This window comes from Salibacterium lacus, from assembly GCF_042684865.1.
GTDB lineage: Bacteria > Bacillota > Bacilli > Bacillales > Marinococcaceae > Salibacterium > Salibacterium lacus.
On record NZ_JBHUML010000002.1, the window covers coordinates 1218339 to 1276009 of the forward strand.

Here is a 57671-nt window from a genome sequence, read left to right on the forward strand (position 1 = left end):
CGTGCTGTTCTGAGCAGGAGTCAAAGCATGTTGGCTCCGCTGCTATACAGCTTTTGATTAGTGACCCGGAACATTCGTGTTATCTGCCGCATCATGTGCTTTTGTCCCAAACTCGATAACCTCGTATATCAGGCTCTGTCACTTCCAAAGAAGCTCTTGAATGCCTGAAGGGAAGTGTCACGATTCAGAGCAGCAATGGATGTGGTGAGCGGGATGCCTTTCGGGCAGACTTCCACACAGTTCTGGGAGTTGCCGCAGCTTTCAATGCCGCCTTCTCCCATCAGCGCTTCCAGCCGTTCCGATTTGTTCATTTCACCAGTCGGATGTGCATTATAAAGGCGCACCAGAGAAACGGGGGCCGGTCCCATAAAGTCTGAGTTATCATTGACATTCGGGCAGGCTTCCAGGCAGACTCCGCAGGTCATGCACTTCGACAGCTCGTACGCCCACTGCCGTTTGTTCTCTGCCATGCGGGGTCCCGGTCCGAGGTCATACGTGCCGTCAATTGGAATCCAGGCTTTCACCTTTTTCAGCGAATCGAACATTTGGCTGCGGTCGACGATAAGGTCACGAACGACCGGGAAGGTCCGCATCGGCTCCAGCTTGATCGGCTGTTCAAAATGATCAACAAGGGCCGTACAGGACTGCTGAGGTTTACCGTTAATAATCATGGAACAGGCACCACAGACTTCTTCAAGGCAGTTCATATCCCATACTACCGGAGATGTTTCCTGACCTTCGGCATTTACAGGGTTACGGCGGATTTCCATTAAGGCAGAGATGACATTCATGTTCGGACGGTAGCTGAGGTTGAATTCTTCTGTATAAGGTTCATTGTCCGGGCTGTCCTGACGGGTGATGATAAAACGAACCTGTTTATCTTCGCTCATTGTTTACCAGCTCCTTGTTTCTCAGATTCCTTCCCTTTCGAATAATCCCGTTTCCGCGGTTTAATCAGGGATACATCTACATCTTCATATTCAAATGCCGGCTCGCGCTTATCCGGGTTGTACTTCGCTTTTGTTGTTTTCAGATAGTCCTCGTCATTACGTTCCGGAAATTCAGGTTTGTAATGCGCACCGCGGCTTTCATTGCGGTGGTAAGCACCAAGTGTCATAACACGCGCAAGATTCAGCATGCCTTTCAATTGGCGGGTGAACGACGCTGCCTGGTTACTCCAGCGTGCTGTATCCGGCATATTGATGTTTTTATAACGCTCCATCAGTTCCTGGATTTTTTCATCTGTCTCAAGCAGTCTGTCATTTTCGCGGACCACTGTCATATAATTTGTCATCCATTCACCGAGTTCTCTGTGCAGGGCATACGCATTTTCTTCGCCGCGCATGTTCATGATGTTTTCAAATTCTTCTTCATTCTCCTTCTTATAATGGTCATAGATGGAAGAAGGAAGATCTTCAGCCAATTTATCAAGGCCGTTGATGTATTCTACCGCACTCGGTCCGGCAACCATGCCGCCATAAATGGCGGAAAGAAGACCATTTGCGCCCAAACGGTTGGCGCCGTGCTGGGTGTAGTCACATTCTCCAGCTGCAAAAAGTCCTGGAATATTTGTCATTTGATCGTAATTCACCCACATGCCGCCCATGGAATAGTGGACAGCCGGAAAGATTTTCATCGGTACTTTGCGTGGGTCATCTCCCATGAATTTCTCGTAAATTTCCATAATACCGCCGAGCTTAACATCGAGTTCTTTTGGATCTTTATGGGATAGATCAAGGTACACCATATTCTCTCCGTTAACCCCGAGCTTCTGGTTCACACAGACATCGAATATCTCACGGGTTGCAATGTCCCGCGGAACAAGGTTTCCATAGGCCGGATATTTTTCCTCAAGGAAATACCAAGGCTTACCGTCTTTGTATGTCCAGACACGGCCGCCTTCCCCGCGCGCTGATTCACTCATCAGGCGGAGCTTGTCATCTCCTGGAATAGCCGTCGGGTGAATCTGGATAAATTCTCCGTTTGCATAGTAAACACCCTGTTCATACAGTCTGGCAGCTGCAAACCCTGTATTAATCATGGAATTGGTCGTTTTTCCGAAAATAATTCCCGGACCACCGGTTGCCATAACGACAGCGTCTGAACGAAACGTTTCAATTTCCATAGTAGTCAGATTCTGAGCGGAGATACCGCGGCAGCGCTCTTCTTCATCCAGAACGGCTCCGAGAAATTCCCAGCCCTCGTATTTATTCACAAGTCCTTCGACTTCATACCGCCGTACCTGCTCATCAAGAGCATACAGCAGCTGCTGTCCACTTGTCGCACCGGCAAAAGCGGTACGATGGTGCTGCGTGCCGCCGAAACGACGGAAATCAAGCAGACCTTCCGACGTCCTGTTGAACATAACGCCCATCCGGTCCAGCAGATGAATAATTCCCGGAGCTGCTTCTGCCATAGCTTTTACCGGAGGCTGGTTTGCAAGAAAGTCACCACCGTACACCGTGTCATCAAAATGCTCCCACGGCGAATCCCCTTCACCTTTTGTGTCCACAGCGCCATTAATGCCGCCCTGGGCACAGACAGAATGGGATCTTTTGACGGGTACGACGGAAAAAAGGTCTACCTGCTTGCCGGCTTCTGCTGCTTTAATGGTGGCCATCAGGCCGCCCAGCCCTCCGCCGACTACGATAATATTACCATCACTCATGTATGATACACTCCCTTACATATTCGCTAAATCAGGATTGATAAATGAGAGCAGGGCACTCATTCCAACAACCGACAGGGCGACGAAAATAACCGCTGTCGCATAGGTCGCGATCCGCTGGGAACGAGGGGTGACTGTGATGCCCCAGGAGACAAGAAAGGACCAGAGACCGTTGGAGAAATGAAATGTCGCTGACAGAACACCGATAATGTAGAATACAAGCATAAATGGACTGCTCAGTATATCCGCCATCATATCATAGTTCACGTCTGCGCCAAAAGAAGCCTGCACACGTGTCTGCCAAACGTGCCACGCAATGAAGATAAGAAGATATACCCCGGTAATTCTCTGTATAAGAAACATCCAGTTTCTGAAGAAGCCGAACCGGGTTGTATTGCTTTTACCCTGGAATACAATATACAGACCGTATATTGCATGAAAGAGAATCGGGAGAAAAATGATGAAGATTTCCAGAAAAATCCTGTATGGTAAACTTTCCATAAAATGCGCAGCAGCATTAAACGCTTCAGCGCCGCGTGTAGCAAAAAAGTTCACCGTCAAATGCTGGATCAGAAAAATCCCTATGGGGACGACGCCGAGCAGAGAATGAAGTCTGCGGTTCATAAAATCGCGGTTTTCAGCCATGCCAATGTTCCTCCTAAAAAATTTTTAATCCATGGTTTGTCGTAAACTGCTTCTTTTTCTTCTTCGATCAACAACCTCCTGTTTCTTCTCCAGAAACATCATGCATTCCATGCGCCAAACGCTGCGCTACACTCTGTTATGTACAACCGGAATCATGGATATTCTCTGGTGGTAGTGGGGTTGAGCGGTCCGGACCAATTAGTCTGAATACTCAACAAAAACGTGCTCCACATGCATCTTTCCGACAAATTTATTGTACTCCCCCTATCACAGCTAGTCAAGAAACCGGATACACCTCCATAACGGTTTTGAGCCCTAAAAAAGCCCGGTTCCGCCGGGCTTTTTTAGGGTTTCTTCTCAGCCGATAATCATACGTTCTGTAGGATACCGGAATGATGACTTGGTTTCTTTTCGTTTTACGGAAAAGAGAAGGACCAATATGCCGACTCTTCCAATAAACATGAGAAGCATTAAAAGAAACAGGCTCGGCCTTGATAAGCTGGAAGTCACCCCTGTCGTAAGGCCGGTCGTTCCAAAGGCGGAACTTGTTTCAAAAATAATATCGATGAGTTCCACTCTCGGATTTCCCTGCTCGAAGGCTGTAATCAGCATGACAGCCAGAAACAGACCGAACATGAAAAAAGACAGCACCATAAACGCCTTCTGCTTATCCTCCGGATGAATTTCACGGCCGAATACTTTCACATCACTTTTACCAAGAGCAAAGCTCCGGATAGACAAGAACATGACCGCAAGCGTCGTCGTGCGGATACCGCCTCCCACACTCGAGGGGCTTGCGCCGATAATCATGAGCAGAGAAATGAAAAGCAGCGTCGGAAGGGAAAACGAAGATGTCTCCATTGTGGTCAGACCGGCACTTCTGGCAGTAGCTGAATTGAAAATGGAATAGAAAAACTGCTCATGCCAAGCCATTCCTTCAAAAAACATCCCTCGTTCAAGCACCCATATACCGGCCGCGCCGATGACAAAAATAAGAAAATAAGTGGTTACTGTTACTTTGGTAAACAGACTGAACTTAAAATGGCTGCTTTTGGTCATGAAATATTCACGCACTTCCATCAGCACTGGAAAACCAATGGCCCCGGCAAAGATAAGAAGCAGCACGATGAACTGCACGTAATAGTCATTTGCAAATGGAATCAAAGACTGCCCGGTTACATCAAAACCGGCATTGGTGAAAGCACTGAGTGCAGCAAATGACCCCTGGTAATAGGCTTCAGCTGCCGTATCAAAATGCTGCAGGTAATACGTACCGAGTATTAAAGCGCCGACCAGCTCAATCGCAAGCGCCAGCAGGAGAATGCCGCGCATCAGTTTCACCATTCCGGAAAACTGGTACTGGTTCTGGTCCACCATGATGAGCAGCCGCTGCGACAAGTTGATTTTTCGTCCGAACAGCATCCACACAAATGTCCCGAGCGACATAATGCCGATGCCTCCCACCTGCATGGCAAGCGCGAGAAAAACGACTCCCGTGTAACTCAGGGAGTCTGACACGTCAATGACACTCAGACCCGTTACACTGACAGCTGACACAGATGTGAAGAGAGAGTCCATATAGGACAGTTCCGTTCCACCCTGGTGGGAAAAAGGCAGCCAGAGCAGGAAGCTGAACAAAAACATCGATAATATATATACAGTTATAATAATCCGAAACGGCGTCATAAAACGTTCCAAACCCTTTTTCATTGCACTTACCTCCGACTGGAATTCGGGCTACAGTATATCATGCCTGAAAGGTATTAGCTATAGCGATTTCCAGCTTTTAAAGGTATAATGACAAATGGCGGAAAGGACGGATAACCATGAATGACTTTAACTACACCCTTTTACGGGAGACCCTGCTCCCGGCGCTGCTTGGCACCGAAGAACCAGATATTCTGTACTGGGGAGGCAGACGCATCGCGCGGGAATACAGAAAAGAAACGACAGAAGAAATTCAGACGTTTTTCCAGGAAGCCGGCTGGGGAGAGCTTACGTTGACATCGGAAAAACGAAAAGAAATGGAATTTGAGATGCCCCTGACCCGTGAAGAGAAGCATCTCGACCGTCACCTCGAAGCCGGCTTTCTTGCAGAGCAGATGGAACATCTCAAAAATACCTCCGCAGAAACGGTGATTACCGAAAAGCGGAAGCGTATACTGTTTCACGTTTACTGGGATTAGACCGGGGCGGGCGGTTCCTAAAGAAGGGCAGCTGCCTGCCTGTGTATTTTTATGCCCCTTCATGCTGATAGCAGGTGTCATACTCATCTTTCAGCACCCAGCTCCTACAGGTCCGGCCGGTTTCATCGTACACCTCATCTTCTACATCCAGTTCGGCACTCCGATTGGAATCCGGGTAATCCGGTGCTTCGTTCGTCACCTTCAGCCTTGAGTCATCCTCCCACTCCAGTTGGAACCTGCTTTTTGCATCCGCAAAATAGACCGTTTTTGGATCTTTGTTCGTGCCGTTTTCTCTTACCTGCACACGGAGATTGACCCCTCCTGCCGCTCCACCGTAAGGGAGATCATACTTCACAGCAGTGTATGTGCCGTTTGGCGATTCCACCGGTTCTTGATTTACGTTTCCTTTTGCCTGGTCAAATGTGAAAAAATAAGTCTGGTATCCGCTGATGACAAGAAGAGTAACAATACCAGTCAGGCAAATCACGGCCAGCTTTTTCGGAAAAGGTTTCTTTTTTAGAATAAACATAGCAAAACGAACGATAAAGATGCAGCACAGCACCACTATCAGAATTAAAAGAAATAACACAGCCAATCCCATCAGCATTGGTGATCCGCTCCCTGTTTTGCTTTTATAAATACAATGAAGAGAATCATGCACGGCCGCCTGAAGTTGGCAGAGTACGCCCTTGATCCATCCATTTGTCCACGAGCCGGTTATATCTTTTTTCATTTTCGAATCTGTTCACCAGTCCAACGGTTGTATTCACAACGAGAAAAACAAACAATGCGGGCACATTTGTGACCATTATATAGAGAATTTGAGTCGGCAGAAGCCCCTCCACCATAAAAAAGCCGAGCGATATCGTGACAAACATCAATACAGCCGATCGTATTGTTTCTTTCCATATAATCCATCCGGCCTTTTGCTTTCTTTCTCGTTTCCATCTCTTATAAAACCGTTTTTCCAGCGCTTCCCTCCAGTAAATACCAAGACCAGCAACCCCCATAAGCGGGACAAGCATTGTGTAATAAACTCCGGTGTGAAACACTTCTGCATACCAGGGAATAGCGGCAAGTACCACAGCCCCCAGGGATAATAAAAGAATAGCCCGAAACATGATAAGCCACCTTCCTTTTTTAAGCTGTGTGTTGTATAAATGGAGTCTTCTATTTACTGTGAGTCTTCATTATGACGGCTCGATACTTTTTGATACAGATAGGAAATACCGATTAATACAATGCCGAAACAGAAATACGCGGCAATCTGGCTCGTTTCACCCAGAAAAGCAAGATCGGCGAGAAACAGCTTGCCTGTGGCAAATAACGTCAGCGCGAGACCAATACGGCGGATGTAAACAAAACCTCTCATGAAACCGTACGTGATGTAACCAAGCGCTGTGATGAGATAAATAAGACTGATCACAAAACCGGCCCCGTCAAGCTGCAGTTGTACATGGAGAAAGGCCGCCTGAATAATGAAAAAGTAAATGCCTGTAACAACAGGGTACCATTCCACGTTCATGTGCCGGGCACGCATAAAGGAGAGCAGCAGCTCACGTCCGGTGGTGAAGATCATGGCCTGGCAGACAATCAATACCGCAAGCGCCGTATAATCCACAATCCTGTCCGGGTCTGTGCCGAGTGCCGGAATCGCCGCTGTTACAAATAAAGCGGCCAACCCTCCTGTTCCGTACAGAAAAAGACACAGATATCCAACTATTTTATCGTATAGAAGGGTTGTTTTCTTCAGTCCGTAGCCGATACCGACAGATAGGAATGCCCCGATAAGCCACTGGTAAAACCAATAATGGTCAAAAGATACCGGTATGAACTCCTGGTACCAATACAGACTTTCATATACCGCATACACCCAGAAATGAACAAGGGTGACATACTTCACGACAGCGATGAAACGGTTGAATACCGGAAATAGAATCGTTCGTGCCGTTTTCTTCTGGTCTACTACGTAATAGAACATAATGAACAGCAGTCCGGCTGTCACTACTGTGTATTCCAGGTGAAAGAATGGCGGGTTTTCTCCACTGATATAGCGGGCGGCTTCGAGGACAAACATTCCTGATGAAAGTCCCAACACAACCCATCCAGCCTTTTCAAGCAGGTTCAATCCGTATCGGTTGGCATAAAGCATGATAACAACAGCCTCTACCAACCATCCGAGCGCAGCCCATTCCATTTCGAACTGAAACGGCACTGCCAGCACCACAAACGAGAGAGACATCCCGTAAAACAAGACGATTCCCCGTTTTTCACCGTTCATCCGCCGTGCTGCAAACTGTCCAAGTGCAAAATACAGCCCTGCATAGGCGGCAGCCAGAAGTCCTGCTCCGTCTTCCCACTGCATAGCATGCAAAAGAACATACATGACAGCGCAGCTGATGAACGTATTCATAACAACAAGCGTCATATCCATGTACCGTACTGTCGTTTTATAAGTGAACGGATAGGCAGCCGTGAGCCCGAGGTACAGCAGAAACGTTGCTATGGCAAAAACAAAGCTCACTCCGTGCATCGGTGACGAAATAATAAGAATGAAAAACGAAGGGATATTCAACCAGAAGCTGATTTGGTGAACAATGCTCCACTGTTTCCGAAATGACAGGCCAAGGACCGCTCCATTCAAGATGATAAAGTACACCATCGCCGCATATACAGCTGTTTCATCGAGGCCGTACGCCGAAAGATAGGAATAAAACGGCAGGTAACCGCCGACGAGACCGAATGTACAAACGGTTTTGGATTGGTAATAAAAAGACAAAACAACGGCACCGGCTGTGATGATTACAGATAGAATGAGAGCCGGTGTCATGCCGATAATATGCAGCAAAAAGTAACTGAAAAATACCGACCCGTACAACACAGCAATCCCGCCTCCGGTCAAACCGACTGCAAACGTCTGTTTTTGTTTACGGAAAAAACCATCACCGGCTGTGAGCATTAACAGCCCAAGCACAGCAAATGCAGCGCCTTTGATTTCGTCGCTGAACCATGTTGTATAAGAATAGCGGAAAGCCGCAGCCACTCCTAAAAGAATCAAAAGAATGCCCAGTTTATTTATCCAGCTCAAACCGATTTTCATTTCAATCTGATTCTCTTTTTTCCGTTTTTCGAATGTTTCTTCTCCTATGTCTTCCTCTGTAAAGTCGTCGTACCGCTTGGAAATGGAGTGCAGGAATTTCTGTTCCTGTTCGGCAAGCAGTTCCCGTTCCTTTCGGGCTGCTTCTTCCACTTCTACTGTAAGCTCCTGCAGCCGCTGGTCGACCGCTTCGGTTTCCTGATGAATGGAGTGCGTTCTCTGTTTTTTCAACGTTTCTATATTCTTCTTCGCGTCTTCTTCAAAGCGGCTCAATTGATCACGGGTGCTGTCCACCGCCTTGCCGAAATAGGTCTGCAGTTTTTTTCTGGACACTTTCAGTATGTTCGTCTTTTCATCGAGCATCTGTTCCTGAAGTGCGTGCCGCAGGTTCTCGTTTTCACTTTTCATGTTTTGGTACCGTGTTTTCAGTTCTTCCACTGCTTCACGGTACTCTTCATTCTCCCTGCGGAGCGTTTCATTATCCTGATGAACATCACTGTTTTCATATGTTGAAACAACAGCCTCAAACTCTTCCGCCAGTTTCTGCTGCTCTTCTTTCATTCGATGCAGTCTTTCCTTCATCTCCTCCATCTTATCCCCCACTTTTCCAGTACGGTTTGGTTACAATTTTACTAGAAAAAACAAAAACCGAAAGCCTTTCTTACCATTTCACACCATATTTCACATTTATGAGAATAACAGAAAGCAGATGAATCCCTCTTTACGCCTCGAATAAAGGAAGGCCGAAGTATAGATGAAGTCTATTGCTCCTTCGACTGTGTCCACTATCATTTTGAATCCTGCGGTTAGTGTCCACGATATCCCGTTTCATGGACATTAAGCTGTTGAAACAAAAAAATAGTAGTCACCGTCGGATAACCGTCACCCACTAATGGCGTGCACCAGAATCATAGTATCCATTAACACTACATGCGCTCACGCTAAAGACAGCCTTCGGGCACAAAAAACCCGGACGATGCTCCTGGTCATCGTTCGGGTTTTATATTACCTGTCTTCTTTTATTCTTGGTTGTCATCTCACCAGGCATGGCTGCTTGGCATCGAACGTCCAGCCCGGAATTAAATACTGCATCGCTGCGGCGTCATCTCTGGCGCCCAGGCTCATTTTTTTATACAGCTCGTGGGCTTCTTCCACTTTTTCGATGTCTACCTCAATACCTAGTCCCGGCTTCTCCGGAACATTAATTTTCCCATTTGTGATGGTAAACGGCTCTTTCGTCAGCCGCTGACCGTCCTGCCAGATCCAGTGGGTATCAATGGCTGTAATGTTTCCAGGCGCTGCTGCGGCCACGTGGGTGAACATCGCAAGGGAAATGTCAAAGTGATTGTTGGAATGCGATCCCCATGTCAGTCCCCAGTCGTGACACATCTGTGCGACACGAACCGACCCCTGCATCGTCCAGAAATGAGGATCGGCAAGCGGAATATCGACAGAGTGCAGCTGCACGGCGTGCCCCATCTGGCGCCAGTCTGTTGCTATCATGTTCGTTGCTGTCGGAATGTTGACAGCTTTTCGGAATTCAGCCATCACTTCCCGGGACGAAAAGCCCTGTTCTGCTCCGCATGGGTCTTCCGCGTAAGCTAATACATCATGTTTGCCCTCGCAAAGGCGGATGGCTTCCTCAAGCGACCATGCCCCATTTGGATCCAGAGTGATGCGCGCATCCGGAAAAGCTTGAGAAAGTGCTGTAACAGCTTCCATTTCTTCTTCCCCGCTTAAAACGCCGCCTTTTAACTTGAAATCTTTGAAACCATAGCGCTCGTAAGCCGCTTCTGCCAGCCGGACAATAGCTTCCGGTGTTAATGCTTCTTCATGGCGCAGACGGAACCAGTCCTCTTCGGCGTCTGGATCACTTTCATACGGCAGGTCTGTTTTGTTTCGATCTCCGATATAAAACAGGTAACCCAGTGTCTCCACTTCCGTCCGCTGCTGACCGTCTCCCAGCAAGGCCGCGGCCGGGACATCTAAATGTTTTCCCAGGAGATCAAGAAGAGCCGCCTCCAGTGCTGTCACGGCGTGAATGGTGGTTCTTAAATCAAAAGTCTGTGATCCACGGCCGGAGGCATCCCGGTCTGAAAAGGTTTCGCGCACTTTTTTCAGGATATTTTTAAAGTTGCCTATCGATTGTCCGTTCAACAGTACTTCAGCATCTTCTATCGTCTGCCGGATGTTTTCTCCACCCGGAACCTCCCCGACACCCGTGTTGCCGCTGCTATCGGTAAGGATAACAATATTTCTTGTGAAGTACGGACCGTGGGCGCCGCTTAAATTCAAAAGCATACTGTCTGAACCGGCAACAGTGTATACTTGCAGCCGTGTAACTGTCGGTGTTTCGCTTTGCGTTTTCGTGTTTGCTCCCATATCTAACCTCTCCTATTTACGAAGCTGATTCGGCTTTCTTTGTTCTGCGGTTATCAATGACCGCATAGACAACGGATACGATAATTACGACCCACAATCCCACGGCGAGTGGACCATCAGTGAAAAACACGGTTAAATCGCCGCCGCTTCCTTTCAGACTGTCAATGAAATACTTCTCGCCCTGTGTACCAAGAATGAATCCAATCAAAAACGGCGCAATCTGAATACCGACTTTCGGAAAGATATAACCGACCAGACCAAAGAGCAAGAGTGTCCATACATCGAACATCACGCCATTGTTAATGGCATAGGATCCGACGACACACATGAGCATGATAATCGGAAAAATAATATGCTTTGGAATATAAACAATCTTTGCGAAATACTTGATCGAGAAAAACATCAAGATAAACATGGCAATGTTGGCGATCACAAGCGCAAATACGATACCGCTCCAAAGGTCGGGGTTCGTCGTAATGAATAACGGTCCGACTTCGATTCCCTGCAGCAAAAAGGCACCAATCAATATGGCCGTCGTGCTGTCTCCCGGAATTCCAAGGGAAAGAAGCGGAACCAGAGCACCTCCGATCAACCCGTTGTTCGCGGACTCACTGGCAATCATGCCCTCGGGCTCCCCTTTTCCAAGTTTCTCGGGATTTTTGGAAAAGTTTTTGGCCTGGGAATACGAGGTGATGGAAGCCGCGCTCCCTCCGACACCGGGCAGCATACCAACAAAAGTGCCAATGATAGACGAACGAATCGTGTTAACGAACTGTCCTTTGAAAATACGAAATTTAAATTGCTTCGCTTTGTCTTTTGCCAGATTGATTTTCTGATGCGAAGCTGCAACAAGTCCTTCTTCGGACTCCTGAAGATTTTGTCCAATCGCAAACAGTCCAATAAGCACAGGAAGAAGAGAAAAGCCGTACACCAGCTCCTGCTCAAACCCAGGCGGTACAAGCCGGATTTGGTTGTTGTCCGGGAATCTTCCAATTAAACTTATGAAGATTCCGAGGACTCCGCTGAATACCCCGCCGATAAGACTTCCTTTTGAAATAGAAGCAATAACGGTCATCGCGAACACAACAATCAAAAATTTGTCCACCGCGGAGAAATCAATAGCAAAGGAGGCAAGCACCGGTGCAAAGAAAAAGAGAATCGTTAAACTGACAAATCCACCTATAATGGAAGCAGTAATTCCCACCTTCAGCGCTTTCTCTCCTTCTCCGTTCTGTGTCATGGGATAGCCATCGAATGTGGTGCACAGGGAAGAAGGCGTCCCTGGAATGTTCAGCAGAACCGCTGGTACCATCCCGCCGCTGATTCCACCCACATACAAACCAATTAACAATCCAATGGAGTTAATCATATCCAGCGCGTATGTAGCGGGAAGAAAAATAGCAATAGCCATTGTCGCTGTCATTCCTGGAATAGACCCCATGATAATCCCGATCAATACACCGAAAAGACATAATAAAACGGATAATGGGGTAAGTACTTCAAACATGGGCATCGTTTTCTCCCCCTTACGGCAGTGTGATACTGAATAGATTTCCAAACACGTACCATACGATAAGAACCGTGGCCAGTGAGTTGGATAAAGAGATGAAGATGGATCTGAGTTTGACATTTCCTATATAGAGCAGGGTGATCGCGAACATAAACAAGAGACTCGCTGCCAGAAAGCCGATTCTTGGAAGGACTGCTGCGTACAGAATCAGTAACACCATGGTGCCGTACAGCTTAAGTTTGTCGTAGTTTTCGGTGAAAAATTGGAACGAAACACGTTTTCCTTCTTTCCCGGCGACTTTCTTGATGTTGGCGGCAAGAAGAATGAGTCCAAGAATGATCAGAATCCCCAAAATAATTCTCGGAAAAATAATATGATAGGTATTATAAGACATTTCTATAGTGAAGAAATCCGACATGTCTTTCACCTTCTTCCTTTGAAGAGGCAGCGGAGCCGGCGCCCCATTTCAGCCGGCTCCAGCTTTCCTCCATTATTTTGCGATGTTATTCAAATCCGGTGCTCTTTCAATAATGGAACGCATCGTTTCCCTCTTATCAAGCAGGTACTCCTCTGCTTCATCCGACGGCATATAGTTCGGAGTATAGGCGTTGTTATTGAGGTCACTTTGATATTCTTCATTTTCTGCAACCTGTGATACGGCATTGTCCAGAGCGGTCACAACATTTTCATTCACTTCTTTTGGCAGGAGGAAGAAGAATTCTTTATCAAACACAAACTCCTCGCCATCCACAGTGATTCCCTGCTCTGCCATCGTTGGAATATCATAACCTTCCACTCTTTCTCCGGCTGTGATACCAAGGAATTTCATTTTGACCTGGTCTTCCACCCCGTCTTTCGTGTACTGATTGTTCGCTCCAATCGAGCCGTGAATGATGTCGGCATTGCCGTCCCACAGTGCCTGGTCTTTATCCTGCTGGGAACCTGTCACATAAGCTTTAATCCGGTCCGAAACTTCCTGTCCAAACTCTTCCTGCACCCACAGATAATATCCATTAAATACAATTTCGGAGACACCGCCGGCTTGAATAGCTACCGTGATCTCTTCATTTGGGTTGTTCTCAAGCCATTCCGCCGATTCAGCCATCGAATCATATGGTGCATCCGCACTCGTAAGGAAAGCATTTCCCGGGTTAGTCGCTACCATCGGTCCAATGGTGTAATTCTCTAATTCATGGCTTTGATCAAACGATCCGTATTCCACACCAAGATAAGCCATGTCATGGAAAAACATAACAGTTCTCCCGTCATTCGGTGCACTGGACAAGGCATCAAATGCCTGCACACCGCCAACTGCGTCAACCTGCATGTTCGTGTTCAAAATATCTTCTGTATACCTGCTGACAGCCTCTGCGTTTTGATACGTATCCCCACCGGTTGATGTAGAGCCGATAACCACTCTCATTCTGGAAAGATCAAGACCGGCTTCCTCTGATCCTCCTCCGCTGTCCGCTGTGGTTTCCTCACTTCCTCCTGATTCTCCGTTTCCTCCTGTTTCTTCACTTCCCGATGAATTACCGCAGGCTGTAAGAATAATCCCCAGCAAAGCCGCCATCAAAAGATAGACCATTTTTTTCATTTGTTACACCTCTCCCTTTTAAAATAAATGCCAACCCTGGAATTCCTGTGTCCCTTTACGATCAAAAAAGCGCTTACATTTATGCTTGAAGAATAGTCTCCCCTATTTCTGGGTGGAAAAGAGAATAAGGGGAGACTAACATTACCCACTTACTTGACGAGAACGGTTTTTATATCGGTGAAGAATTCTTTTGCGGCTTCACCTTGTTCGCGGGAATGGGAACTGGACTGCTTCATTCCGCCAAACGGTGCCTGTAATTCTACACCGGCGCTCTCTGCATTAATTCGGACAAGACCTGCTTCCATGTCATCGATGAAGGAAAGCATTTTCTGGACATTGGTTGTGAAAATGGAGGCACTCAATCCATACTCCACGTCGTTGGCTGTTTCGATTGCTTCTTCTATCGTGTCTACCTGCATTAACGCAAGGACCGGGCCGAATATTTCTTCCTGAGCAATTGTCATGTTCGATTCAATGCCGTCAAATACTGTCGGTGCCACGAAATACCCGTTGTCATATTCTCCACCGGACAGTTTTTCCCCTCCGCAGAGAACCTTGCCGCCTTCTTCTTTTCCTGTTTCGATATAGGAGAGGACGGTACTGAGCTGGTTTTCGCTTACGCTCGGGCCCATCCATACACCCTCATTCAAGCCGTTGCCTGTGTTTATTTCTTTTACCTTGGCAACCAATTTATCTTTAAAGGCCTCGTACACATCTTTTTGCACAATTACTCTGCTTGTTGCGGTACATTTCTGTCCGGTGGAACGGAGTCCGCCACTGATTGTCGCATCCACTGCCTGATCGAGATCTGCATCTTCGGTAACAATGACAGGGTTTTTGCCGCCCATTTCAAGTTGATACTTGGCGCCTCTGGCAAGAGCGGACTGGCCGATCTGCTTTCCTACGCTGTTGGATCCGGTAAATGTTATACCGCCTACTTCCGGATGATCGGCAAGACCCTGGCCGATGACCGATCCAGATCCGGTTACCATGTTTACAACACCAGCAGGAAATCCTGCTTCTTCAAAACATTCAAAGATTTTGGCGCATGTTACCGCCGCTTCGGTGGCTGGCTTTAACACTACTGTATTTCCGTAAATCAAGGCCGGAGCCGTCTTCCATACCGGAATAGCTACCGGGAAGTTCCAAGGTGTGATAACACCGACAACGCCGAGTGGAGCCCGATTTGTGAACATCAACGCATCTTTATCCGTTGATGGAATCACATCCCCTGTCTTTCTCATTCCTTCTCCGGCAAAGTACCTCAGGATAGCTGCTCCACGCATGGTTTCTCCCTTTGCTTCAGGAAGTGTTTTCCCCATTTCCCGGGTCATGCACTCAGCTATATCTTCCTTGCGGCTCTCGATAATATCGGCTGCCTTATACAGATAATTTCCTCTTTCCGCACCTGATAGTTTTCTCCAGTTTCTTTTAGCTGAAGATGCAGCTGCGACAGCTTTCTCCAGATCTTCGGCCGATGACTTCTGCACGCTTCCGACAACATCATCCAGATCAGCTGGGTTTCTGTTTGTTACACTCTCCTTTGTGTTCGAAGGAACCCATCCTCCATTTATGTAGTTCGAAAATTCGTTAAACGTTTTGACAGTCATGATACCCCTCCCAATTATATTTAAAGTGCTGCTTCCCGGTTTGGCGGGTATTTTTTCAGTGCATCTTTCAGCACCCCGCGGAGCTCTTCATAGTGTTCTTCTTCTACTGGTGTCACCGGCGGTCTAACCGTGTTGGAAACCGGCAGACCAACTATCTCCATACCGGCTTTGATCAAGGCGACTGCGTATCCTTTCCGTTTCCTTCGAATCCGGTTAATCGGCAGTATTACATCTTCATAGATTTCCTTCACCTGATCTTCATCACCCTCCTTAAGCGCCTCATAAAATTTTCTTGAGATATGAGGTATATAGTTGGAAATCGCTGAAGAATAGCAGTTGAATCCAAGCGGGATATAAGCCGGCATTGTGACTTCGGCCATCGGCATGCCGTTCAGCCATCCCAGCCTGTCTCCAATCTCCTGTGTGAATTCAATATTGGTTTCCATATCCCCGACACCGTCTTTTAGTCCAACGACCTGCGGAAAGTCTGTCAGGCGTTTCAACGTTTCAAGCTGCAGTAACGCATTCCCCCTTTGATAAAGAATAGCGTTCAGATCCGTACTCGTAATGATAGCTTTATAATACTCATACAGTCCTTCCTGCTCTCCCTGAATCAAGTAGGGTGGTAAAATCAAATAGCCGTCGGCCCCCTTCCTTTCGGAAATTTCAGTTTTTTTCAATGATTCTGACATATTACCGCCTATCCCTGTATAAACAGGAGCCCTTCCCCCGGTCACCGAAACAGCCAGTTCTGTCATTTCCTCGAACTCTTCCATACCAATATTTGTACATTCTCCCGCGCCGCAGGCTACAAATATAGATTCCAGTCCTTCATCCAAAAGAAATTCAATATTTTTTGTCAAAGCTTCCTTGTCTATGTTTCCGCTTTCATTAAAGGGCGTAACTGGAAAACCGGAAATCCCTTCCGGTGCTTTTCGCTTCTCCGTCATTTTACTCATCCTCACTCTCTGCATTTTCTTTCTTTTTAATCGGTCGGATCAGCCTGTTTCTCGCGTGATCAAGGTGCCGGTACATGCTTGCGTGTGCTTCAATGGGATCCCGGTTTCTGAGTGCCTGGTAAATATCTTTGTGCTGCTGCAGTGTTTTTGATTTGTTCCGGTCTACAAGCGCGATGTTTTCCAGTGTTTTATCGTACATGTTCAATAGAGGATCAATAATGCCTTCAGTAATGGAATTGCTTGCGCTGTATGCAATAATCCGGTGAAACTCCCGATCTGTTTCGGAGTAATCGCCTTCAGCCGCTTCCATGATTTCAATCGTTTCCTTCAGCCTTCTCAGATCCAGTTCCGATATTTTTTCAGCTGCCAGAGAGACGAGACCAAGTTCTTGGGAAAGGCGGGTTTCGATAATCGTATCAATATCCCCCACAGATAGAGCCAGCATGATGCGGTAAGGTTCGCTTCCCACTTTATTTGAAAAAAACGTTCCTTCTTTTGTTTTCCTGTGGATGACACCCAGTGTTTCAAGCGAACTAAGCGCTTCCCTCAACACGGGTCTGCTTACATACATCATATCCATCAGTTCCATTTCCGGGGGGAGCTTATCACCTGCTTTTAACTGACCGTTCATTAAGAGGCCGATGATCTGTTCAATCACCTGGCTGGCAAGTGTTTTTCGTTTAACGGATTCCATTTTTATCGGGCCGGTATCTTTACTCAATCTGCACCCTCCCCTCTAACCTAAAAGCTTATAAAAGCCTTATTAATTATTTAGTAATTTGAATTGTAAGACAAATAAACAATATAGTCAATGAATTTTATTATATAATTTTTTTGTAAGACAAATAAACAACAAAAAAAACGGAATGAAAATCTTCTCTTCAAACCGTTTACATTTCTTTATTTAAGAAGCATAAATGGTGTCGATCGGTACCTCTCTGCCATTTTCAATAATTTGAATCGTGGAGTAAGAATCATTCGAAGGCAGGCGGTAGATTCTTTGAAACCCGGCTTCTTCATTATCTTCAGCATTTGTAATATTCTCTGTTTCATAATAAATCTTCAGCTTGTTTCCCTTTGTTTCAGACACGACACTGCTGAAGATGGTACTTTTATTATTTTCATCAGGGTGAACACCGTTTAGAAAGAGGTAGTTGTTCTTTTCGCCCGAATACATATATACTCCGTTTTCTTCTCCCATTCGGCTGATGAAATCTTCTGTTACTGTTTGTGCTTGTTTCATCGTTACTTCCGAAAAAGACTGATCCGGATTCTGGCTGCACCCGGCAATAAAAAGAAAAAATAGTACGCATACCGCTTGTCGTTTCAAAGACTTCTGTCATCCTTTCTTTATGATTTCCTACACTGTTTCTTATTTCCAGACTACCACCTTTCATTCTCAAACGATACCTGTGAATCATCGCGTCTGCACCTCTTTTGATATTCCTGCGGAGAGAAACCGCTGTACTGTTTAAAGAGACGGCTGAAATAGTAACTGTCTTCATATCCCACTTCCTGTGCCACCCTGAAAATCGGCATCGACGTACACTGCAGCAGTCGGCCGGCCTCTTTCATTCGTTTATGTATAATATACTGCCTCGGTGTTTTTCCTGTATAGGACTTAAAACCTTTGTAGAACGCGGAACTGCTCAGTGTTGAGCAGGACAGCAGCTTCTGCACCGGAATATCGTTATGAAAATGATGATCAATATAATGCCGGGCTGCTTTTATCCCGCATTCAGCGCTTTTTTCTTCGGATATCTGCGCCTGCTCTATCTCTTCCATCACATGATGAAAATAAGGAACAATCTGTGAATAATCTGATCGGTTTTCCGCCCACATTTGATGCAGCCTGTTTAGATAATACCCGGCCAGTGGATGCAGCATTTTCTCCACCACTTCTGCTTCTTCCGGGATCTTTTTCTGTTCCACACACCACGTCCCGTCTTTTTGGAACACCCGGGCTGCAGTGAAGGTTACAAATAGTATATGGGCATACGGCTGCGGAATGATGTATAATCCACCGGTGTGATGGTTGAGAGCTTGAATGCCATCCCCTTTTTTCATGTCGACGTTGGTTTCCTGCCGGGACACTTCTCCCCTGCCATCGATTATATACATAACAACCGAGTCACCAGGCTTTCCGCTGGTCCCGGCCCACCAGAACGCGTTCGTCATTTTTTCGGCCTGAATGTCTGTTATATCGAAAACATGATGCAGCATCCCCATACTTGAACCCCTTTTTCTAACATTTCTTAATTGATAATGATAATCAATTACAATTATACAATACACAGCTGATATTGACAAAAGACGACCTTTTTGCAAAGGGCCGCCTTCTGCCTCATGTGCCGCTATTTTGTTGTTACAGCGAGAATCGAATCATCCGGATCCAGATACATTGTAACCGAGCCTTCCAGGTCTTCTGCCACATCCGAGTCAAAGGACGTTGTATCTCCATCCGCTTCCACAAATAAACCGGCATACTCATAATTGCTTCCATTCATATCAATGGATTCTTCAAAGATTCTTTCAAGTGGACCTTTTAGTGTCTGATTGTAAACTTCAGCAACACCTTCTTCTTCATTAAACAAGAGCATGTCTCCCTGCTTCAGATCATCCAACGTTATTCTTTCGTTGTTTTTCACAATCAGAAAAGAAGCAAGGTCCAGCTCCTGACTCACTCCCGTCACCGTCGTCCCCTGTTTCTTCTCTACAAGGAGATGATGCGGCATATTGAATTGACCAACAAAGGAATCATCACGGTCCAGCTCTTCTTCGGATACCATTTCGTACGATACCATTTCATTACTGCCGTTCATTTTGACATGCATGTCTTTATTAAAGGCATGGATGAGATCCAGCCCGTCCGGCACCGTTAGTGTTTTTGATTCCTCTCCCGACGTCAGTGTTACCTGCCGTTCTTTTACGTCTTCAGCATCCATGTTCTCAATCTTCATTTCATCCATGAATTGCGTCCGGTGAACGAGATTCGTCAATGTCTCTTTCCCCGTATGTATTTTCATTGTATAATCCTGAAGGTGTTCCAGTTCGGCAGAGCGGTACATATGAAGCACAGCGCCGGTCCCGTCTTCATTCATATCCACTCTTTTCACACCTTTTCTCTCCCGCGAAAGGTCGTGTACAACTTGAACATCAAAGCGGTCGAATGACTCCACTTGACGGGTGAACGTTACCTCAATCACACTCCCTCCGTGATTTAAAGCCTGGACACTGCTGATCGCTGTTTTATTCACTGCTTCTGCTTCATTCCCTTCAGATTCCGAGGCCTGTACCGCCGCGGTAAGCCATCCTGCCAAAATAATACTGATAAGTGCTGATACCATTACTTTTGGATTCCAGATTATTGTTGTATTCATTTCTACTCCCCCTATTTTATCTTATGGAAATTTTCCTCTGCCCTCCCTTAAATGATATTGAAAATCATTATCATCTAATATGATAAAATAAAAAACACCCATGGAGGAATGGATGTTTTTATTTCATTCATGGACTTTTTTTGCGGATGGTCTTTCCTTTTGTTTATTCGTTTTCCTGAAGGCGCTTCATTAATTCATGGGAAACGTTATCCGGTATGGAGATACCGCGGAAATCTTCGATGGTTGCTTCCTTCATCTTTTTCACGGACCCAAAATGGCGGAGAAGCTGGGTCTTTCGTTTCTCGCCGACGCCGGGAACATCATCAAGAATGGACGTGAACATGTTCTTCTTACGCGTCTGTCGGTGAAACGTAATGGCAAACCGGTGCACCTCGTCCTGAATCCGCTGAAGCAGGTGAAATGCGTGACTGTTACGTTTGAGAGGCACCACTTCCACCGGGTCCCCCATGATCAACTCCGATGTTTTGTGCTTTTCATCCTTGGACAATCCAGCTACCGGCACAAGCAGTCCGAGTTCATCTTCGAGTACACTTTTCGCCGCACTCAGCTGTCCTTTCCCGCCGTCAATCAAAATCAAGTCAGGCAGTTCCGCTTTTTCTTTCAGCAGCCGTACGTAACGGCGGCGGATGACTTCCTTCATGGAAGCATAATCATCGGGACCCTCCACCTGTTTCACTTTGTATTTCCGGTAATCCTTTTTGTACGGACGCCCGTTCAGAAATGTCACCATCGCTGATACCGGATCAGCTCCCTGAATATTGGAGTTGTCAAAAGCTTCAATACGGTAGGGTGTATCAATGTTCATTTTCTCTCCGAGGTCCTCCACCGCGCGGACTGTTCTCTCTTCATCACGTTCAATCAGCTGGAATTTCTCCGACAGTGCCTGTTCGGCATTCCGGGCAGCGAGCCGCACCAGTTCACGTTTTTGACCGCGCTGAGGCTGCTGGGTTTTTACGTCGACGAGCTGCGCTGCCATTTCTTTGTCCACTTCCTGCGGAAGCAGAATTTCCCGTGGTTTGATATGATCTTCTTTCAGATAAAACTGCCCGAGAAATGTAAGAAAATCTTCCTCTGGATCCTGATAAAACGGAAACGTTGAAACATCACGTTCGATCAGTTTCCCCTGCCGCACAAAGAAGACCTGCACACACATCCAGCCTTTATCATAGGCATACGCGAAAACGTCCCGGTTCTGCCCATCATTGATTGTCATTTTCTGCTTTTCCATCACGGCGTCAATGTGCTGGATTTGATCACGGAGCTCTTTTGCCCGCTCGAAATTCATTTCCTCCGAGGCTTCGTACATTTTTTCCTGAAGATCTTTTTTTACATCCTGATGCCCGTTATTCAAAAAGCGGACCATATCCTGCACAAGCTCCTTGTTTCTCTCCTGCGGTACATGAAACTCGCACGGAGCAAGGCACTGGCCGATATGATAATACAGGCAGACCCGGTCCGGCATTGTCCGGCATTTTCTCAGTGGATAAAGCCGGTCCAGCAGTTTTTTCGTCTCGTTTGCAGCGATGGCATTCGGATACGGACCGAAATAACGGCCTCCGTCTTTTTTTACTTTTCGCGTCGTAATAAGGCGCGGATGCTCTTCGTTTGTAATTTTCAAATACGGGTAGGATTTATCATCTTTTAAAAGGACATTAAACTTCGGTTCGTGCTTTTTAATGAGGTTCATCTCAAGAATCAACGCCTCTATATTGGACGAGGTGATGATATATTCGAAATCATGGATATTTGCAACCAGCTGCTGGGTTTTGCCGTCATGCGAACCTGTGAAATAGGATTTCACCCGGTTTTTCAGCACTTTCGCTTTGCCGACGTAAATAATGGTGCCATGCTTGTTTTTCATTAAATAACAGCCCGGCTGCGCCGGCAGAACCGCCAGTTTTTCCTTGATGGCGGACAAGGACTTCACCTCTTTTCTTCAATCCACTGCTTTAGAAGCACCGCATGGTTATAGGTCTCATCTTTGGCTGCAAAAAGCAGAGTGACAGTGTTTAAAGCAGCTTTATCTGCAAGTTCATTTATCTTCTGCTGTGCGTTCTCATCGTTTTGCAGTTCTTCGTCATAGTACCCTGCAAACGCCTCAAATTTTTCTTTCTCGTGATTAAACCATTTCCGAAGAGACGCACTCGGGGGCACTTCTTTTGCCCAGTCGTCAAGCTCCGCCTTATCTTTGGAAATTCCTCTCGGCCAGACTTTATCCACGAGTACACGGTACCCGTCCTGTTTGTCTGTTTTCTCGTAAATCCGTTTCAGTTGTACCGGCATCATAACACCCTCCCGTCGAAAAAAACTGCTGACGCGGACATCAGCAGTTTCGTTCGTTTTTAGGATAAATGTTTGTTCAGCACTTCTTCCAGCTGTTCTTTCGGCTGGAATCCGGTAATTTGTTCCACAACTTCGCCGTTCTTGAAAAGAAGCAGCGTTGGGATACTCATAACACCGAATTTTCCTGCTGTTTCCTGGTTTTCATCCACATCGAGTTTCGCGATTTTGATTTGATCTCCCATTTCTGAATCAATCTCTTCCAGAACAGGAGCGATCATTTTACATGGACCGCACCAATCTGCCCAAAAGTCTGCGAGTACAACTCCTTCAGACGTTTGTTCTGTGAAATCCTGGTCGGATACGTTTACTATTGCCATAATAATGGTCCTCCTTTTAGTCTTCATAACTTGATACTGTTGGTATTATAGCACCCGGAATGTGCTGTTGCGAATAAACTGCTCAACTATCATTATAATACCCGGGCGGGATAGTTTAAAAACATATCTAAAGCAACATCTTATGACAGCAGCTGCGCTGATTCAAGAAAAAAACAGCAGATAAACCGCTCCCGACAGCACAAAAAGAACACAGCATGCAATCAAAATTACTGCTAAACGTTCCACGGCAGTTCTCCTCCCCCGCACTTGGCATGTTCCTACAGAATACCGGCACCGATCACAAATGACATTCCGACGGAAATGATAAATGAAATCAAGCCGACAGCACGGTTGTCTGCCTTGATTTCTTCGTCGACTTTAAACATTGGTGTCAAAAATTCAAACATTACATAGCTGAACACGAGAAGAACGAAACCATACGTGCCCCACAGCACCATCGTCAATATGGCATCATTGTGTTCGATTGAAAAGCGGAAAATATTCGCCACGCCGAATATTTTCCCGCCTGTTGCAAGAGCCACCGCCATGTTTCCGCTCTTTATTTCTTCCCAGTTTTTATAAGAAGTGATGGTCTCAAAAACCGTCAAAAAAACGATAAGGGAAAGAACAGCCACGCTGAAGTTGGCCGCTGTCTCTACAAATGGGTTCTGCATCAGATTTTCCATATCGTCCGCCTCTCTTATGAAACCTTCTCCTGTATTATTTCAAACGGGCGACAGTATTGCCGATCCCGCCTTCGTTCATTCCGCCGTCTCTGGTTTCTGCGACGCTGGGATGTTTATTCAGGAGTTCTTTGACGCCTTTACGGAGAGCGCCGGTGCCTTTGCCGTGTATGATATGAACCTGCGGATAGCCGGCGAGTACAGCTTCATCGAGATATTTTTCCACTTTCTGCATGGCATCCTCGTAGCGCACCCCGCGCAGATCAAGTTCGGGCTTCACGGCATTGTCTGCGGAGACGTTGGTTACCGGCCGGGAAGGCTGGCGGACCGGCTCCTGCTTGACTTTTTCCATATCGTCCGCTTTGACGTTCACTTTCATAATTCCAAGCTGTACCTGGTATTCTTTATCCCCTTTTTTCTCAAGGACCTGTCCCTGCTGGTTGAAACTGAGTACTTTCACTTCATCGCCGGGATGAAACGTCCGCTCGCTGTCCGCCTGTTTTTTGATCTGCTGCCGTTTGCTTAAATCCGGAGCTGCCTGTTCCATCCGTTTTCTGGCATCAATCAATTCGTGTTCTTTTACCTGATGTCCCTCTTTTTGAAGCTCCCGAAGGTCCTTAATAATATCATCGGCCTGCTCCCGGGCTTTTTCGAGCTCTTTCTGTGCTTTATTTTCGGCAGAAGAAATGACGTCCTGTTTTTTGCGGTCCATTTCCTGAAGCTTCTGTTCCAGTTCACGATGCAGCTGCTCTGCTTCCTCACGCGTCTTCCGGGCCTCGTCCAGTTCCTCTTCCGCCGCCTGTTTTTTCTCTTCCAGTGACGTAATCATATTTTCCACCTGGCGGGTATCCTCGTGGACTTCCGATTCCGCCGCCTCAATGATGGATTCTCCGAGCCCCAGCCTGCGTGATATCGCAAAGGCATTACTCCGCCCCGGGATACCGATAAGAAGCCGGTACGTTGGACTCAGGGTTTCCACATCAAATTCGACACTCGCGTTCATGACACCTTCCCGGTTGTAGGCATATCCTTTCAGTTCACTGAAGTGGGTCGTCGCCACCAGTCTCGCCCCGCTTGCATACACGTAATCCAGAATCGATACAGCCAGAGCCGCGCCTTCGGTTGGATCGGTGCCGGCGCCGATTTCATCGAACAGTACGAGGCTCTTCTCGTCTACGTGGTCCAGAATTTCAACGATATTAGTCATATGGGAGGAAAATGTACTCAAACTCTGTTCGATCGACTGCTCATCCCCAATATCGGCGTACACATTGGAAAACACGGCTGCTTCTGACTCTTCTTCCACCGGCAGGTACAACCCCGACTGTGCCATAAGCGTAAGCAGACCTACTGTTTTCAGCGTCACCGTTTTCCCGCCGGTGTTCGGTCCGGTGATGACAAGTGAGGAAAATGTTGTTCCGAGCTCTACATCAATCGGTACCACTTCATCTCCGTCCAGAAGAGGGTGCTTTGCTTCTTTGAAACGCAGACGCCGGCTGCCGTTCAAACGTGGACGGGACGCTTTCAGTTGATACGCGTAATACGCTTTTGTAAAAAGAAAGTCAAGTTCAGCAAGGTAATCCAGGTTTTCAAGAAGCTGATCCACAGCTCCCTGCACCCGTTCCGAGAGTTCTTTTAGAATTCTTTCGATTTCCTGTCGTTCCTGCACGCGTGCTTCATTCAGCTGATTGTTCATTGTGACGACAGACTGGGGCTCTATAAAAAGCGTAGCCCCCGAAGACGACTGATCGTGAACAATCCCGCCGAAAGAAGAGCGATATTCCTGTTTGACCGGAACAACGTAGCGGTCATTACGAATGGTGACAATCGCATCCGACAGTTTTTTCTGCTGGGAGGAGCGGGTCATCTGCTCCAGCTTGGAGCGTATATCCGCTTCCAATCCCCGTATTCTCTGGCGGATACTGCGCAGAGCGGGGGTGGCTGCATCCAGCACTTCTCCGTGATCATCAATCGACTGTTTGATCTCACGTTCCAGGTCGGAAAGCGGGGCAATCGGCCCGGCCAGTTCCGAAAGAAGCGGCAGTTCAATCTCTTCTTCCACCATCGTTTCGATAAACTTCTTTATGTGCCGTCCGCCGTAAATCGTATCGGCGGTTTCCAGCAGTTCACCGGCATTCAACGTTCCACCGATCTCGGCTCGTTTCAAATGGGCTCGAATGTCTGTAATTCCCCCAAGCGGAGCCTGTCCTCTCAAGCGCAGCACTTTAGCTCCTTCTTCCGTGCGGTTTAGTTCTTCCTCCGCTTTGTCAAGTTCGGTAAAGGGCTCGAGTGCTTCTACTTTTTTTCGTCCCAGTGTGGACGCCACATGATTTTTCAGCTGTTCTTTCATCTTGTCATATTCCAGTACGCGTCGTACGCGTTCGTTCATGCCCGGTCATCCTTTCCACACAAGCTGTAACAGGGCAGGACTCAACGTTTTGTGCGTTCCTGTTTTCCCTGTAAAAAAGCGCGCAGTTCCTCTATATTTCTTGTATTTACTATTTGTTCTTTCTGAAGAAGTGCTTTCTTTGCGGACGCGGTTCCTATTTCCATATGATCCAGCATGTCCGGTGTGTGCGCATCTGTATTAATGGAAATCATGGTACCTGTATCCGCAGCTTTGCGCAGCCACGCCGCGGATAGATCAAGGCGGTTGGGATTAGCATTCAGTTCCAGTGCCGTCCCTGTCTTTGCCGCCTTTTTCAGCAGTGTCTGCACGTCTGCATCATAACCCTCTCTCCGTCCGATTAAACGGCCGGTCGGGTGAGCGATTATATGGACCGAGGGATGTTCCAGTGCAGCATCGAGACGTTTCATAATGTCGGTGCGGCTTTGGGAAAATGAAGAGTGAATCGAGGCAATCACCACATCAAGCCGGGACAGCACCTCATCTTCAATATCCAGCGTCCCATCAGGACGGATGTCCATTTCAATACCGGCCAGTACAGTGAAGTCTTCATATTGATCATTTACACGCCGGATCTCCTCTATCTGGCGGAGAATACGTTCTTCATCCAGACCATGTGCCACCTGCAGAAACTTGGAATGATCCGTTACCGCCATCCACTCATGTCCCCGGCTTCGTACTTCTTCAGCCATCTCTTCCACCGACAGAGCTCCGTCACTCCACGTGGTGTGCATGTGAAGATCCCCTTTAATGTCGCTTCGTTCCACCGTTTCATACGGTTGCTGGTACATTGTTGTTTCACCTGTCCCCGCTCTTGCCTCCGGAGGAATATAGTAAAGACCCAGATAATGAAAAAAATCTTCCTCAGATGAAAAAGATGTCACCTCTTTGGTTTCCAGGTTTTCAATCCCGTATTCACTCACACGTTCACCCCGGCTCTTTGCAATCTGGCGTATCTGAACATTGTGGTCTTTGGAACCTGTGAAATGATGCAGGGTGGTCGCAAAGGCATCGTCATCCGTTAAACGAAAATCAATTTGAACCGGATAGGACAGGGCCAGTTCCAGCGATACTTTGGACGGACCATCAGCAATCACTTCCGACACATACGGCAGTTCTTTCAACTGCGTGCGGATGGGATCCGTGTTTTCGACCGAGACCGAGAGAATATAATCCAGATCTTTAATGGTTTCCTCCATCCGCCGCAGACTTCCGGCCCGGGCCCAGCGTTTCACATCTGCCAGATTTTTTATTTCTTTTTCCAGCATTTTTGCTGTTTCAAGCATAAAAGCGACCGGAAGCCGATCCGGACGGCTTCCCATGTCCTCGAGCGCTGCCAGTATTTTCTCTTCTGTTTTAGCTCCGAATCCGGAAAGTTCCCGGACCCGGCGGGACTCACAAGCCTGCTTCAGCGAAGCGGCATCGGTGATCTGCAGCTCCTGATATAATTTCGCAACTTTTCTCCCGCCCAGCCCCTGAAGATCAAGAAGTGGAATCAAACCTTCAGGAATTTCTGATTTCAGTGTTTCAAGCACCTGGGCTTGATTGGTATCGCGGAGTTCTTCAATCACCGCAGCGGTACCTTTTCCAATACTGTTCAGGGAAGCGGGTGTCTGTATTTCACTCAGGGAGCGTTCATCCTGCTCAAGCGTCTGTGCCGCTTTCCGGTAGGCCGACGTTTTGAACGTGTTTTCTCCTTTTATCTCCATATATACCGCAATGGTTTCCAGCGCCTGGATAACCTCTTTTTTATTCATCCCGGGTTCCTCCCTTTCCCAACGTACGAAAAAACTTCTCGATGATAGAGAAGTTTTTCCTTAAGCCTCTTCCATCCAAAGGCCTTTCAGCCAGTCAGATAGAAAAGGAGTATGATTTATCATCATGTCAGCCATAGTGGATTGATCAATGGCCTGCTGCACCATCTCTATCGGCATCAGCGCTGCTGTCATTAATAAAACAAATAAAAGCAGATACGTCTCCACAAAGCAGAGAATGCCCCCGAGCCACCGGTTCACCATGCGGAGGACCGGCAGTTTCGTAACAAAATCGAGCATGGACCCAACAATCTGAAGAATTATTTTCACCGCAAAAAAGATCAGGATAAACGCAATGCCGTTATAATAGACGGCCTCCAGATCAAAAGAGGCGACCATCATCTGGACAATACCGTCTCCATCGGTGGAAATCTCAGGATGGGGGAGCCATAATCTCAAATATTCGGACAGCTCATGATAAAACGTAAAAGCAACAAATAGTGCGATAAAGAAACTCACTAAATGTATAGCCTGCAGTATAAAACCTCTCCGAAGCCCAACAAAAAAACTGATAACCAGTATCAGGAGTATCAAAAGACTCAGCATGAATTACCGTTCCTCTTCTCTCTCATTTCGTCCATCGGTCTCTGCCGACTGTTTCAGCTTGATGTAATCATCCGTTATATTGAGCGCTGTCAACACAGCGAGTCTCGTCGTATCCAGATAAGGATTGTGTTCCTTGAATTCACGCATTTTCTGATCCAGGTGTTCTGCCACCTGCATGACATGTTCGGGAGGTTCCTCTCCGACAATCGTGTACGGCTGCCCGAATATGGTGACTGTCGTGCGCTGCTTATCATTCCCGTCATCCACGGGTAAAACCTCCTGTCGTCAGCAAAATACCTACACATAATAATAACAGAATCGCTTCTGAATGGAAATGTTTTTTCCTTGGTATTATACCCGCTCCGGCAGGCGGAAAAACAAACCGGCTGAAACTGGTTTTTACAAAGGTTTACAGAGCTTAAAACAGACCTCCAGATAGAAGAATAAAGAGTCTGGGACAAAAGTAAAATAGGCGGAGGAAAACACGAATGTCCTGCGGCGTTGTTCAGCAGTCGTACAGCAGCGGAGCCAAAATGCTTCGACTCCTGCTCAGAACTATACGAATCACGGGTATCCCGCAGGATGCGGGTCAAGGCGGCGCCCTCACGTGACGTACTTCTACAGGTTAATGATGTTTAGGGGGGCACCAAACCCTCTAAAGTGCCTTCGGAATCATTCATATTGACGTTTATGGACGCGCCGGATACTATAAAGTGCCTCAGGCGTTATGCCGAACGACGTTTCAGGGGGGCCTTCCCCCCCTGAAGTGCCTTCGGGACTCTATTTCTCTCCCTTTTCCTGCAATGACGCGGGCTCTTTGCTGCGTCGACCCGTTCATTTTTCCACTGCAAACAGTCTCGATTCGTTCATAATGACGTTTTCCGGGGTATCAAACCCTCTAAAGTGCCTTCGGAATCATTTATACTGACGTTTATGGACGCGCCGGATACTATAAAGTGCCTCAGGCGTTATGCCGAACGACGTTTTAGGGGGTCCCTTCCTCCCTAAAGTGCCTTAGAACCCATTTGCAACGAATGTCCGTCCCCCCAACCTGAACACAGCTAACAAACGCCCGCATTTTCTGCGTCCGTACGGCCGGATCCGTTCAGGTGCGGTTTCGATGCCGACCAACGGGTCCTGAAACGGCCGGGTGCAAAGAAGACACGATGAGCCCCTGCGAACCGATGCCGCCCTTGTGCTCTGGAGTAAAAGCGGAGCATGTTGGCGCAGCGGTTTGTCTCAGCAATAAAGAATGCCGAACGATTTTTTTAATCGTTCGGCATTCTTTTTTTATCTGATATAGATTTTGTCCCAGACTCTTTTCGCCAAGTCATCACCTTATTCGTTTATTTCCTGAGTTCCGCGCTCACTTCTTCTTCGAGCTGTTTCAGTACATTATCGTGGGTCCTGCTGACTTCTTCATCTGTAAGTGTGCGGTCAGGATCGAGGTAAACAAGGGAGAACGCAAGAGATTTCTTTCCAGCACTCAGGTTTTCTCCCTGATATACGTCAAAGAGGGACGTATCATGCAGAAGATTTCCTCCTGCTTCTTTGATCACACGTTCCACTTTTCCGGCCGGCACCCCGTCATCAACAACCAGAGCAATATCCCTTGTTACCGCAGGATAACGCGGCACCGTTTCATAGAAAACGGGGACGGCTTCATGAGCAAGAATAAGATCCATATCAAGTTGAAAGACATACGTTTCCTTGAGGTCCCACTCTTTTTCCACGGCGGGATGAAGCTGTCCGGCAAACCCGGCATAGGTCCCGTCCAGATAAATACCGGCACTTCTGCCGGGATGAAGTTCTTCGTGTTCCGAGCGCACAAACTCCACGGCGGATGCTACGCCAAGTTCGTTAAATAACCCTTCCAGCACCCCTTTTACGACAAAGAAATCTGCTTTTTTCTTTTCTCCCTGCCAAAGATGAGTATCCCACCATCCCGTGACAGCCGCAGCAAGAACGCTTTTTTCCCGGGGCTGCTTTGTCAATGCATCTCCTGATTCTCCGATAAAAATCGACCCCAGTTCAAATACCGCGGCATCGCTCAGCTGCCGGTTGCGGTTATACTGCACGGTATCCAGCAGCTGAGGAAGAAGACTCGTACGCATCGTGCTTCGTTCTTCACTCATAGGCAGCGATACGTCCACTTTTCCCGGCAGCGTATGGAGCTGCAGCCTGCTGCTGTGTTCTCTGGACGTAAGGGTATACGTCAAAGCTTCGTTCAGTCCTGCGCTTTCCAGAAAGCGGCGCAGACGACGTTCACGACGCTGGCGGTCTGTTAAAAAGCCGGGGGTCGTAACGCCCGACGGAAGAGTCGTCGGGATATAATCATAGCCGTACAGCCGCGCTGTCTCCTCTGCCAGATCCACTTCCCGTTCCAGATCCGGCCGGCGTGTCGGAACTTCCACCATAATTCTGTCGTTCTCGACAGAAGCCGGAAGACGAAGACGCCAAAATATCGACGAAATGTCCTCTTGTGAAAGATTCATGCCAAGAAGACCGTTCAACTGATCTGTGCTCGTTTCAATCTTTTTGTTTTCTGCAGGACGGTGATCCACTTCCACTGTCCCTTCAAGCACTTCTCCTCCGGCGTAGGCCTCCAGCAGTGAAGCAGCCCGCTCTGCAGCTTCCTCCACCCGTCCGGAATCAATTCCTTTTTCAAACCGTATGCTTGATTCACTGCGTATGCCGGTCTCCCGTGAGGCTTTGCGGACTCTTGCCGGCTGAAAATAAGCTGCTTCAAGCAGAACCGTTGTCGTGTCATCCTGAACCTCCGAGGAGGCACCTCCCATGACTCCGGCAAGGGCGACCGGTTCCTTTCCGTTTGTAATGACCATATGCTCTGGTGAAAGGGTTCGTGTCTCGCCGTCAAGCGTCGTCATCTGTTCTCCTTCTGCTGAGCGGCGCACGAGGATTTCCGACGAACCGAGTTTGTCCAGATCAAAGGCGTGGAGCGGCTGTCCATATTCAAGCAGCACATAGTTCGTAATATCCACTACGTTGCTGATCGGCCGGATTCCCGCTGCTGTCAGCCGGTTCTGCATCCACTGCGGCGATGGACCGACTACAATGTTTTTCACGACTTTCACGCCGTAGAAAGGATTGTCTTTTGGCACATCCACCTGAACCGAGACATGGCCTGAAGCATGTTCTGCGCTTTCTTTATGTGCGGTGTCCGGATGAACAATGTCTCTGTCGAGCAGTGCTGCTATTTCATAGGCAACACCGAGCATGCTCAGACAGTCGGGACGGTTTGGGGTCAGATCCAGTTCCAGCACGGTGTCGCGTAGACCGATTTCCGCCACGGCGTCCGCCCCGATCTCTGCGTCGTCCGATAAAACATAGATGCCATCCTGATATTCTTTTGCGACAAGTTTCTGCTCCACACCCAGTTCCTGGAGGGAACAGATCATCCCTTGAGACTCCTGACCGCGCAGGGTGGTGGTGGTAATTTCTACACCTCCAGGCAGAACAGCGCCGGGCTCAGCTGTGACTACTTTCTGTCCGGCCTGAATGTTGGAAGCGCCGCAGACGATGGTACGTTTCGCGCTGCCTGTATCGACAACGCAGACACTCAGCTTGTCTGCTTCCGGATGCCGGCTGCATTCTTCCACATAACCGACAACGACGTGTTCCACTCCTTCGGTCCGGACGTGAAGCATATCAACTTCCACACCGCCGCGCGTAAGACGTTCTGCAGCATCTTCTGCGCTTAAGTCTTCTATGTCTACATAATCTTTCAACCATTGATACGAAACTAACATGTTACGTTCCTCCTTATGCCCGTTTGAACTGGTTTAAAAACCGAATATCATTTGTATAGAAATGACGGATATCATCGATTCCGTATTTCAGCATCGCAAAACGTTCCACTCCCATACCAAAGGCAAAGCCGGTATAGACTTCCGGATCAAATCCGCTCATTTCAAGAACGTTAGGATGTATCATGCCGGCTCCCAGAACTTCAATCCAGCCGGAATGCTTACAGATCCGGCAGCCTGTTCCACCGCAGATGCCGCAGGAAACATCCACTTCCACCGACGGCTCCGTGAACGGGAAGAAACTCGGGCGCAGTCGGATACTACGGTCCGCTCCGAAGTATTTCTGGACAAATGCCTCGAGCACTCCTTTCAGATCACTCATCTGTACGTTTTTATCCACATAAAGGCCTTCAATCTGCATGAATTGATGGGAATGGGTCGCGTCGTCATCATCACGCCGGTATACCTTTCCCGGACAAACAATTTTGACCGGTCCCTGTCCTTCAAACGTTTCCATCGTGCGGGCCTGAACCGGGGAAGTCTGCGTGCGCAGCAGCATGTCGGTAGTAACATAGAAGGAATCCTGCATATCCCGGGCCGGATGTTCCGGCGGCAGGTTCAACTTTTCAAAGTTGTATTGATCGGTTTCGACTTCCGGTCCTTCTGTCACCTGAAACCCGAGGCCGACAAAAATGTCTTCAATTTCCTCTACCACAGCGGTCAGCGGGTGTCGTGCTCCCTGTTTCACCTCTCGGCCCGGCAGCGTAACGTCGACACTTTCTGCTTTCAGTTTTTCATCGAGCGCCGCTTTTTCAAGCTGCTCTGTCTTTTCGTCCAGTTTTTCTTTAATTTCTTCACGGACTTCATTGGCTTTCTGGCCGACTTTCGGACGTTCCTCTTCCGAAAGTTGTCCCATGCCGCGGAGAACCTCTGTGATCGGTCCTTTTTTCCCAAGATATTTCACCCGGACAGATTCCAGCGCTTTGACTGAATCTGCCTGCTTTATCTCCTGAAGCGCTTCTTTTCCAAGTTCCTGCAGGCGGTCAATCATTTTTCTTCCTCCTTTAAACGTAAAAAACCTTCATCCCTGTTTCTAAGGGACGAAGGTTCCGCGGTACCACCCTTGTTAACCATAGACGTTTAGAAACGTCCGGTTCACTCGATTGACTGGATAACGGGGGGTCCCGGTACACCTTGCCAGCAGTACATACTGCAGGTTTCCGGTGCCGGCTCCAGAGCGAATTCGACAGACCTGTCACAGAACTGCTTGCAGTCGGCGGCAGTTCCTCCCTGGGTGACGGTATCCTGTTTACTACTCTCCTTCTCAGCCTTTTGCGTCTCTTTTTTCGTTCGTGATCATGGGATAAGTATAAGAAAAAATAAAAACGAATGCAAGGTGTTTAATAAGGCTGCTTCAAATGATACAGCAGTATACCGGCAGTTACTGACACATTCAGGGATTCCGCTTCGCCGTATATCGGAACATATATATTCTGATCCGCCTCGTCCAGCAGGGACTGCTGCACCCCGGCTCCTTCATTGCCGACCAGAAGCGCAAAACCTTTCTGTGCGCCGATAGCGGTATGGGACGTTCCTTCATTCACCGACGTTCCAAACACCGGAATCTTATGCGTCCGGCAGGCTTCCATCCACTCTCCGAGCTCTGCTTTGATCACCGGCAGATGAAACAAAGAACCTTGCGTCGCCCGGACCACTTTATCATTATATCCATCCACCGTTCCTTCTCCGAGAATCACCGCTGTTACACCAGCGGCATCCGCAGTCCGGATCAATGTGCCGAGATTCCCCGGATCCTGCACTCCGTCTATCAATAAATACGTATGACCGGTGTGCACATCCAGGGAGGTTTCCTCCGGCATCCGGCAGATCGCCGTCACCCCCTGCGGTGTCTCGGTCCGGCTCATTTCCTGCATCACCTGTCCGGTGACAAGCGAAACGGGGAGATCTGAAACATCTACATCTTCCGGGATATCTTTCGTTTCTTCTATAAAAACATCCGTGATTTTCACATCGTGGGCTTCGGCTTCTTTTAACAAGTGCCAGCCTTCTATGACAAACTGCTGCTCCCGTTCACGGAATTTCCGCCTCATTAAGCGCTTTACATTTTTCACTTTCGGATTTTTTACAGAGTCAATTTGATTCCATGGCATTCCCTTTTCCCAATCCCCCATCTACATATTTTTTCTCCGGATGAACATACTACACCTATTAGTCATTATTTTATCACAAAAAAGGAGGGCATATGGATGTCTTTTAATCTGCGTGCTGCAGTACTGGAAAATGTGTCGGGTAACAATGAAGAGCAGGTGGAAGCGACGATTCAGGACGCCGTCGAAAGCGGAGAGGAAAAAATGCTTCCGGGTCTCGGTGTATTATTTGAGGTATTTTGGAAACATGCCTCCGACAATGAAAAAGACCAGGTTATCCGTGACATAGCCGACGGCCTTCAATAAGCTGCGGGAATACTTTTTCATCCGAAAAAATGACGCTCCCCGCCTCAGCAGGCGGAGAGCGCTTATTTTTTACGAATCATACGTGATTTCATGTACTTTGTCAGCGTCGAGTCCTTTTATGATTTCTACAAACAACTGTACCGCATGCTCAAAGTCATCTTTATGCAGGATAGCTGCATGGGTGTGAATGTAACGGGTTGGAACCGTGACAGCCAGACTCGGTACACCCTGGCCTGTCAGGTGAATCGATCCGGCATCTGTAGCACCGCCGCTCATCGCATCAAACTGATACGGAATACTGTGTTTATCCGCTGTGCCGGTCACAAACTCGCGCAGACCTTTATGTGAAACCATGGAACGGTCGAAAACAAGGATCTGCGGCCCTTTTCCAATTTCGGCCTTGGCATCGTTTTCTGTAACCCCCGGCGTATCACCGGCAATGCCGACGTCGACGGCAAATCCAATGTCCGGTTCAATTTTGGATGCCGAAGTTTTCGCACCCCGCAGGCCGACTTCTTCCTGAACCGCGCCTACACCGTACAGCTCATTGGGATGGTCCTCATTCTGCAGGCGTTTCATAGCTTCGATGGCAATAGCGCAGCCGATACGGTTGTCCCAGGCTTTGGCCATCATTAATTTTTCATTGTTCATCACAGTGAAATCACAAATCGGAGCCACGGAGTCCCCCGGCTTTACACCGAAGCTTTCCGCTTCTTCCTTACTGGAAGCACCGATATCGATAAACATATCCTTGATTTCCACTGCCTTTTTGCGCTGTTCCGCTGTCAAAATATGCGGAGGCTTGGATCCGATGACACCGGTTATGTTTCCTCTGGACGTCATAACATTCACGCGCTGGGCGAGCATCACCTGGCTCCACCAGCCGCCGACCGTCTGAAACTTCAGGAAGCCGTTATCATCAATCTGGGTAATCATAAAGCCAATCTCATCCAGATGGCCGGTTACCATAATTTTAGGGCCGCCTGCTTTTCCTGTCTTTCTGGCAATCAGACTCCCGAGCTGATCGGTTGTTACTTCGTCTGCATAAGGCGAAATGTATTCCGCCATCACATCTCTGGCTTCTTTTTCGTTGCCCGGGATGCCGTTTGCATCGGTTAGTTCTTTAAGCATCTGTGTTGTTTGGTCCAATGTTTATTCCTCCTTTTGCTGACTCATCCGTTCCCATTTTACTATAATGCCCAATGTAAAGATACTCAAACGAACGTTAGTAACCTTCTTCCTGACGCTGATGATTCGCTTCGTTTTTCTGGAGGTACGCAGCTTCTATATCCTCTTTTGAAAAACCGAGCTGATAACCAAGCGCTAAATACGCTTGGAAGAGGTCAAGAAAATATTCTTTTGAAAATGTTTCTTTCAGCGTCAGGGCAGCCTCGTACACCTGGTGAAACTGTTCTGTCACACCTGCTGCGGCGGGGGCGCCGGCTTCCGGAACTTCTTCCCAGCCGCCGTCCAGGCCAAGTGACAAAATGAAATGAAGACCGTCCACGTATTCTTCGGCAATGACATCCCGGTCGGACGCCGGTTTTTGACTCCAATATTTAAAACAGCGGGTCTCATTGGCAAGCTCTCCGATTTCCACAAGAAGAGCCAGCATTTTCTCAGCGTGAATCTCCCGGCGGTTCAAATTATGATCCTCAAGGATCCTTTCATCAAGCTTCCGTTGAATAGCAAACAACTGGTTCATCCTCTATCTTTTCCTTTCTTCTTCAAATTCCATTACAATGAAACTAACAACAATGCTGCTCCGTATAGTATAATGCAGACAAGACGTTTTTTTCGAGAGAAGGATACTCCGCGAGAGGAGGAATGAGAGATGGCGCTTCTGCTCCGAACTCTGATTCTCATTGCCGTCATCATTGTCATTTATGCTGTGATTAAATATATTCTCAATCCAAAACGGAAACTGGAACTCGCCCACGATAAGAAACAGTTTTATTTTCTTGATGAAGCTGATAATGTCCGCAAAAATTTCCTCATCACCTATAAAGGCGTGATGTTTGAAGGGGAAAAATATCTAGGCACCACCGAAAACGCGTTTGATATTGTTTCCGTCGCCATCTGGGTGAAAAACAGTGACCGTCTGCAGGGTCTTCAAATCGAAGATTTCACCTTCATGGAACGGGAAATCCAGCAGCAGTATCCGCATGCTGCTATCGAATGGAAAAGCCCCGTACGCGAATTTATAGCGCAGTCAGATAAAGAACAATAAAAACGTGGACGGCACACACTATAGGCACCCCTGCCTTGAAAAGGATATGCCGGGTTTTGTGGCGGAAGATGTACATGCCTGCAAGCATCCCCGCGCTTCCCCCTGCCCATGTCAGAAGCCAGAACCGTTTTTCCGGCGTTCTCTGCTTTTTATGACGGGCCTGATGCTTATCCTTTCCTGCTTCGACAAAGGTAATCACATTCACAATGACAGCATAGACTAACAACCATGTCATAATATGTACTCCCAATAAAACAGGCCCGGGTTCATCCCGGGCCGTTTCTGTTTATAAAATAAGAAAATATTCAAATATTGGTGCTATGAGATCCAGCTTCAGCGCCCAGCCCCTCGGAGGTCCAATGGACTTGGATCAGTTCGACGTTGTCACAGGACGTGACGCAGTTAGTCGAACACCCCCGAGAAGCGGCTCCGGGCAACAAGCTGCCCGGAGCACCCGGTCCAGAACCTGTCGCGGGCCTGCAGGATGCAGGTCAGTTCGGTGTTGCCACAGGACGTGGCGTTCTTAGCCGAACTTCAATGATTCAGGGCGCTTACGCTTTTCTTATTTAAGATTGGCTTTGGCTTTTTCGGCTAGTTCGGCGAAGCCTTTTTCGTCGTTCACCGCAAGATCAGCAAGCATTTTACGGTTCATGTTAATATCAGCCTGCTTCAATCCGTGCATCAAACGGCTGTAGGACAGTCCGTTCAAACGTGCTGCAGCGTTAATACGGGTGATCCACAGTCTGCGGAAATCACGTTTACGCTGACGACGGTCACGGTATGCATACCGCAGGGACTTCATAACCTGTTCCTGCGCCGTTTTAAACAAACGATGACGGGAACCCTGGTATCCTTTTGCTAGATTTAGAACTTTATTACGACGACGACGTGCCACATAACCGCGTTTTACTCTTGGCATCGTCTATCCCTCCCTTTTCATTTTGCGTTTTTCATATTATTTGCGTCTTTTGTAAGGAAGCAGTGTATCCATACGCTTATGATCGCTTTTATCCATAATCGCATCGTCACTCAACCGTTTTTTCTGTTTCGTTGTTTTGTTACGGAAAAGGTGGCTTGTAAAGGCGTGACGACGCTTCAACCGGCCTGTTCCTGTTTTTTTAAAGCGTTTTGCCGCCCCACTGTGGTTTTTCATTTTAGGCATGGGTTGTTCCTCCTTCAGTGTCGTTCATTGTGTTTAAACGAAGTACTATTCTTTTTCCGGTTTTGGAGCAAGCATTAAGAACATGCTGCGCCCTTCCATTTTAGGCTTCGTTTCTATCGTTGCGATATCTTCACATTCCTTGGCCATCCGGTCGAGCACTTCTTTACCAATATCAGAATGCGTGATCATACGGCCGCGGAAACGGATCGCCGCTTTGACCTTGTCACCCTTTGATAAAAACTTACGGGCGTTTTTCAGCTTTGTATTAAAGTCGTGTTCTTCAATACTTGGACTGAGACGTACTTCCTTAACCTCAATGGTTTTCTGTTTCTTACGGGCCTCTTTTTCTTTCTTCTGCTGCTCAAATCGGTACTTTCCATAATCCATAATTCGGCAAACCGGAGGCTTCGCATTCGGAGCTACCAGTACAAGATCAAGTTCGGCCTGTTCTGCAAGGTCCAATGCATCGTTTTTCGATTTGACCCCGAGTTGTTCGCCGTTGGAATCGATGAGGCGTACCTCACGTGCACGGATTCCATCATTCACTTTCATATCGTTACGAATAATGTGCCACCTCCAAAAAAATTACGAATCAAAGCAGCCAGTTGCGTATCACTCCTGATACAGCAGGTCTTTTCGAGGCATAAAAAAGCGGGCGCAATGGACACACTGCACCCGCCTATCATTCTTAAAAAAGTACCAGGACCCGCCAACAGCATTTCGCGTCAGTCAGGTGAGAAGCGGGCGCTTCTGCTTGCTTTGGTTTCGGTTGTTCAAACACTTATTCAAGATATCACATGAAACAAAGGCTGTCAACAAACCCCTTTGTTTCTGATGAAAATTAATGCAGTCGGCGGTTGTCGATTTCGTCTTTGATGCGGTCCGTGAAATCATCAAGATCTACTGACTCTGAGTCCTGCTGCCCGTAACGGCGGACATTGACCGCGCCGGCTTCCATTTCACGATCACCGATGACGAGCATATAGGGAACCTTTTTCGTCTGGGCTTCCCTTATTTTGTACCCGATTTTCTCATCCCTGGTGTCCACTTCCACCCGGACGCCGGCTTTGCGGAGTTTATCTTCCACCTTTTTGGCATAGTCCAGATGAACATCCGCCGATACCGGAATGACTTCAGTCTGCACCGGAGCGAGCCATGTCGGGAGAGCGCCTTTGTATTCTTCAAGCAGAAAGGCGATGAAACGTTCCATCGTAGAAACAATTCCGCGGTGAATGACGACCGGACGGTGGTCTTCTCCGTCCTGCCCGACATAGGTAAGATCAAACCGTTCCGGCAGATGAAAGTCAAGCTGTACGGTCGACAACGTTTCATCTTTACCGAGCGCGGTTTTGACCTGAACATCGAGTTTCGGACCGTAAAAGGCCGCTTCTCCTTCCGCTTCAACGTACTCCACATTCATGCCGTCCATTGCTTCTTTCAGCATGGCCTGGGCTTTTTCCCACATTTCGTCATTATCCACATACTTCTCTTTATCTTCGGGGTCACGGTAGGAAAGACGGAAGTAATAATCGTTCAGTCCGAAATCCTGGTACACGTGCTGCACGAGTTCGACGACGCGGACAAACTCTTCTTTCAGCTGGTCCGGACGGGCAAAAATATGAGCGTCATTCAATGTCATCGCTCGTACCCGCTGCAGCCCGGCGAGAGACCCTGACTTTTCATAACGGTGCATCATGCCGAGCTCTGCCAGACGGACAGGAAGATCCCGGTAGCTGTGAAATTCATTTTTGAAGACCATCATGTGATGCGGACAGTTCATCGGGCGGATAACGAGCGTTTCGTTATCCATTTCCATCGGCGGGAACATGTCATCCTGATAGTGATCCCAGTGACCGGATGTTTTGTAAAGCTCAGAGCTTCCGAGAATAGGCGTATACACGTGGTCGTAGCCGAGACGTTCTTCCATATCCACAATGTAACGCTCAATCGTGCGGCGTATCGTTGCGCCTTTAGGAAGCCAGAGCGGAAGCCCCTGTCCGACCTTTTGATTGACAGAGAAAATACCCAGTTCTTTGCCGAGCTTGCGGTGATCCCGTTCTTTGGCCTCTTCCAGCTGTTTCAGATACTCGTCCAGATCGGCCTGCTTCTCAAATGCTGTACCGTAAATGCGCTGGAGCATTTTATTGTCGCTGTTACCGCGCCAGTATGCGCCGGATATACTCATGAGCTTGAATGTTTTTAATTTCGCTGTATTTGGTACGTGAACGCCGCGGCACAGGTCAAAAAACTCTCCCTGCTCATAAATCGTGACCGGTTCCCCTTCAGGGATGTCGTCAATCAGTTCGAGTTTGAGGTCATCCCCAATCTCCCGGAACATTTCTTTCGCTTCTTCCCGGGTCACTTCTTCACGGACGACTTCCAGGTTTTCATCGATGATTTTTTTCATTTCTTTTTCGATGACAGGGAGATCTTCCGGCGTGAGTTGATGCGGCATGTCGATGTCATAGTAAAAGCCGTTTTCAATAACAGGTCCGACGCCGAGTTTCACATCGCTGAACAGCCGCTTCACCGCCTGGGCCATCAGGTGCGCGGTGCTGTGCCTCAGAATGTGGAGCCCTTCTTCGCTTTTCACAGTAATAATTTCAACGGCACCATCGGTATGAATCGGGGTGCGCAGATCAATATGCTCTCCATTCCACTTCCCTGCCAGCGCCTGTTTTTTCAGGCCGGGGCTGATGGAAGCTGCAATTTCTTCAGTGGTGACGCCTTCCTCAAATGCCTTCTCGTTTCCGTCTGGAAATGTGATGTGAACTTGTGCTGCCACTTACGGATTCCTCCCTTTTATGTATTAAAAAAACCCCTTCCTCACTGGAAAGGGGCGTATATGGGACGCGGTTCCACCCTTGGTTTCAGGGCTGCTGGAGCAGACCTGGTCTCAAAGCCCGGATATAACGTTCCGGTTCCGGCAGCGGTTAATGAGCGCTCACGCCGTTCCCCACTGCAGCTCAAAGGGGGTGGAAAAGCCGTATTTTCGAAAAGCTTTCAGCCGCGGCTTTTCTCTCTGGGGAAAATCAGACGGCTTTCCCGCATCCTTATCTCTGCTTTCGCTGTTTCGGATTTCATGCTTGTCATTATAGAACGTAATACCAAAAAAATCAAGCCTTCTTTCGTTCCCAAACAGCCTCCAATGAAAAAACGGATACGAAGGGACGGTTGAGCTTATCCCGACGGCCATTCGTCCGGCGGCAGAACGCTCAAATGTTCTTCAAATATTTTTTTGAACGTCTGGACCGTACCATCTTCGGTGTCTGTGTACAAATACAGATGCCTTGGAGACAGACTTACTGCCGGACTGATGACCATGTACTCAAATGGCAGCTGGTCTTCAAATACAATTTTGGGCTCCAGGTAATCGAGTCTGGTCCACTCGTCAATCACCTGTTTGTTTTCATTTAAGAACACCGGTTCCTCCTGAAGCAGAATGTGCACAGCTTCATGCAGCGGCCTTGTTTGTTTCCTGTAGTGGCGGCATCCTTCCACAAGGGTTTGATATTCCTGCTCCCATTTGTATTCATCAATCGCTGCCGAAGCTGCTTTCACAAGAAGCTGATAATACGCACCAAACCGGAACGTAAACATAGGACGCCATTGTATGCTGCGGTGATGTTTGATTTCTTCTGCCATTTCGCGGTAAATGAAATGTTTACGCTTTTGCAGCAGCGTTGTTTCAGGGACTTCTTCCCGTTCACCGTTCAAGAGCGAATGGGCAATTTCTGCAATTGCCGGGGCTTCTTCTTTATACAAAAATGATTCCTCAATATAGTCCTTCACCCATTTCCATTCTTTCTCCTTCACGATGTAGTCACTTAAGCTGGCGGCAAGATATGGAACAAGACTTTCCCGCCACTCCCGTTCACTTCCCTGAAACTCCCAATGCAGCGCCGACTTATGTTTTTGAACCGCACCGGCTGGAATCCCATTTTTTCTCCACCTCAGCTGATCATCCTTGAACATATGATACACACCGAGGCTGTCCGCTTCATAATCAAAATCGATGGAAAACAATCCTCTATTCCCCCTTGCTCCCAGCTTCACTTTTTCTTATTTCATCTGTTCTGCTGTTCTATTCGTATGGATATACAAGGGAAAACATGCCTAAAAGAAAAGAGGCTGGAACAAAACCTCTATAAGCTAGAAAAATGCCGCACGATTTTAAAAAATCGTGCGGCATTTTTCGTTACTGAGACAAACCGCTGCGCCAAAATGCTTCGCTTTCACTCCAGAGTACAAGGGTGACATCGGTTCGCTGGATCTCATCGTGTCTTCTTTGCCGCGGGTACGGCTCAAAAAGAGGAAGATCAGCTAAAACCGGCACGTCCTGGCGGGCGCCGACCTGACCCGCTTCCTGCGGGGTCCCCGTGACTCGTGCTGTTCTGAGCAGGAGTCGAAACATTTTGGCTCCGCTGTTATACGGTTCTTGAACCATGACACAGAACATTCGTGTTATCTACCGCATCATGTTCTTTTGTCCCAGACTTTTCATCTTTCGGTTTAGTTCTGCATGACAAAATCTTTGTCTGCTGTCTCTTCGCCGTCAAACCGGCGGAGAACATTGTATTTCGTGTCCCGCTGGATCGGGGTCCGGCCTGTTTCACGGATCAGCCGGAGGATTTCGTTCGTGTTGACTTTATGTGTCGTGCCTGCGGCTGATACGACGTTTTCCTCCATCATTGTACTGCCGAAGTCATTGCAGCCGTAATCCAGTGATTTTTTGCCGGTAACAGGGCCCATTGTTACCCAGGAAGACTGGAAGTTCGGGATGTTATCGAGGAACAGGCGGGAAATCGCAACGTTTTTCAGGTAGCCCTCCGACGAAATGATTTCGCCTTTCATTCCGTTGTTACCCGGTTGGAACGTCCATGAGATGAAAGCCAGGAAACAGTCGGCTTCATCCTGTGCGTCACGGATCCGCTGCAGGTGCAGCGCTCTTTCTTCATATGTTTCCGTAAGCCCTATGACCATCGTGGCTGTACCGTGCATGCCGACTTTCTTCACTGTTTTCATGCATTCAATCCACTGCTGCCAGGAGGACTTCATGCGGCTCACTTTATGCCGCGTTTTTTCCGTCAGAATTTCCGCGCCGCCGCCCGGCACTGAATCCAGCCCGGCATCTTTCAGTTCCTGCAGCACTTCTTCTATGGAAAGGCCGGATACTTCCGACATTTTATAAATTTCAGAAGGAGAGAACGAATGCATTGTCATATCCGGATAGCGGTCTTTGATTTTTTTCAGCAGGTTGGTGTAGTATTCAAACGGAAGATCCGGGTTGGTCCCTCCCTGCATCAAAATCTCCGTACCGTCCACATCGCGGGTTTCCCCGATTTTTGCGAGAATCTCTTCATCTTCCAGCACATAGCCTTCTGAGGACCCCGGCTTGCGGTAGAACGCACAGAAACGGCAGTATGTATCACACAAGTTGGTATGGTTGACGTTCCTGCCGATAACAAATGTCGTTTCCGCTTCCGGGTGCCATTTTTTTGTTATTTCGTTGGCGGCTGCGCCGATTTTTTCCGTCTGATCGCTTTCATACAGCTTAACAGCGTCTTCTGTGGTGAGACGTTCACCCCGAAGCGCCTTATTCAAAATCGGATCGATGCTCATAATAACTACCTCCACTTTAAAAATGTGACTCTCATGCTCGTGGTCTGCATCTTCCTTCTTTTCCTATATTACCATATTTTCCATGGTACGGGGCAGTCATTACGAAATTCTTCACATTTCCCGTCGGTTTTTTCCATCTACAAAGACGGGGGTCGTCATATGCCGGATCCGCTCCATAATCCGTTTTGCCTTCAATTCTTCGATGCCGCCTTTCTGGGAATAGGCGAGATGATTTTCCAGCTCATCATAGTCATAATTCGATGTATAGATCGTCGGCAGTTTTTCCATCAGGCGGTAATGAAGAATGACTCCGAGGACATCATCCCGGATCCAGGCCGACGTCGTCTCAGCACCGATATCATCGAGCATCAACACTTCGGCATTTTTTACTTCATCCATTTTTTGCTGAACGGTGCCGTCGGAAAGAGCCTGCTTCATTTCCCGGAAAAAGTCGGGGGCATACACAATCATGGATGAAATATCGCGCGCCATCAGCTCATTGGCAATGGCACCGATCATGAAGGTTTTGCCGACGCCGAATTTGCCGTGCAGGTAAAGTCCTGCGGCGTCTTCTCCCGGTGCTGCCTCAAAGGCGAACTTGAGACAGGCGTTGCTGGCGGAAAGACGGCTTGCATGATCCTGATCGATATCATCAAACGAGGCTTCCAGTATCTCTTTTGGGATATACATGCTTTTAATCAGGGACTGCTGCCTCTTTTTTTCATCCGCCTGCTGCTTCAGCTGACACGGATGATAACGGACGGTAAGCTGTCCGGTTTCCGAATAGAGTTCAGGCTGATAGCCCTGCATCATGTTCGGACAGTTCTCAAGCCCCGGACAGGCATCACAGTGTTCCCGCTCCCGTTTGTATTCAAAAAGTTTCATCATATTGTTTTCAACCATGGAACGGTCTATTTCCTCGTGCTGCTGCAGAAAAGACTGGATTTTTGGATACGCCATCACTTCCTCCCGCAGCTTTTCATATCGGCGGCGCCAATTTGAATCTTTCATGTATTGGTCCAGCGAGGACCGAATGGAATCCATACACCTTCACCTCATTGCTGCCGGCTGTTTTTACGCAGCCTGAGCATTTCCTCGAATTGTTGTTTCTCTTTGTTGAGCTTCTCTTCATCCTCGGCTCCTGATGCTTTTGCATGGGCCTGCTCGTTCTGTTTATCCTGTTCGAGCCACTTCGGCAGCTTGTCTTTTCTTACGTAAGGACGGGGCTGCGCGCCTGAGGCCTGGGCTGCTTTGGCCTGGCCGCGGTGTTTTTGCTGCTGGTACTCCCATTTGGCCAGCTGCATAGCATCTTTCACCGTGTTAATCTGCTTGCGTCCCCACTGTCCGGCTATTTTCTGGACAAAATTCTGATTGAGCTTCATATTGTTCATCCGCATCACGTAATCGATCAGTACATTGACGACACCGGGCTGAAGCTGATAATCATGCATAAGAGATTCCACAAGCTTCACATCCGCCTGTGGCACCTTGGCACCGTCGGCAATTGTTTCAAGAAATGTAACCGGTGATGTCTGTTCACAGAACACGGCCATCTGCTCATTTTCATCCGCCGGTTCTTTCTCGTTCATCGTCCGGTACTCTTTTGGCTGGGTTCGTTTCCCGAGAGCGGGCGGTTCATTGCCGTATTCGTCCCGGTACCATTCCTGTACCTGACGGCGGAATTCCTGTTCATCCAGCTTTTCATCGTCATTCAACGAGCGCTGGACGACTCTGCTGAGCTGCAGAGGCTGCAGACGGTACACAAACGCCATGCGCTGTATCGCTGCTTTCGCCTGGTCATCGAGAAGCTTGTCCCCGTCAATAAAAACAGGAAGATCAGCTTTCAACAGCTCAAAATCAAAGTCTTCCTGCCGGAACGGCAGATCTCCTTGATGAGCGGTTCCCTGATAGGCATGATAATATTCTGTTTCCGTATCTGCTGCAGCCGATACCATCTCCGAGTGATGGAGCGAGGTATAGATATCATTAAATGCTGCTGTCACTTCGGTATAAGCCTCTTTATCCACCGATTCCATCATAAAACGGCGGCGCAGTTCAATGTAGCGTTTCTTTCCGAGCCTGTTAAACAAAAATACACTCAATACATCATTCTGAAAAAACTGGGCCGGTGTCATAGGAGTCTGCAATTCGTAGACAAACAGCGTCGATGTCTCTTCTTTTCGTTGAAAGGTCCGAAGCAGACCGATTCCTTCAAGTCCGCGGCGGGCTTCATAAATGTCATCAAGCGGTTGATTCAGCATTGCCATCAGCTCATGATGCACCGATTCACTGCTTGTGAAGCTGTCTTTTTCCAGTTTGCTCCAAAACATCGTGTAAAGGGAGACCGCCGTTGTACCAATTAACGGTTGATACAAAAGCTGCAGTGTTTTGTGTTCCCGCTCCCCAAGTTGATCAGCCGTCTGCACTTTAAACCGGTCCACCGGAAGAAGTTCTGTCCAATGCGGCATCTCCAGCTGTCCTCCTCTTCCTTTTCGTTCCCGGGACGTTCCGGCAGCTTTATTCTTCGTCTTTTTTGATCAGGTCTTTCAATTCGTCTATAAATACATTGATATCTTTGAACTGACGGTAAACAGAGGCAAATCGAACGTAGGCCACGTCATCAACTTCCGCCAGACGTTCCATCACCCTCTCTCCGACTTCTTCACTTTTGATTTCGGATTTTCCCTCACTTCGGAAATCGTGCTCCACGTCACTCACAATCTGCTCAAGCGTCTCCAAAGCAACCGGCCGTTTTTCGCACGCCCGGATTAGACCGCGCAGGATTTTCTCGCGGCTGAATTCTTCTCTTGTTCCCTCTTTTTTCACTACAATGAGAGGAAGTTCTTCCACGATTTCAAAGGTTGTGAAGCGGTACCCGCAGGCGTCGCACTCCCTGCGGCGGCGGATAGACTTTCCTTCGTTGCTCGGTCGTGAATCCAGTACCCTTGTCCCATTGGAATGGCAGGACGGACATTGCATTCTATCATCTCCACTACATGAACGGCTGCAGGCGTCCACGTTCGTTCATTCATATGTTTCATCATACCATTAACAAAAGCGTATTGGAAAGGCGGAGGCAGGAGGAGAAGATGATAGGAGAAAATAGGTAAAGTATTGCTATTTGTTACATGACCTGATAAATTTTAACTTTACACTGCGTTGTTCTCTCATGCGGTTCTGATTAATATATTTCTGGTTAGAAAGAAGTAACTCTCATTACTCCCTTCAAAAGCTAATCTGGTCGAATTCATATTTTCTACCTCACTCGATTTAAGAAATTCTTGAGCGCCTTTTTGTCCTCTGTCATAACCCATGTCGAACAATCCGGCGGAAATTTTATAGTAATATCCCGGTAAAAATAAAACAGCCAACCAGAAGAATCCGGTTGACTGTTTCAGCACGATGGCACATCTATCGTCATTTCAAACACTGACCATGGATTCTTTTTTCAGAAACCGGCCGACATAACATGCCAGATCCACGACGCGGCAGGAGTAGCCCCATTCGTTGTCGTACCAGGCAATGATTTTGACCTGCCTGTCATTCTGCACCATCGTGGACATTCCGTCGATAACAGCAGAACGCGGGTCTTTGTTGTAATCAACCGAGACAAGCGGATCACGGCTGAAACCGAGAATGCCCTCAAGCTCTGAAGATGCTGCCTCTTCCAGCCGCTCGTTAATTTCTTCTTCTGTAACGGTTTGTTTCAAATCTACAACCATATCTACAAGTGAAACATTTGGTGTCGGAACCCGGAGTGCCATACCGTTCAGTTTTCCCTGCAGCTGCGGAAGCAGTGCACCGATGGCAGAAGCAGCCCCCGTTGATGTCGGAATAATCGACTGGCCGCAAGACCGGGCACGGCGGAGGTCTTTGTGCGGGTTGTCGATATTCATCTGGTCATTCGTGTAGGAATGCACTGTCGTCATCAAACCGCTTTCAATTCCAAACGACTGTTCCAGTATTTTTACGACAGGAGCCATACAATTCGTCGTACAGGAAGCATTGGATATCACATGGTGCTCCTTCGGGTCATAATCCTCTTCGTTGACTCCCATTACAATCATGGCGTCTTCCTGTTTCCCGGGTGCGGTAATAATCACCTTCTCTGCTCCGGCTTCCAGATGGCGGGCAGCTGCTTTTCGTTCTTTGAATGCCCCGGTCGCTTCCACCACGATGTCTATGTTCAGTTCCTCCCACGGAAGATTTTCCGGACAGCGTTCATTCACAACCTGAATCCGCTTTCCATTTACAATAAGGGTATCACTGTCCACCCTTACTTCTGCTTCAAACAGACCGTGCGTGGAGTCATATTTCAGCAGGTGGGCCAGCGTCTCTGCCGGATACCCCGCATTCACCGCAGCTATATCCAGTTCATTCTCCGTGACTGCTTTACGGAACACCATCCGGCCGATACGCCCAAATCCATTCACAGCTACCCTAGGTTCCATACAAACATTTCCTCCTTTTATTGTGATATACATTTAATTCTTTTATATAAAATTAGTATATCACATTTAAAGTAAATTGTGACATACTAATTTCAAATTATGATACCTTTCTTTATGAATGGTGCAGCAAAAATCGTATGTTCGGAATCAGACACCTGTGTGATGACAATAAAGTTGTTTAATTCTGTAGCTGAAAATACGAATTACACCGTCCTCAAAGGAGGGCGGTGTAAAAATAAAGTTGTTTAACTTTTGGTGCAATTGTTGAATAACACTTTATAGATGTAACAATAAAGTCGTTTAAATTTATGGTCTTTCCACAATTGCGCCCGATTGTGTAATATGCTTGTTATTTATATTACCAATGCACCTAGTTCACTAAGGCTATTTATAACAATTACATCTTGATGTGATATTTTATCTTTACGATTTATCCAAACTCCTCTCATTCCAGCCTTTTTACTCCCTAATGCATCTGTATCTAACCGATCCCCTACATAGTAACAATCTTTAACTTGTCTATTTGCATGAGCACAGGCTTCCTCAAAGATGGCCTTGTCTGGCTTTGCTGCACCTATTTCACTAGAAGTAATAACACAATTGAAATATTCCTCAATACCCATATGTTGCAGTTTCTCTATCTGTTGCTCATAATCACCATTACTAATCACACCTAATGTATAACCGCTTTGCTTTAGCTGATTTAAAGCCTCCATGACGTCTGCATAAGCTTTCCAGTTTTTCTGATAAAAGGACAAATACATTTCAAACTTTTCATCAGCTTCTTGATCACTTAAATCAATTTCAGCCATCTTAAAAAGGTTGATCATTCGTAATCTCTTTTGTTCTTGGAATACTAACTCATTAGCTAGAAATTTCTCGAAATATTCTCTAGATAATTGTTTCCATAGCTCAATAGATTGATGTTCAGTAAAAGAAAAAAAAGAGTTGTGAGCACGGAAAAAATCTAGAATTCCCTCCCGTTCTGCATAATCATAGTCAAGTAATGTACCATCGATATCAAAGAAAATCATTTAATCCTCCCTTGATAATCCTTCTTTGCGTTCTAATATTAATTCGTCAAATCAGGAAGGAAATCCTTGTTCAATTAAATGGCCCGATTAATGAATAGAGGAAGTTTTTAAACAACTTTATTATTCATGTTCAACACCAACTAAAAATCCCCCCCTTCACGATGAAGAGGGGTGGATGTTCCATTCTTTCAATATATGTTCAAGCTGGGCGAGCGAATCTTCCTGTGTATCGTTGTTATCAATGACGACGTCTGCATATGTCTTTTTATCAGACATGGAAAGCTGAGAGGCCATACGTCTTTGGGCATCTTCTTCGCCAGCCTGATCGCGTTCCATTAATCTTTCTTTCTGCTGCTTTTCATCGACGTATACGAGCATCACTTTATCGACCATAAACTGCAGATTGTTTTCGATAAGCAGTGGAAGATCAAGCACGATAACCTCATGTCCCTTCTTCTGCAGATCGGCCTTGTTTTGCAGAATACGCTGGCGGATGGCCGGATGCATAATCTGATTCAGCATCCGGCGCTGGTTTTCGTCAGCAAAAATGCGGTCAGCCAGTTTTTTTCGATTCAACGTTCCATCTACTTCAAGAATCTCGATGCCAAATTGCTCCAGTATCTGTTCATACGCTTTTTCTCCAGGTTCCACAACTTCCCGCGCTGTCTGATCTGCGTCAATCACAGGGAAGCCGTATTGATGGAGGGCATCGGAAATGAAACTTTTTCCGCTTGCGATGCCTCCGGTCAACCCGATAATCATGTTCTTCCTCCTTCTCCTGTCTGTTCACTGTAAATTCCACAATCCCATTCCTATCAGCAGAATACCCGGCAAAAAAGAGAACTGCTTTGTTAATCCCGTTCCGGCAAGGATTCGTCCGCCTTTCCTGCCAAGCGATAAAAACATCGCACACATCACGCCGACAGCACATGCGAGGTAAATGGGAGAGTGTCCAAGTAACGCTGCGCCCATTCCGGCACCCAGCGCGTCGAGCGACAATGCCGCCCCCAGAAATGCGGCTTCTTTGACACTGATTGTCCCGGAGTGGTCCCAATCCGCTTCATCCGGCTTCTTCAATACGGTCATAAACTGTACCCAGGCACCTTTATCCCGGTTCGTTCGATGACCCACGGGAGATGTATCCTGTTCCCGGAACACTTGAATAAGTGCCCATAAGCCTATCAAAATCAAAATCAGGCCGCCCGCGGCTTCTGTTATCCAATCAGGAAGGTACTGTTTCAAAAACCCGGCCGCAGCCCCGCCGCCAAGCACAGATAAAGCAGAGCAGACACTGATGCAGACGTAAGAATAAAAGGGAAGTTTCAATCTGCGCAGCCCGTAGGAAAGGCCGGCCCCGAAACTGTCTACACTCACGGCAAAAGCCAGCACACATAACGAAAATAGTGACGCCATCGGAAGAGCCCCTTCCTGCTGTAATCTACGTTACTATATGGCAGGGGGGCCGCAGGCGTTCATACACGGCCGTCAGCGTCTTTGACAGCCCGGGCAGTAATGGGTGCCTCGTCCAGCTGTCATGTTCTTTTCCACAGGGGTTCCACAATGCCAGCAGGGTTCGCCGTTCCTGCCGTAAACGTTTAGTTCCAACTGAAAATATCCAGTCTCCCCGTTGCCGTTCACATAGGAACGAACGGAGCTCCCTCCTTTTTCCACAGCTCGTTCCATTGTTTCGGTTATTCTGCGGCGCAGCAGGTTGATTCGTTTCTGCGACACCTCCCGTGCCCGGGCGTCCGGCCGGATGCCTGCCTGAAACAGGGCTTCATCCACATAAATGTTGCCAAGCCCGGCAATTTCCCGCTGGTCGAGAAGCACCGTTTTGATGTCACGGGTCGTCTTTTGGCAGCGGCGGTAAAGGTACGCCCCCGTAAACTGCTTATCTTCAAGCGGTTCGGGACCGAGCTGCCGGAGCGGTAGTTCCTGCTCTTCGCTTCCTTTTTCAAACAGGTGCATCGTCCCGAATTTCCGGACGTCTTTGTAACGCAGCTCGGTTCCGTCTGTAAAATAAAAACGGACATGGGTGTGTTTATCCGGAGCCTCTGCTCCTGCCATTTCATATTTTCCTTCCATACGCAGGTGGGAAACGAGAACATAATCATCCAGATGAAACAAAAGAAATTTCCCACGGCGTCCGATACGGTGAATGGTCTGTCCGCAGATAAGCTGATTAAAAGCTTGGACATCATCCAGTCTTTTTATCATTTTAGGCCAGTTTACTTCCACGTCCTGAATGATTTTCCCTCCGGTCAGCTCCTGGAGGGTACGTTTGACCGTTTCTACTTCCGGCAGTTCCGGCATCTTTCTTTTCTCTCCTCACTACTTTGCATCGTACCATGTACCACCGGTGGAAACATCCGCTTTGAGAGGAGCATCGAGGTTCATCGTCTGCTCCATCATTTCCGGAACGAGGGTTTTCATCATCTCCATCTCCTCCGGTGGAACTTCAAATATCAGTTCGTCATGCACCTGAAGAAGCAGCCGGCTTTTCACGTTCTTTTTCTCAAGTTCCCGGCTGACGTCGACCATCGCTTTCTTGATAATATCGGCCGCTGTCCCCTGGATCGGGGTATTCATCGCTGTCCGTTCAGCGAACGAGCGCATATTGAAATTACGGCTCGTAATCTCGGGAAGATACCGTCTCCGGTGCAGGAGGGTCGTAACATATCCCTGTTCGCGGGCCTCTTCTTTAATATCATCCATGTACTCTTTCACTTTCGGATAACTCGCCAGATAACTGTCAATAAATTCTCCGGCTTCCTTCCTTGAAATGCCGAGACTCTGGGAAAGGCCGTAATCAGAGATTCCATAAACGATACCGAAGTTTACCGCCTTCGCGCTTCGTCTCATGTTGGACGTGACATCATCTGCAGCGGCACCGAACACATCCATCGCCGTTTTTGTATGAATATCCATATCCCGTTGGAAAGCATCAAGCAGCCCCTGATCTCCTGCAATATGAGCAAGAACCCGCAGTTCAATCTGGGAATAGTCCGCCGCGAGCATCTGCCATCCTTCTTCCGACGGAATAAACGCTTTGCGGATTTTTCTTCCTTCTTCCAGCCGGACCGGTATATTCTGCAGGTTCGGCTCCGTTGAACTTAAACGGCCTGTCTGGGTAATGGCCTGATTAAAGATCGTGTGAATCTTATGAGTGTCAGAATGAATGACTTTCAGAAGTCCTTCAATATAGGTCGATTTGAGTTTGGAAACCTGCCTGTAGTGTAGAAGCTTCGGAATGATTTCATGTTGGTCTTCCAGTTTTTCAAGTATATCGGCAGAAGTCGAGTAGCCGGTCTTTGTTTTCTTGATCACCGGAAGTTCCAGTTCTTCAAAAAGAATCGGGCCGAGCTGTTTCGGCGAATTAATATTGAATGTTCGGCCCGCCAGCTCATGAATGTCTTTCTCGAGTTCTGTCAGTTTCTCATCAAGTTCTTCTCCCATCGTTTCAATACGGGACTTGTCCACCTGGATGCCGTTTGTTTCCATTTCCCCGAGAACAAGCGAAAGCGGCATTTCAAGTTCGGTGAACAAGGCATGCTGTTCATTGGCTTTCAGCTCATCTTCCAGTGTATCTTTTGTGGTAAACAGCGCCTCGGCTTTCCGGACAAGGTGATCGGCCAGGTCGGTCTCGGCCGGTTTTTCCCGTTTTGCTCCTTTTCCATATACGGCTTCGTCGCTGTTTACGATCCGCTTATGTTTTCTGGCTGCGATATCGGCCGGACTGTGAGACGAAACGGATGGATCAATGAGGTAGGAAGCAATCAGCATATCAAACGTTACACCGGTCAGTGCGATACCTCGCCAGCCGAGCGCCACGATACCGCGTTTTGTGTCGACCATGTATTTCTCCTGCGAACTGTCTGCCGCCCACGTTTGGAATACATCGGATTCAAGAGCGGTGCCGGCCGGTATGTAATACCGGCCGTTTTTATTCACCACAGCAATACCCCAGATCTCTGCGTGATGGTAATTATCATCAGGCACTTCAATCATTAAAGCTGACGGAGAAACGAGCATATCTTCCGTAATTTCTTCCACCATGTGATGCGGCAGTTCATCCATTTCTTCTGCCTCTTCTTCATAACCGAACCTGGACAACAGCGTATTAAATTCCATCTCTTTGAAAAAATCGGTTACGGTTTTTTCACTATAAGGTTCCCGCTTCAAAGATTCCAGCGTCAGGTCAAGCGGTGTGTCACGGTATATCACAGCAAGCTTTCTGCTCATCTCTGCCTGTTCCCGGTTTTCTTCAAGGCGTTCTTTCATTTTTTTGCCGGAAATCTGGTCAATCGAAGCCAGCACGTTTTCGACACTTCCGTATTCGGCGAGAAGTTTCAATGCCGTTTTCTCCCCGATACCCGGAACGCCGGGGATATTATCGGAGCTGTCCCCCATCAGGCCTTTCATATCGACAATACGTTCCGGAGCGAAACCATACTTCTGTGCTATCGCTTCTGTGTCATATGTTTCCACGTTGGTGATCCCTTTTTTCGTTAAAGCGACAGAGGTCTGATCCGAGACAAGTTGAAGCAGGTCCTTGTCCCCTGTGAATATTTTGACGTTCCATCCTTTTTCCTCTGCCTGTCTGGACAACGTTCCGATAATATCGTCCGCTTCATAATTTTCTTTTTCCGTATAGGAGATCTGAAAAGCCTCCAGCATCTCCCTGATCACCGGCAGCTGCTCCGAAAGCTCCGTCGGCGTCTTTTGACGTCCGGACTTGTATTCACCGTATGTTTCATGACGGAATGTTGTTTTCCCCGCATCAAAGGCTACCATCAGGTGAGTCGGTTCTTCCTCCTCGAGTATTTTAAGGAGCATTGTCGTAAATCCATACACTGCATTTGTATAAACACCTTTATCATTATTCAAAAGCGGCAGCGCAAAAAAAGCGCGGTACGCAATACTGTTGCCATCGATCAGTACTAATTTATCCAAGTACTTCCACCTCCACTTTCCACTCCGAACTATCATCCGTACTCATTTTACCACAGCTTTGAGTGAAATAGAAAAAGCAGCCTCACTCGAAGGCTGCTTCCTCTTTTACTCTACATATCCCATCAAAATCCGGGCATATGGTGAATCGGAAGGCAATACAATTACTGTTTCTTCATCTACCGTTGTTTCATATGTCTGCAGTGTTTTGTACAATTCATAGAACTCCGGGTCGCGGCTGAAAGCCTCATTGTAGACAGCAGCTGCTTCCGCCTCGCCTTCTCCGATAATTTCCTCGGCATCAGCTTCGGCGCTTGATATCAGCTCCTTCACTTCCCGGTCGGTATTTGCCCGTATCCGGTTGGCTTCTGCATCTCCTTCAGACAAATATTCCTGGGCGGTGGATTCGCGTTCTGAGATCATCCGCTGGTATACTGCTTCCTCGTTATCTTCAGGAAGATCTGTCCGTTTCATGCGGACATCGGTGACCGAGATTCCGTAATGATCTGCAGCCAGCAGTTCATTCACACGTTCGCCGACCATCTCATTCACGTCTCCACGCGTCGATTGATCTTCTTCGTTGATAATCTGTTCAAAGTTCATCCGGCCGAGTTGTGAACGAATAACCGAATTAATAAAATTCGCCATGATGGATTCAGCGTTTTCAACGGTCCGGGCATTCGCGATCATTGCCTCCGGATCATCTATATGCCAGACGACATAGTTATCGACAAGAACTCGTTTTTTATCCAGAGTATTGATTTCCGCTGAATTGATATCATAGTTCATTTGATACTTCGGGATGGAGGAAACCTGCTGGATAAATGGAATCTTTGCATTCAGACCAGGCTCCTCCGCGATCCGCACCACTTCACCGAATTGGGAGATGACTTTATATTCATCCTGTTTCACGATGAACACATTCATGATGCTGATGATAAGGAGAAAGATAAGCACTGCCAGAACAATGCCTGAACGTATCCATCTTCTCGTTGAATCGGGGGAAAACCGTTTCTCCTTCATTTCATACACATTGCCGCCGTCATCTGTCATTGGAATTACTTCCCCCTTCCGGAACATCTTCCGGTTCAATATCTTCCGGTGCCACCGAAGGCTGTCCATTTTCCTGGTTTAATGGACGTATCGGCAGGTAATTAACCGTCTCCTGCTGACTGTCAATAATATAAAGTTCCGCGTTCGGAAGTACGTCCTCCAGGGTCTCCAACACCAAGCGCTGTCTCGTAACATCCGGTTCATTGATATATTCTTCATACAATGCATTAAACCTTGATGTTTCCCCGCGTGCTTCCTCTATGCGTTCGGCGCTTTCTCCTTCAGCCCTGGAGATGATGGCATCTTCTTCCCCTTCGGCTTCATTGACTTCCTGGTTGCGGTACCGGTTTGCTTTATTAATTTTGGTCTGCCGCTCCTCCCGTGCATCCGTAACAGCGGTAAAGGCCTGCCTGACTTCTTCGGTCGGCAGTTCTACATTCTGAAGCTTAACATCCAGTACCGTGATACCAATATTATACCGTCCCACTAGTTCTGTAAGAGATTCGAGCACGGTACCTTCAATTTCAGCCCGTTGATCCGTAAGCACATCATCGACTTCGGAATTACCGATTACACCACGCAGTGAAGCAGACGAAGCCTGATATAATATGTCTTCTGGTTGACTCGCATTATATAAGTACTGCTCTGGATTTGTGATCCGCCACTGAACGACCAGATCAACAAACAATATGTTTTCATCACCGGTGATCATTTTAGCCTCATCGTTATATTCTGAGACTTCCCCGTCCTCTGATGTAGTGTACCCGACGTTGGTCGTATTCGTGGATCCCGGAAGAATTTCCGCTTTCTGAACCGGCCACGGCAGTTTGAATTTCAGCCCCGGTTCTGTAATCGTTTCATCGACCTCCCCGAATGTTACAAGAGCGGCCTGTTCTGATTCATCAACAGTATACCAACCTGTTACCAAAAACAAAATCAGGATGGCAAGACCGATCAGGGAAATGAAACCCACGATGATCTGTTTAATTGTAAACAAAGCTTGTCCCCCTTTTTTCTTATCCCCCGCAGGCACATTTCACCTTTCCTATGTAAGCGGATAAAACATCGACTCTATCATTATATAATATTTACATTGGTATTCCACCCCGTTTTTTCACATTTGTCACAAAAAAACGGTCACTTGCATGAAAAAGGACGAAAGCCAAGGGGAGGCCTCCGTCCTTAAAAGGGGATGTTGATCTCTACTATCCACTCAGCATTGAAGGGATGGTCAATAACCGAGGAAAATGAATAGAAGAAACCGTTCAATCCGTATGATAACGAACAGACGTAAATACATCATTTAGGACATATTAAGTTTTTGTAAATTATTCCTTCTCCCGCTTTAAAGGAAAGGTGATGGTGAAGATGGTGCCTTTATTTTTCGCGCTTTCCACATCAATATTTCCGTGGTGAGCTTCAACAAGATGTTTCACGATGGCAAGCCCCAGTCCTGTTCCTCCGGAATTACGGCTCCGGTCTTTATCCACACGGTAAAAACGTTCAAAAATACGCGGCCACTCTTCTTTACTGATACCGATACCGGAATCAGCTACAATAAACACAATGCTGTCCTGTTCCTGTTTCACTTCCGCTCGTATCGTTCCATTTTCCGGTGTGTAGGCAATCGCATTATTCATCAAGTTAATTAATATCTGTTTGATGCGTGCCGTATCACCTTCCATAATGAGGTCTTCCTCTTTATGAGAATTCAGTCTGAGCCCTTTGCCCTGCACGGAAGGATATAAAAGCTCCATCACTTCGTCAAATGTTCTTGTCACGTCCACTTCCTGCCAGTTCAACTGAAAGAATTCCTGTTCAATGTGGGAGAGTTCCAGCAGATCACTAATCAGTCCCTGCAGTCTGTCCCCCTCTTTCCAGATAATATCAAGAAATTGCTTTCTGGCCGTTTCATCTTCCATAGCACCATCCAGCAGTGTCTCTGTGAAACCCTTCAGTGAGGTTACCGGCGTTTTAAGTTCATGAGATACATTGGCTACGAAATCTTTGCGCACCTGCTCCAGTTTTTTCAGTTCCGTAATATCATGCAGTACCAAAACAATGCCGCGGAGCTGATCTTTTTCCCCCAGGATAGGTGCTCCGTACACATCATAGTGATGAACTTCAATTCGTGAATTCAATTGAACCTGCTGTCTGATTTTGGTTTCTGTCAGGAAAATCTGCTGAATTAATTTAATAAGAACAGAGTCCTGTATGACTTCATGATAAACAAGATGAAGCCACTGATCTGTATCTGCGTCAAATACATCTTTGCAGTACTGGTTGATTAATGTAATATCGCCGCGGTCATTAATGAAGATCAGCCCGCTTCCCATATTATCAATTAAAGCTTCCAGTCTTTCCTGCTGCGTTTGATAGCGGGTGGTAATCTGATCAAGATTATAGGCAAGGATATTAATAGAACGGGTGAGCTGCCCTATTTCGTCCCTGCTTTCCACATATGTCCTTGCTTTGAAATTTCCTTTTGCGAGTTCATTGGCTACATCTGTTACCTGGCCGATCGGATGAGTCAGTTGATTGGCTATCCTGTAACTTAATGCCATAATAATGACAAAGGCAATCGAGAAGCTGATCCCGATAAAGAGCCATATCCGCCGGTTAATTTCACCAAAACGTTCCACGGGCAGTGCCAGCCGGATATAGCCATTGTCCCCATCCCGTGTGTAGGGATAGGCGTAAAACAGCGATTCATCCTCGTTGACCGAACTGTATCTTATGTTTGTCCCACCCGATTCATCTGCC

General features: G+C 47.5%; 53 protein-coding genes and 1 other annotated feature (1 of these 54 only partly in view). Of the genes, 3 read left to right on the forward strand and 50 right to left on the reverse strand.

What is annotated here, in order from left to right:
• Nucleotides 1-128 precede the first annotated feature (128 nt).
• The 4 genes from sdhB to ACFSUB_RS07070 form a co-directional block, all read right to left on the reverse strand.
• Nucleotides 129-890, reverse strand: coding sequence for a succinate dehydrogenase iron-sulfur subunit (gene sdhB / locus ACFSUB_RS07055; RefSeq protein ID WP_380712483.1), 762 nt, complete (start codon nt 888-890; stop codon nt 129-131).
• Nucleotides 887-2668, reverse strand: a complete 1782-nt coding sequence (gene sdhA / locus ACFSUB_RS07060) for a succinate dehydrogenase flavoprotein subunit (RefSeq protein WP_380712484.1) — start codon at nt 2666-2668, stop codon at nt 887-889. The genes sdhB and sdhA overlap by 4 nt, the downstream gene beginning before the upstream one ends.
• 15 nt (nt 2669-2683) lie before the next feature.
• Nucleotides 2684-3313, reverse strand: coding sequence for a succinate dehydrogenase cytochrome b558 subunit (locus ACFSUB_RS07065; protein WP_380712485.1), 630 nt, complete (start codon nt 3311-3313; stop codon nt 2684-2686).
• Nucleotides 3314-3670: 357 nt separating this feature from the next.
• Nucleotides 3671-5023, reverse strand: coding sequence for a TrkH family potassium uptake protein (locus tag ACFSUB_RS07070; RefSeq protein WP_380712486.1), 1353 nt, complete (start codon nt 5021-5023; stop codon nt 3671-3673).
• 116 nt (nt 5024-5139) lie between these two features.
• Between ACFSUB_RS07070 and ACFSUB_RS07075 the strand changes: the two genes are divergently transcribed.
• Nucleotides 5140-5499, forward strand: coding sequence for a DUF2507 domain-containing protein (locus tag ACFSUB_RS07075; protein ID WP_380712487.1), 360 nt, complete (start codon nt 5140-5142; stop codon nt 5497-5499).
• Between the two features lie 49 nt (nt 5500-5548).
• On the opposite strand, the gene ACFSUB_RS07080 is transcribed toward ACFSUB_RS07075, so the two are convergent.
• From ACFSUB_RS07080 to ACFSUB_RS07195, 24 genes are all read right to left on the reverse strand, one after another.
• Nucleotides 5549-6106, reverse strand: coding sequence for a DUF5412 family protein (locus ACFSUB_RS07080; protein WP_380712488.1), 558 nt, complete (start codon nt 6104-6106; stop codon nt 5549-5551).
• Nucleotides 6107-6152: 46 nt separating this feature from the next.
• Entirely contained in the window at nt 6153-6620 is a 468-nt protein-coding gene (locus ACFSUB_RS07085) for a hypothetical protein (protein ID WP_380712489.1), read from the reverse strand.
• A 53-nt stretch (nt 6621-6673) separates the two neighbouring features.
• Nucleotides 6674-9187 carry a DUF2339 domain-containing protein gene (locus tag ACFSUB_RS07090; protein ID WP_380712490.1) on the reverse strand — a complete coding sequence of 838 codons (2514 nt, stop codon included), beginning with the start codon at nt 9185-9187 and terminating at the stop codon, nt 6674-6676.
• A 441-nt stretch (nt 9188-9628) separates the two neighbouring features.
• Nucleotides 9629-10978 (reverse strand): glucarate dehydratase, encoded by a 1350-nt coding sequence (gene gudD, locus ACFSUB_RS07095; protein ID WP_380712491.1) that lies wholly within the window; start codon nt 10976-10978, stop codon nt 9629-9631.
• Nucleotides 10979-10994: 16 nt separating this feature from the next.
• Complete coding sequence (locus ACFSUB_RS07100; protein ID WP_380712492.1) at nt 10995-12491, reverse strand: tripartite tricarboxylate transporter permease; 1497 nt, start codon at nt 12489-12491, stop codon at nt 10995-10997.
• A 13-nt stretch (nt 12492-12504) separates the two neighbouring features.
• Entirely contained in the window at nt 12505-12906 is a 402-nt protein-coding gene (locus tag ACFSUB_RS07105) for a tripartite tricarboxylate transporter TctB family protein (protein WP_380712493.1), read from the reverse strand.
• 72 nt (nt 12907-12978) lie between these two features.
• Nucleotides 12979-14085, reverse strand: a complete 1107-nt coding sequence (locus tag ACFSUB_RS07110) for a tripartite tricarboxylate transporter substrate-binding protein (RefSeq protein WP_380712494.1) — start codon at nt 14083-14085, stop codon at nt 12979-12981.
• 149 nt (nt 14086-14234) lie between these two features.
• Complete coding sequence (gene gucD / locus ACFSUB_RS07115) at nt 14235-15695, reverse strand: alpha-ketoglutaric semialdehyde dehydrogenase GucD (protein WP_380712495.1); 1461 nt, start codon at nt 15693-15695, stop codon at nt 14235-14237.
• Between the two features lie 20 nt (nt 15696-15715).
• The gene (gene kdgD / locus ACFSUB_RS07120; protein WP_380712496.1) at nt 15716-16645 is read right to left on the reverse strand and encodes a 5-dehydro-4-deoxyglucarate dehydratase; all 930 of its coding nucleotides are present in this window, start codon (nt 16643-16645) and stop codon (nt 15716-15718) included.
• Nucleotide 16646: 1 nt separating this feature from the next.
• Nucleotides 16647-17348: a FadR/GntR family transcriptional regulator gene (locus ACFSUB_RS07125; RefSeq protein WP_380713202.1), complete on the reverse strand. Its 702-nt coding sequence runs from the start codon at nt 17346-17348 to the stop codon at nt 16647-16649.
• Nucleotides 17349-17558: 210 nt separating this feature from the next.
• Nucleotides 17559-17984 (reverse strand): hypothetical protein, encoded by a 426-nt coding sequence (locus ACFSUB_RS07130; protein ID WP_380712497.1) that lies wholly within the window; start codon nt 17982-17984, stop codon nt 17559-17561.
• A gap of 53 nt (nt 17985-18037) precedes the next feature.
• The gene (locus ACFSUB_RS07135; protein ID WP_380712498.1) at nt 18038-18883 is read right to left on the reverse strand and encodes a helix-turn-helix transcriptional regulator; all 846 of its coding nucleotides are present in this window, start codon (nt 18881-18883) and stop codon (nt 18038-18040) included.
• A gap of 125 nt (nt 18884-19008) precedes the next feature.
• Complete coding sequence (locus ACFSUB_RS07140; RefSeq protein ID WP_380712499.1) at nt 19009-20034, reverse strand: hypothetical protein; 1026 nt, start codon at nt 20032-20034, stop codon at nt 19009-19011.
• Nucleotides 20035-20197: 163 nt separating this feature from the next.
• Complete coding sequence (gene uvrC, locus ACFSUB_RS07145; protein WP_380712500.1) at nt 20198-21973, reverse strand: excinuclease ABC subunit UvrC; 1776 nt, start codon at nt 21971-21973, stop codon at nt 20198-20200.
• Nucleotides 21974-21978: 5 nt separating this feature from the next.
• On the reverse strand, nt 21979-22341 hold the full coding sequence (locus ACFSUB_RS07150) for a DUF488 domain-containing protein (protein WP_380712501.1): 363 nt from the start codon (nt 22339-22341) through the stop codon (nt 21979-21981).
• A gap of 56 nt (nt 22342-22397) precedes the next feature.
• Nucleotides 22398-22715 (reverse strand): thioredoxin, encoded by a 318-nt coding sequence (trxA, locus tag ACFSUB_RS07155; protein ID WP_090928224.1) that lies wholly within the window; start codon nt 22713-22715, stop codon nt 22398-22400.
• Between the two features lie 278 nt (nt 22716-22993).
• Nucleotides 22994-23401, reverse strand: coding sequence for a DUF350 domain-containing protein (locus tag ACFSUB_RS07160; RefSeq protein WP_380712502.1), 408 nt, complete (start codon nt 23399-23401; stop codon nt 22994-22996).
• 34 nt (nt 23402-23435) lie between these two features.
• Complete coding sequence (locus tag ACFSUB_RS07165; protein ID WP_380712503.1) at nt 23436-25787, reverse strand: endonuclease MutS2; 2352 nt, start codon at nt 25785-25787, stop codon at nt 23436-23438.
• A gap of 41 nt (nt 25788-25828) precedes the next feature.
• Entirely contained in the window at nt 25829-27562 is a 1734-nt protein-coding gene (gene polX, locus ACFSUB_RS07170; protein WP_380712504.1) for a DNA polymerase/3'-5' exonuclease PolX, read from the reverse strand.
• A gap of 60 nt (nt 27563-27622) precedes the next feature.
• The gene (locus tag ACFSUB_RS07175) at nt 27623-28165 is read right to left on the reverse strand and encodes a CvpA family protein (RefSeq protein ID WP_380712505.1); all 543 of its coding nucleotides are present in this window, start codon (nt 28163-28165) and stop codon (nt 27623-27625) included.
• A 3-nt stretch (nt 28166-28168) separates the two neighbouring features.
• On the reverse strand, nt 28169-28432 hold the full coding sequence (gene zapA / locus ACFSUB_RS07180; RefSeq protein ID WP_380712506.1) for a cell division protein ZapA: 264 nt from the start codon (nt 28430-28432) through the stop codon (nt 28169-28171).
• A gap of 1079 nt (nt 28433-29511) precedes the next feature.
• Entirely contained in the window at nt 29512-31935 is a 2424-nt protein-coding gene (gene pheT, locus ACFSUB_RS07185; RefSeq protein ID WP_380712507.1) for a phenylalanine--tRNA ligase subunit beta, read from the reverse strand.
• A gap of 13 nt (nt 31936-31948) precedes the next feature.
• Nucleotides 31949-32983, reverse strand: a complete 1035-nt coding sequence (pheS, locus tag ACFSUB_RS07190; protein WP_380712508.1) for a phenylalanine--tRNA ligase subunit alpha — start codon at nt 32981-32983, stop codon at nt 31949-31951.
• Nucleotides 32984-33332: 349 nt separating this feature from the next.
• A complete protein-coding gene (locus tag ACFSUB_RS07195; protein WP_380712509.1) occupies nt 33333-34124 on the reverse strand; it encodes a TrmH family RNA methyltransferase in 792 nt (263 codons plus the stop codon).
• 75 nt (nt 34125-34199) lie between these two features.
• Here ACFSUB_RS07195 and sspI point away from each other — a divergent pair, with 75 nt between their 5' ends.
• Nucleotides 34200-34406: a small acid-soluble spore protein SspI gene (sspI, locus tag ACFSUB_RS07200; protein ID WP_380712510.1), complete on the forward strand. Its 207-nt coding sequence runs from the start codon at nt 34200-34202 to the stop codon at nt 34404-34406.
• Nucleotides 34407-34475: 69 nt separating this feature from the next.
• On the opposite strand, the gene ACFSUB_RS07205 is transcribed toward sspI, so the two are convergent.
• Both ACFSUB_RS07205 and ACFSUB_RS07210 read right to left on the reverse strand, forming a co-directional pair.
• Nucleotides 34476-35537, reverse strand: a complete 1062-nt coding sequence (locus tag ACFSUB_RS07205) for a M42 family metallopeptidase (RefSeq protein WP_380713203.1) — start codon at nt 35535-35537, stop codon at nt 34476-34478.
• Nucleotides 35538-35631: 94 nt separating this feature from the next.
• Nucleotides 35632-36111, reverse strand: coding sequence for a dUTP diphosphatase (locus tag ACFSUB_RS07210; protein WP_380712511.1), 480 nt, complete (start codon nt 36109-36111; stop codon nt 35632-35634).
• Nucleotides 36112-36240: 129 nt separating this feature from the next.
• Here ACFSUB_RS07210 and ACFSUB_RS07215 point away from each other — a divergent pair, with 129 nt between their 5' ends.
• Nucleotides 36241-36636, forward strand: a complete 396-nt coding sequence (locus ACFSUB_RS07215; protein WP_380712512.1) for a sigma-w pathway protein ysdB — start codon at nt 36241-36243, stop codon at nt 36634-36636.
• On the opposite strand, the gene ACFSUB_RS07220 is transcribed toward ACFSUB_RS07215, so the two are convergent.
• The 20 genes from ACFSUB_RS07220 to pnpS all read right to left on the reverse strand — a co-directional run.
• Nucleotides 36608-36871, reverse strand: coding sequence for a DUF1294 domain-containing protein (locus tag ACFSUB_RS07220; RefSeq protein ID WP_380712513.1), 264 nt, complete (start codon nt 36869-36871; stop codon nt 36608-36610). The genes ACFSUB_RS07215 and ACFSUB_RS07220 overlap by 29 nt on opposite strands.
• A gap of 327 nt (nt 36872-37198) precedes the next feature.
• On the reverse strand, nt 37199-37555 hold the full coding sequence (rplT, locus tag ACFSUB_RS07225; protein WP_090928199.1) for a 50S ribosomal protein L20: 357 nt from the start codon (nt 37553-37555) through the stop codon (nt 37199-37201).
• A 36-nt stretch (nt 37556-37591) separates the two neighbouring features.
• On the reverse strand, nt 37592-37798 hold the full coding sequence (gene rpmI / locus ACFSUB_RS07230) for a 50S ribosomal protein L35 (protein ID WP_380712514.1): 207 nt from the start codon (nt 37796-37798) through the stop codon (nt 37592-37594).
• Nucleotides 37799-37843: 45 nt separating this feature from the next.
• A complete protein-coding gene (infC, locus tag ACFSUB_RS07235) occupies nt 37844-38350 on the reverse strand; it encodes a translation initiation factor IF-3 (protein WP_380712515.1) in 507 nt (168 codons plus the stop codon).
• Nucleotides 38351-38435: 85 nt separating this feature from the next.
• Nucleotides 38436-38560: a sequence feature (ribosomal protein L20 leader region), on the reverse strand.
• A gap of 79 nt (nt 38561-38639) precedes the next feature.
• Nucleotides 38640-40583: a threonine--tRNA ligase gene (thrS, locus tag ACFSUB_RS07240; RefSeq protein ID WP_380712517.1), complete on the reverse strand. Its 1944-nt coding sequence runs from the start codon at nt 40581-40583 to the stop codon at nt 38640-38642.
• Nucleotides 40584-40978: 395 nt separating this feature from the next.
• The gene (locus tag ACFSUB_RS07245; RefSeq protein ID WP_380712518.1) at nt 40979-41824 is read right to left on the reverse strand and encodes a putative sporulation protein YtxC; all 846 of its coding nucleotides are present in this window, start codon (nt 41822-41824) and stop codon (nt 40979-40981) included.
• A 172-nt stretch (nt 41825-41996) separates the two neighbouring features.
• Nucleotides 41997-42245: a hypothetical protein gene (locus tag ACFSUB_RS07250; protein ID WP_380712519.1), complete on the reverse strand. Its 249-nt coding sequence runs from the start codon at nt 42243-42245 to the stop codon at nt 41997-41999.
• A 65-nt stretch (nt 42246-42310) separates the two neighbouring features.
• Nucleotides 42311-43420, reverse strand: a complete 1110-nt coding sequence (gene mqnC / locus ACFSUB_RS07255; RefSeq protein ID WP_380712520.1) for a cyclic dehypoxanthinyl futalosine synthase — start codon at nt 43418-43420, stop codon at nt 42311-42313.
• A 111-nt stretch (nt 43421-43531) separates the two neighbouring features.
• Entirely contained in the window at nt 43532-44464 is a 933-nt protein-coding gene (gene dnaI, locus ACFSUB_RS07260) for a primosomal protein DnaI (RefSeq protein WP_380712521.1), read from the reverse strand.
• An 11-nt stretch (nt 44465-44475) separates the two neighbouring features.
• Entirely contained in the window at nt 44476-45888 is a 1413-nt protein-coding gene (locus ACFSUB_RS07265) for a replication initiation and membrane attachment family protein (protein ID WP_380712522.1), read from the reverse strand.
• Nucleotides 45889-45937: 49 nt separating this feature from the next.
• Nucleotides 45938-46399 (reverse strand): transcriptional regulator NrdR, encoded by a 462-nt coding sequence (gene nrdR, locus ACFSUB_RS07270; protein WP_380712523.1) that lies wholly within the window; start codon nt 46397-46399, stop codon nt 45938-45940.
• Between the two features lie 443 nt (nt 46400-46842).
• Nucleotides 46843-47871 (reverse strand): glyceraldehyde-3-phosphate dehydrogenase, encoded by a 1029-nt coding sequence (locus ACFSUB_RS07275; RefSeq protein ID WP_380712524.1) that lies wholly within the window; start codon nt 47869-47871, stop codon nt 46843-46845.
• Between the two features lie 353 nt (nt 47872-48224).
• Nucleotides 48225-48905: an HAD family hydrolase gene (locus tag ACFSUB_RS07280; RefSeq protein WP_380712525.1), complete on the reverse strand. Its 681-nt coding sequence runs from the start codon at nt 48903-48905 to the stop codon at nt 48225-48227.
• 156 nt (nt 48906-49061) lie between these two features.
• On the reverse strand, nt 49062-49667 hold the full coding sequence (gene coaE / locus ACFSUB_RS07285; RefSeq protein WP_380712526.1) for a dephospho-CoA kinase: 606 nt from the start codon (nt 49665-49667) through the stop codon (nt 49062-49064).
• A gap of 24 nt (nt 49668-49691) precedes the next feature.
• A complete protein-coding gene (ytaF, locus tag ACFSUB_RS07290; protein WP_380712527.1) occupies nt 49692-50318 on the reverse strand; it encodes a sporulation membrane protein YtaF in 627 nt (208 codons plus the stop codon).
• 72 nt (nt 50319-50390) lie between these two features.
• On the reverse strand, nt 50391-51218 hold the full coding sequence (mutM, locus tag ACFSUB_RS07295) for a DNA-formamidopyrimidine glycosylase (protein ID WP_380712528.1): 828 nt from the start codon (nt 51216-51218) through the stop codon (nt 50391-50393).
• Nucleotides 51219-51236: 18 nt separating this feature from the next.
• The gene (polA, locus tag ACFSUB_RS07300; RefSeq protein ID WP_380712529.1) at nt 51237-53858 is read right to left on the reverse strand and encodes a DNA polymerase I; all 2622 of its coding nucleotides are present in this window, start codon (nt 53856-53858) and stop codon (nt 51237-51239) included.
• 105 nt (nt 53859-53963) lie between these two features.
• Nucleotides 53964-54908 (reverse strand): protease modulator HflC, encoded by a 945-nt coding sequence (gene hflC / locus ACFSUB_RS07305; protein WP_380712530.1) that lies wholly within the window; start codon nt 54906-54908, stop codon nt 53964-53966.
• Complete coding sequence (gene hflK, locus ACFSUB_RS07310; protein WP_380712531.1) at nt 54898-55905, reverse strand: FtsH protease activity modulator HflK; 1008 nt, start codon at nt 55903-55905, stop codon at nt 54898-54900. Before hflK ends, hflC begins: the two co-directional genes overlap by 11 nt.
• A gap of 331 nt (nt 55906-56236) precedes the next feature.
• On the reverse strand, nt 56237-57671 hold the 3' portion of the coding sequence (gene pnpS, locus ACFSUB_RS07315; protein ID WP_380712532.1) for a two-component system histidine kinase PnpS. The gene runs 320 nt beyond the window's last position; the window shows 1435 of its 1755 coding nt (coding positions 321-1755); its start codon lies off the right edge, out of view; its stop codon occupies nt 56237-56239.

What these genes read in the sequence shown, in the direction of transcription:
- ACFSUB_RS07140 (WP_380712499.1), bottom strand. Translation starts at nt 20,034, where the DNA reads ATGAATACAACAATAATCTGGAATCCAAAAGTAATGGTATCAGCACTT.
- ACFSUB_RS07100 (WP_380712492.1), bottom strand. Translation starts at nt 12,491, where the DNA reads ATGCCCATGTTTGAAGTACTTACCCCATTATCCGTTTTATTATGTCTT.
- ACFSUB_RS07105 (WP_380712493.1), bottom strand. Translation starts at nt 12,906, where the DNA reads ATGTCGGATTTCTTCACTATAGAAATGTCTTATAATACCTATCATATT.
- coaE (WP_380712526.1), bottom strand. Translation starts at nt 49,667, where the DNA reads ATGATTATCGGGTTGACCGGAGGCATCGCAAGCGGAAAAAGTTTCATT.
- rpmI (WP_380712514.1), bottom strand. Translation starts at nt 37,798, where the DNA reads ATGCCTAAAATGAAAAACCACAGTGGGGCGGCAAAACGCTTTAAAAAA.
- ACFSUB_RS07160 (WP_380712502.1), bottom strand. Translation starts at nt 23,401, where the DNA reads ATGGAAAATCTGATGCAGAACCCATTTGTAGAGACAGCGGCCAACTTC.
- ACFSUB_RS07210 (WP_380712511.1), bottom strand. Translation starts at nt 36,111, where the DNA reads ATGAACCAGTTGTTTGCTATTCAACGGAAGCTTGATGAAAGGATCCTT.
- ACFSUB_RS07085 (WP_380712489.1), bottom strand. Translation starts at nt 6,620, where the DNA reads ATGTTTCGGGCTATTCTTTTATTATCCCTGGGGGCTGTGGTACTTGCC.
- ACFSUB_RS07125 (WP_380713202.1), bottom strand. Translation starts at nt 17,348, where the DNA reads ATGGAATCCGTTAAACGAAAAACACTTGCCAGCCAGGTGATTGAACAG.
- ACFSUB_RS07075 (WP_380712487.1), top strand. Translation starts at nt 5,140, where the DNA reads ATGAATGACTTTAACTACACCCTTTTACGGGAGACCCTGCTCCCGGCG.
- ACFSUB_RS07275 (WP_380712524.1), bottom strand. Translation starts at nt 47,871, where the DNA reads ATGGAACCTAGGGTAGCTGTGAATGGATTTGGGCGTATCGGCCGGATG.
- ACFSUB_RS07065 (WP_380712485.1), bottom strand. Translation starts at nt 3,313, where the DNA reads ATGGCTGAAAACCGCGATTTTATGAACCGCAGACTTCATTCTCTGCTC.
- dnaI (WP_380712521.1), bottom strand. Translation starts at nt 44,464, where the DNA reads ATGGATTCCATTCGGTCCTCGCTGGACCAATACATGAAAGATTCAAAT.
- ACFSUB_RS07090 (WP_380712490.1), bottom strand. Translation starts at nt 9,187, where the DNA reads ATGGAGGAGATGAAGGAAAGACTGCATCGAATGAAAGAAGAGCAGCAG.
- ACFSUB_RS07110 (WP_380712494.1), bottom strand. Translation starts at nt 14,085, where the DNA reads ATGAAAAAAATGGTCTATCTTTTGATGGCGGCTTTGCTGGGGATTATT.
- ACFSUB_RS07250 (WP_380712519.1), bottom strand. Translation starts at nt 42,245, where the DNA reads ATGGTTCAAGAACCGTATAACAGCGGAGCCAAAATGTTTCGACTCCTG.
- nrdR (WP_380712523.1), bottom strand. Translation starts at nt 46,399, where the DNA reads ATGCAATGTCCGTCCTGCCATTCCAATGGGACAAGGGTACTGGATTCA.
- sdhA (WP_380712484.1), bottom strand. Translation starts at nt 2,668, where the DNA reads ATGAGTGATGGTAATATTATCGTAGTCGGCGGAGGGCTGGGCGGCCTG.
- ACFSUB_RS07265 (WP_380712522.1), bottom strand. Translation starts at nt 45,888, where the DNA reads ATGCCGCATTGGACAGAACTTCTTCCGGTGGACCGGTTTAAAGTGCAG.
- ACFSUB_RS07215 (WP_380712512.1), top strand. Translation starts at nt 36,241, where the DNA reads ATGGCGCTTCTGCTCCGAACTCTGATTCTCATTGCCGTCATCATTGTC.
- ACFSUB_RS07150 (WP_380712501.1), bottom strand. Translation starts at nt 22,341, where the DNA reads ATGATGCCGGTACAACTGAAACGGATTTACGAGAAAACAGACAAACAG.
- rplT (WP_090928199.1), bottom strand. Translation starts at nt 37,555, where the DNA reads ATGCCAAGAGTAAAACGCGGTTATGTGGCACGTCGTCGTCGTAATAAA.
- sdhB (WP_380712483.1), bottom strand. Translation starts at nt 890, where the DNA reads ATGAGCGAAGATAAACAGGTTCGTTTTATCATCACCCGTCAGGACAGC.
- pheS (WP_380712508.1), bottom strand. Translation starts at nt 32,983, where the DNA reads ATGATTGACCGCCTGCAGGAACTTGGAAAAGAAGCGCTTCAGGAGATA.
- gucD (WP_380712495.1), bottom strand. Translation starts at nt 15,695, where the DNA reads ATGACTGTCAAAACGTTTAACGAATTTTCGAACTACATAAATGGAGGA.
- ACFSUB_RS07135 (WP_380712498.1), bottom strand. Translation starts at nt 18,883, where the DNA reads ATGGGGATGCTGCATCATGTTTTCGATATAACAGACATTCAGGCCGAA.
- hflC (WP_380712530.1), bottom strand. Translation starts at nt 54,908, where the DNA reads ATGACAGATGACGGCGGCAATGTGTATGAAATGAAGGAGAAACGGTTT.
- ACFSUB_RS07070 (WP_380712486.1), bottom strand. Translation starts at nt 5,023, where the DNA reads ATGAAAAAGGGTTTGGAACGTTTTATGACGCCGTTTCGGATTATTATA.
- ACFSUB_RS07220 (WP_380712513.1), bottom strand. Translation starts at nt 36,871, where the DNA reads ATGACATGGTTGTTAGTCTATGCTGTCATTGTGAATGTGATTACCTTT.
- ACFSUB_RS07080 (WP_380712488.1), bottom strand. Translation starts at nt 6,106, where the DNA reads ATGCTGATGGGATTGGCTGTGTTATTTCTTTTAATTCTGATAGTGGTG.
- ACFSUB_RS07280 (WP_380712525.1), bottom strand. Translation starts at nt 48,905, where the DNA reads ATGATTTTCTTTGATATCGATGGTACATTACTTGACTATGATTATGCA.
- ytaF (WP_380712527.1), bottom strand. Translation starts at nt 50,318, where the DNA reads ATGGCGTCACTATTTTCGTTATGTGTGCTGGCTTTTGCCGTGAGTGTA.
- gudD (WP_380712491.1), bottom strand. Translation starts at nt 10,978, where the DNA reads ATGGGAGCAAACACGAAAACGCAAAGCGAAACACCGACAGTTACACGG.
- mqnC (WP_380712520.1), bottom strand. Translation starts at nt 43,420, where the DNA reads ATGAGCATCGATCCGATTTTGAATAAGGCGCTTCGGGGTGAACGTCTC.
- ACFSUB_RS07195 (WP_380712509.1), bottom strand. Translation starts at nt 34,124, where the DNA reads ATGGGGGATTGGGAAAAGGGAATGCCATGGAATCAAATTGACTCTGTA.
- ACFSUB_RS07205 (WP_380713203.1), bottom strand. Translation starts at nt 35,537, where the DNA reads ATGCTTAAAGAACTAACCGATGCAAACGGCATCCCGGGCAACGAAAAA.
- trxA (WP_090928224.1), bottom strand. Translation starts at nt 22,715, where the DNA reads ATGGCAATAGTAAACGTATCCGACCAGGATTTCACAGAACAAACGTCT.
- infC (WP_380712515.1), bottom strand. Translation starts at nt 38,350, where the DNA reads ATGAAAGTGAATGATGGAATCCGTGCACGTGAGGTACGCCTCATCGAT.
- mutM (WP_380712528.1), bottom strand. Translation starts at nt 51,218, where the DNA reads ATGCCGGAACTGCCGGAAGTAGAAACGGTCAAACGTACCCTCCAGGAG.
- sspI (WP_380712510.1), top strand. Translation starts at nt 34,200, where the DNA reads ATGTCTTTTAATCTGCGTGCTGCAGTACTGGAAAATGTGTCGGGTAAC.
- pheT (WP_380712507.1), bottom strand. Translation starts at nt 31,935, where the DNA reads ATGTTAGTTTCGTATCAATGGTTGAAAGATTATGTAGACATAGAAGAC.
- ACFSUB_RS07175 (WP_380712505.1), bottom strand. Translation starts at nt 28,165, where the DNA reads ATGCTGAGTCTTTTGATACTCCTGATACTGGTTATCAGTTTTTTTGTT.
- ACFSUB_RS07165 (WP_380712503.1), bottom strand. Translation starts at nt 25,787, where the DNA reads ATGAACGAACGCGTACGACGCGTACTGGAATATGACAAGATGAAAGAA.
- polX (WP_380712504.1), bottom strand. Translation starts at nt 27,562, where the DNA reads ATGAATAAAAAAGAGGTTATCCAGGCGCTGGAAACCATTGCGGTATAT.
- kdgD (WP_380712496.1), bottom strand. Translation starts at nt 16,645, where the DNA reads ATGACGGAGAAGCGAAAAGCACCGGAAGGGATTTCCGGTTTTCCAGTT.